General features: G+C 39.3%; 49 protein-coding genes and 1 tRNA gene (1 of these 50 running past the window's edge). 31 read left to right on the top strand and 19 right to left on the bottom strand.

Annotated elements, in window-relative coordinates; translation table 11 throughout:
• From HMPREF1321_RS06960 to HMPREF1321_RS06950, 3 genes are all read left to right on the top strand, one after another.
• Positions 1 to 78, top strand: the end of a protein-coding gene (locus HMPREF1321_RS06960; protein ID WP_009421986.1) for a thrombospondin type 3 repeat-containing protein. Its footprint begins 2,526 nt before the window's first position; 78 of the gene's 2,604 nt are visible here — the last part of the coding sequence; its start codon lies beyond the left edge, outside the window; it ends in the stop codon at positions 76 to 78.
• 22 nt (positions 79 to 100) lie between these two features.
• On the top strand, positions 101 to 1,033 hold the full coding sequence (locus HMPREF1321_RS06955; RefSeq protein ID WP_009421938.1) for a PorP/SprF family type IX secretion system membrane protein: 933 nt from the start codon (positions 101 to 103) through the stop codon (positions 1,031 to 1,033).
• Positions 1,034 to 1,197: 164 nt separating this feature from the next.
• Complete coding sequence (locus HMPREF1321_RS06950; protein ID WP_009421967.1) at positions 1,198 to 2,112, top strand: PorP/SprF family type IX secretion system membrane protein; 915 nt, start codon at positions 1,198 to 1,200, stop codon at positions 2,110 to 2,112.
• Positions 2,113 to 2,130: 18 nt separating this feature from the next.
• Here the strand turns inward: HMPREF1321_RS06950 and HMPREF1321_RS06945 are convergent, their stop codons facing one another.
• The 9 genes from HMPREF1321_RS06945 to HMPREF1321_RS06905 all read right to left on the bottom strand — a co-directional run bounded on the left by HMPREF1321_RS06945 (position 2,131) and on the right by HMPREF1321_RS06905 (position 12,497).
• Positions 2,131 to 3,018 (bottom strand): DUF4249 family protein, encoded by an 888-nt coding sequence (locus HMPREF1321_RS06945; protein WP_034575857.1) that lies wholly within the window; start codon positions 3,016 to 3,018, stop codon positions 2,131 to 2,133.
• 20 nt (positions 3,019 to 3,038) lie between these two features.
• On the bottom strand, positions 3,039 to 5,411 hold the full coding sequence (locus HMPREF1321_RS06940; protein ID WP_009421926.1) for a TonB-dependent receptor: 2,373 nt from the start codon (positions 5,409 to 5,411) through the stop codon (positions 3,039 to 3,041).
• Between the two features lie 349 nt (positions 5,412 to 5,760).
• Positions 5,761 to 6,219 carry a hypothetical protein gene (locus HMPREF1321_RS06935; protein ID WP_009421984.1) on the bottom strand — a complete coding sequence of 153 codons (459 nt, stop codon included), beginning with the start codon at positions 6,217 to 6,219 and terminating at the stop codon, positions 5,761 to 5,763.
• A 77-nt stretch (positions 6,220 to 6,296) separates the two neighbouring features.
• Positions 6,297 to 6,875, bottom strand: a complete 579-nt coding sequence (locus HMPREF1321_RS06930; protein WP_009421925.1) for a Crp/Fnr family transcriptional regulator — start codon at positions 6,873 to 6,875, stop codon at positions 6,297 to 6,299.
• Between the two features lie 90 nt (positions 6,876 to 6,965).
• A complete protein-coding gene (locus HMPREF1321_RS06925; protein WP_009421969.1) occupies positions 6,966 to 7,838 on the bottom strand; it encodes a flagellar motor protein MotB in 873 nt (290 codons plus the stop codon).
• An 82-nt stretch (positions 7,839 to 7,920) separates the two neighbouring features.
• A complete protein-coding gene (locus tag HMPREF1321_RS06920; protein WP_002671040.1) occupies positions 7,921 to 9,603 on the bottom strand; it encodes an OstA-like protein in 1,683 nt (560 codons plus the stop codon).
• A 431-nt stretch (positions 9,604 to 10,034) separates the two neighbouring features.
• Positions 10,035 to 10,520, bottom strand: coding sequence for a hypothetical protein (locus HMPREF1321_RS06915; protein WP_232205434.1), 486 nt, complete (start codon positions 10,518 to 10,520; stop codon positions 10,035 to 10,037).
• 1 nt (position 10,521) lies between these two features.
• Positions 10,522 to 12,042, bottom strand: a complete 1,521-nt coding sequence (locus HMPREF1321_RS06910; protein WP_009421939.1) for a hypothetical protein — start codon at positions 12,040 to 12,042, stop codon at positions 10,522 to 10,524.
• Between the two features lie 275 nt (positions 12,043 to 12,317).
• Entirely contained in the window at positions 12,318 to 12,497 is a 180-nt protein-coding gene (locus tag HMPREF1321_RS06905) for a hypothetical protein (RefSeq protein ID WP_009421972.1), read from the bottom strand.
• Positions 12,498 to 12,630: 133 nt separating this feature from the next.
• Between HMPREF1321_RS06905 and rsmH the strand changes: the two genes are divergently transcribed.
• The 4 genes from rsmH (at position 12,631) to HMPREF1321_RS06885 (ending at position 17,407) form a co-directional block, all read left to right on the top strand.
• Complete coding sequence (gene rsmH / locus HMPREF1321_RS06900; RefSeq protein WP_009421931.1) at positions 12,631 to 13,545, top strand: 16S rRNA (cytosine(1402)-N(4))-methyltransferase RsmH; 915 nt, start codon at positions 12,631 to 12,633, stop codon at positions 13,543 to 13,545.
• Positions 13,546 to 13,556: 11 nt separating this feature from the next.
• Positions 13,557 to 13,886 (top strand): FtsL-like putative cell division protein, encoded by a 330-nt coding sequence (locus HMPREF1321_RS06895; RefSeq protein WP_002671172.1) that lies wholly within the window; start codon positions 13,557 to 13,559, stop codon positions 13,884 to 13,886.
• Between the two features lie 88 nt (positions 13,887 to 13,974).
• A complete protein-coding gene (locus HMPREF1321_RS06890; protein ID WP_410492494.1) occupies positions 13,975 to 15,942 on the top strand; it encodes a penicillin-binding protein in 1,968 nt (655 codons plus the stop codon).
• Positions 15,943 to 15,946: 4 nt separating this feature from the next.
• A complete protein-coding gene (locus HMPREF1321_RS06885; RefSeq protein ID WP_034575839.1) occupies positions 15,947 to 17,407 on the top strand; it encodes a UDP-N-acetylmuramoyl-L-alanyl-D-glutamate--2,6-diaminopimelate ligase in 1,461 nt (486 codons plus the stop codon).
• 192 nt (positions 17,408 to 17,599) lie between these two features.
• Here the strand turns inward: HMPREF1321_RS06885 and HMPREF1321_RS06880 are convergent.
• Positions 17,600 to 17,673 (bottom strand) — tRNA-Arg (locus HMPREF1321_RS06880).
• Between the two features lie 89 nt (positions 17,674 to 17,762).
• Entirely contained in the window at positions 17,763 to 18,815 is a 1,053-nt protein-coding gene (locus HMPREF1321_RS06875) for a branched-chain amino acid aminotransferase (protein ID WP_009421961.1), read from the bottom strand.
• Between the two features lie 152 nt (positions 18,816 to 18,967).
• Here HMPREF1321_RS06875 and mnmD point away from each other — a divergent pair, with 152 nt between their 5' ends.
• Positions 18,968 to 19,630: a tRNA (5-methylaminomethyl-2-thiouridine)(34)-methyltransferase MnmD gene (gene mnmD, locus HMPREF1321_RS06870; protein WP_009421945.1), complete on the top strand. Its 663-nt coding sequence runs from the start codon at positions 18,968 to 18,970 to the stop codon at positions 19,628 to 19,630.
• Here the strand turns inward: mnmD and HMPREF1321_RS06865 are convergent.
• The gene (locus tag HMPREF1321_RS06865) at positions 19,593 to 20,618 is read right to left on the bottom strand and encodes an o-succinylbenzoate synthase (RefSeq protein WP_009421941.1); all 1,026 of its coding nucleotides are present in this window, start codon (positions 20,616 to 20,618) and stop codon (positions 19,593 to 19,595) included. The two genes, mnmD and HMPREF1321_RS06865, sit on opposite strands and share 38 nt — an antisense overlap.
• A gap of 45 nt (positions 20,619 to 20,663) precedes the next feature.
• Positions 20,664 to 21,128 (bottom strand): tRNA (adenosine(37)-N6)-threonylcarbamoyltransferase complex ATPase subunit type 1 TsaE, encoded by a 465-nt coding sequence (gene tsaE, locus HMPREF1321_RS06860; RefSeq protein ID WP_009421960.1) that lies wholly within the window; start codon positions 21,126 to 21,128, stop codon positions 20,664 to 20,666.
• A 312-nt stretch (positions 21,129 to 21,440) separates the two neighbouring features.
• Between tsaE and HMPREF1321_RS06855 the strand changes: the two genes are divergently transcribed.
• The 5 genes from HMPREF1321_RS06855 to HMPREF1321_RS06835 all read left to right on the top strand — a co-directional run bounded on the left by HMPREF1321_RS06855 (position 21,441) and on the right by HMPREF1321_RS06835 (position 26,672).
• Positions 21,441 to 22,766 (top strand): anaerobic C4-dicarboxylate transporter family protein, encoded by a 1,326-nt coding sequence (locus tag HMPREF1321_RS06855; protein WP_034575835.1) that lies wholly within the window; start codon positions 21,441 to 21,443, stop codon positions 22,764 to 22,766.
• Positions 22,767 to 22,822: 56 nt separating this feature from the next.
• Positions 22,823 to 23,881 (top strand): L-asparaginase 2, encoded by a 1,059-nt coding sequence (gene ansB, locus HMPREF1321_RS06850; protein ID WP_009421940.1) that lies wholly within the window; start codon positions 22,823 to 22,825, stop codon positions 23,879 to 23,881.
• Between the two features lie 68 nt (positions 23,882 to 23,949).
• On the top strand, positions 23,950 to 25,113 hold the full coding sequence (locus HMPREF1321_RS06845) for a porin (RefSeq protein ID WP_009421956.1): 1,164 nt from the start codon (positions 23,950 to 23,952) through the stop codon (positions 25,111 to 25,113).
• Between the two features lie 6 nt (positions 25,114 to 25,119).
• Positions 25,120 to 25,959: a helix-turn-helix domain-containing protein gene (locus tag HMPREF1321_RS06840; protein WP_034575832.1), complete on the top strand. Its 840-nt coding sequence runs from the start codon at positions 25,120 to 25,122 to the stop codon at positions 25,957 to 25,959.
• A gap of 83 nt (positions 25,960 to 26,042) precedes the next feature.
• Positions 26,043 to 26,672 carry a DUF417 family protein gene (locus HMPREF1321_RS06835; RefSeq protein ID WP_002671199.1) on the top strand — a complete coding sequence of 210 codons (630 nt, stop codon included), beginning with the start codon at positions 26,043 to 26,045 and terminating at the stop codon, positions 26,670 to 26,672.
• Between the two features lie 87 nt (positions 26,673 to 26,759).
• Here the strand turns inward: HMPREF1321_RS06835 and HMPREF1321_RS06830 are convergent, their stop codons facing one another.
• Both HMPREF1321_RS06830 and HMPREF1321_RS06825 read right to left on the bottom strand, forming a co-directional pair.
• Positions 26,760 to 27,278, bottom strand: a complete 519-nt coding sequence (locus HMPREF1321_RS06830; RefSeq protein WP_009421968.1) for a KdsC family phosphatase — start codon at positions 27,276 to 27,278, stop codon at positions 26,760 to 26,762.
• A complete protein-coding gene (locus HMPREF1321_RS06825) occupies positions 27,259 to 28,029 on the bottom strand; it encodes a Rossmann-like and DUF2520 domain-containing protein (protein WP_009421928.1) in 771 nt (256 codons plus the stop codon). Before HMPREF1321_RS06825 ends, HMPREF1321_RS06830 begins: the two co-directional genes overlap by 20 nt.
• Positions 28,030 to 28,574: 545 nt before the next feature.
• On the opposite strand from HMPREF1321_RS06825, the gene HMPREF1321_RS06820 reads away from it, so the two are divergent.
• The 14 genes from HMPREF1321_RS06820 (at position 28,575) to HMPREF1321_RS06755 (ending at position 41,794) form a co-directional block, all read left to right on the top strand.
• The gene (locus HMPREF1321_RS06820; protein WP_009421943.1) at positions 28,575 to 29,177 is read left to right on the top strand and encodes an LUD domain-containing protein; all 603 of its coding nucleotides are present in this window, start codon (positions 28,575 to 28,577) and stop codon (positions 29,175 to 29,177) included.
• A 6-nt stretch (positions 29,178 to 29,183) separates the two neighbouring features.
• Positions 29,184 to 30,026, top strand: a complete 843-nt coding sequence (locus tag HMPREF1321_RS06815) for a phosphatidate cytidylyltransferase (protein ID WP_009421954.1) — start codon at positions 29,184 to 29,186, stop codon at positions 30,024 to 30,026.
• Positions 30,026 to 30,820: a diaminopimelate epimerase gene (gene dapF, locus HMPREF1321_RS06810; RefSeq protein WP_009421936.1), complete on the top strand. Its 795-nt coding sequence runs from the start codon at positions 30,026 to 30,028 to the stop codon at positions 30,818 to 30,820. Before HMPREF1321_RS06815 ends, dapF begins: the two co-directional genes overlap by 1 nt.
• A complete protein-coding gene (locus tag HMPREF1321_RS06805; protein ID WP_009421975.1) occupies positions 30,817 to 31,317 on the top strand; it encodes a GNAT family N-acetyltransferase in 501 nt (166 codons plus the stop codon). The genes dapF and HMPREF1321_RS06805 overlap by 4 nt, the downstream gene beginning before the upstream one ends.
• Before the next feature lie 8 nt (positions 31,318 to 31,325).
• A complete protein-coding gene (locus tag HMPREF1321_RS06800; RefSeq protein WP_009421950.1) occupies positions 31,326 to 32,144 on the top strand; it encodes a ZIP family metal transporter in 819 nt (272 codons plus the stop codon).
• 103 nt (positions 32,145 to 32,247) lie between these two features.
• Positions 32,248 to 33,522: a serine hydroxymethyltransferase gene (glyA, locus tag HMPREF1321_RS06795; RefSeq protein WP_009421958.1), complete on the top strand. Its 1,275-nt coding sequence runs from the start codon at positions 32,248 to 32,250 to the stop codon at positions 33,520 to 33,522.
• A gap of 373 nt (positions 33,523 to 33,895) precedes the next feature.
• Positions 33,896 to 34,699 (top strand): twin-arginine translocase subunit TatC, encoded by an 804-nt coding sequence (gene tatC, locus HMPREF1321_RS06790; RefSeq protein WP_034575826.1) that lies wholly within the window; start codon positions 33,896 to 33,898, stop codon positions 34,697 to 34,699.
• A gap of 13 nt (positions 34,700 to 34,712) precedes the next feature.
• Entirely contained in the window at positions 34,713 to 35,366 is a 654-nt protein-coding gene (locus tag HMPREF1321_RS06785; protein ID WP_009410049.1) for a hypothetical protein, read from the top strand.
• Between the two features lie 6 nt (positions 35,367 to 35,372).
• Positions 35,373 to 36,116 carry an LPS export ABC transporter ATP-binding protein gene (lptB, locus tag HMPREF1321_RS06780; RefSeq protein WP_009419356.1) on the top strand — a complete coding sequence of 248 codons (744 nt, stop codon included), beginning with the start codon at positions 35,373 to 35,375 and terminating at the stop codon, positions 36,114 to 36,116.
• A 41-nt stretch (positions 36,117 to 36,157) separates the two neighbouring features.
• Complete coding sequence (pepT, locus tag HMPREF1321_RS06775; protein WP_009421948.1) at positions 36,158 to 37,381, top strand: peptidase T; 1,224 nt, start codon at positions 36,158 to 36,160, stop codon at positions 37,379 to 37,381.
• A gap of 91 nt (positions 37,382 to 37,472) precedes the next feature.
• Positions 37,473 to 38,666, top strand: a complete 1,194-nt coding sequence (locus tag HMPREF1321_RS06770; RefSeq protein ID WP_009421955.1) for a pyridoxal phosphate-dependent aminotransferase — start codon at positions 37,473 to 37,475, stop codon at positions 38,664 to 38,666.
• Between the two features lie 156 nt (positions 38,667 to 38,822).
• Positions 38,823 to 39,803 (top strand): 6-phosphofructokinase, encoded by a 981-nt coding sequence (gene pfkA, locus HMPREF1321_RS06765; RefSeq protein ID WP_009421929.1) that lies wholly within the window; start codon positions 38,823 to 38,825, stop codon positions 39,801 to 39,803.
• Between the two features lie 52 nt (positions 39,804 to 39,855).
• A complete protein-coding gene (gap, locus tag HMPREF1321_RS06760; RefSeq protein ID WP_009421957.1) occupies positions 39,856 to 40,854 on the top strand; it encodes a type I glyceraldehyde-3-phosphate dehydrogenase in 999 nt (332 codons plus the stop codon).
• A gap of 85 nt (positions 40,855 to 40,939) precedes the next feature.
• The gene (locus HMPREF1321_RS06755) at positions 40,940 to 41,794 is read left to right on the top strand and encodes a hypothetical protein (RefSeq protein WP_009419361.1); all 855 of its coding nucleotides are present in this window, start codon (positions 40,940 to 40,942) and stop codon (positions 41,792 to 41,794) included.
• A 57-nt stretch (positions 41,795 to 41,851) separates the two neighbouring features.
• On the opposite strand, the gene HMPREF1321_RS06750 is transcribed toward HMPREF1321_RS06755, so the two are convergent.
• Both HMPREF1321_RS06750 and HMPREF1321_RS06745 read right to left on the bottom strand, forming a co-directional pair.
• The gene (locus tag HMPREF1321_RS06750) at positions 41,852 to 42,466 is read right to left on the bottom strand and encodes a deoxynucleoside kinase (RefSeq protein WP_002671237.1); all 615 of its coding nucleotides are present in this window, start codon (positions 42,464 to 42,466) and stop codon (positions 41,852 to 41,854) included.
• Positions 42,467 to 42,468: 2 nt separating this feature from the next.
• Positions 42,469 to 42,957 (bottom strand): Lrp/AsnC family transcriptional regulator, encoded by a 489-nt coding sequence (locus tag HMPREF1321_RS06745; RefSeq protein ID WP_002671239.1) that lies wholly within the window; start codon positions 42,955 to 42,957, stop codon positions 42,469 to 42,471.
• Positions 42,958 to 43,685: 728 nt separating this feature from the next.
• On the opposite strand from HMPREF1321_RS06745, the gene HMPREF1321_RS06740 reads away from it, so the two are divergent.
• The 4 genes from HMPREF1321_RS06740 to HMPREF1321_RS06725 all read left to right on the top strand — a co-directional run bounded on the left by HMPREF1321_RS06740 (position 43,686) and on the right by HMPREF1321_RS06725 (position 49,462).
• Complete coding sequence (locus HMPREF1321_RS06740) at positions 43,686 to 44,768, top strand: AMP-binding protein (protein WP_009417495.1); 1,083 nt, start codon at positions 43,686 to 43,688, stop codon at positions 44,766 to 44,768.
• Between the two features lies 1 nt (position 44,769).
• Positions 44,770 to 46,596 carry an ABC transporter ATP-binding protein gene (locus HMPREF1321_RS06735; RefSeq protein ID WP_009421959.1) on the top strand — a complete coding sequence of 609 codons (1,827 nt, stop codon included), beginning with the start codon at positions 44,770 to 44,772 and terminating at the stop codon, positions 46,594 to 46,596.
• A 292-nt stretch (positions 46,597 to 46,888) separates the two neighbouring features.
• Positions 46,889 to 48,184, top strand: coding sequence for a tyrosine--tRNA ligase (gene tyrS, locus HMPREF1321_RS06730; RefSeq protein WP_009421927.1), 1,296 nt, complete (start codon positions 46,889 to 46,891; stop codon positions 48,182 to 48,184).
• A 108-nt stretch (positions 48,185 to 48,292) separates the two neighbouring features.
• Positions 48,293 to 49,462, top strand: coding sequence for a WG repeat-containing protein (locus tag HMPREF1321_RS06725; RefSeq protein ID WP_034575855.1), 1,170 nt, complete (start codon positions 48,293 to 48,295; stop codon positions 49,460 to 49,462).
• Between the two features lie 99 nt (positions 49,463 to 49,561).
• Here the strand turns inward: HMPREF1321_RS06725 and HMPREF1321_RS06720 are convergent, their stop codons facing one another.
• Positions 49,562 to 50,167: an IMPACT family protein gene (locus tag HMPREF1321_RS06720; protein ID WP_009421985.1), complete on the bottom strand. Its 606-nt coding sequence runs from the start codon at positions 50,165 to 50,167 to the stop codon at positions 49,562 to 49,564.
• A gap of 9 nt (positions 50,168 to 50,176) precedes the next feature.
• Entirely contained in the window at positions 50,177 to 57,259 is a 7,083-nt protein-coding gene (sprA, locus tag HMPREF1321_RS06715; RefSeq protein WP_009421981.1) for a cell surface protein SprA, read from the bottom strand.
• Between the last annotated feature and the right edge of the window lie 412 nt (positions 57,260 to 57,671).

Genomic DNA, 57,671 nt, shown 5'->3' with positions numbered 1-57,671 from the left:
GGTTCGTATGTAGCTATTTTCAGCATTGACGGCAGTGAAAAGAACAAGAAACAACTTTGGATTTACATTAATTATTAAGAAGAGAAAAACACAGAATCCTATGAAAAAGATATTATTAAGTATGTTGGTAATAGGCACAAGTGCTTTGCGCGCACAAGCTACAGACCCTACATACATTTTTTATCAACAACACGAAAACCTAATAAACCCAGCGGCAGTGGGAATGGAGTTTGGACACACTATTTCGGTGGATATACGCAACCAGTGGCGAGGAATGACCGAAGCCCCACAAACGCAAACCCTTTTTACTACGCATCGTTTGAGTGACCGAGTGGGGTTAGGTTTTTCATTGGCAAGCAACAAAGTATTTATACAGAAACAAGCAGGCATTTACGCTGATTTCTCGTATGCAATACCCATTTCGTACAACTCGCGATTGATAGGAGGAATTAAATTTGGCGGTGATTTCTATAATATAGACGGCAGTGATATGACGTATTATAACGGCTTGTATAACCAATATTACCCTAATGGCACACGTATGCACCCTACTTATTATTACGACCCCTATTTGCAAACCATTTCAGGAAAGTTCCAGACTAACTTTGGGGCAGGGCTGTATTATGACCACCCTAACTTTTACGTAGGTTTTTCTATCCCTAATATGCTTGCTACCGATAGGGTACGAATGGATAACGACCAAATGACTTCTTTAGCCGAAACGATGTACTTCTATACCATAGCAGGCTATTACTGGCGTCTTACCCCCGATTTCACTATTAAACCGCGTTTGCAGATGCGCTTAGCCAAAGGCGAATATCCCTCGACCGATATTACAGTAGCAGGAAACTTTTTGGAACGAGCAGAATTAGGGATTACTTATCGCACAGATAAAGCTGTGAATGCTTATGTGTTATTTAACATTCCTAACTATTATGTATCTATAGGCTATGGTTTTGAGAGCTATTTTCAAACCCATATGAATTTACAGTCGCGCAACTCTCACGAGTTTTTGGTACAATTTAAATGGTAAGGCTAAGAGGTGAAAATGAAACAAAGAGTGTTATTATAATTCAGAATTTAAGTGTTTGAGTTGTTTTTGTTTCTAATTGTTAGTTTATATTGCCTTTACTCAAATATTGGAGCTTTGTAGTTACAATTTGCTCTTATCCTTTATTAGAAGAAATTATTATCAGAATGAAAAGAAGATTACTTATCAGTGTTTTTTTGTTTATCGCAGGAGCACTACAAGCTCAATCTATAGATCCTACGTACATATTTTATCAACAACACCAAAACTTGGTGAATCCAGCTGTGGTAAGTAAGGAAAAGGGGCATACTATTTCAGCAGACATTCGCAACCAATGGCGTGGAATGAATGAAGCTCCTCAAACGCAAACCTTTTTTACCACTCACAAGATAACTGACCGCGTGGGCTTAGGGCTTTCAGTAACCAATAATAAAGTATTTATTCAGAAGCAAACGGGTGCTTTTGGGGACTTTTCTTATAGAGTGCCTATAAACGAACATTCTAATATCGTAGGAGGAATTAAGTTTGGAGGAGAGTTTTTTAATATTGATATAAGCCAAATACGCACATATAATCACTTGTACAATGCGGGACAGAATGCTACGCGCTACGACCCCTATTTGCAAGATATCTCGGGGAAGTTCCAATTCAACTTTGGAGCTGGAGTTTATTATGAATTGCGTGACTTTTATGTAGGGCTATCTATCCCCAATATGCTCGCTTCTGATAAAGTGGGTATGGAAAATGATGTAATGACTTCCGTTGCTGAGAATATGTTGTATTATGCAATGGCGGGCTATCATTGGCATATCTCTTCTGAATTTACTCTAAAGCCAAGTGTACAAATACGTCTTGCTAAAAAACAAGAAGCCTCAACAAACTTCACTGTAGCTACTGACTATTTAAACCGTGCTGAGGTAGGGCTTACCTATCGCACTGATAAGGCTTTTAGCTCTTATGTGCTCTTCAATATCCCGAATTATTATTTATCAGTGGGATATGGTTTTGAAACCTACTTTCAAACACATCTCAATTTACAATCGCGTAACTCTCACGAGTTTTTGGTACAAGTGAAGTGGTAGTGTGAGCCGTACGGGCAACTATTTTACTGTATATTGTAGCGTAGTATACTGTGCCACCCGAAACCCTCCAAGAGGGTTCTCACGAGAATTTCCTTTGTTCACAATATTACCTATGGGGCGCGTAGGAATAGTAAACGGACCTTGTCCTTCTGATAGTCTTATAAGCATTTGCACAAATTCTTTGTATTGAGGGTGAATTCGATAAAGTGTTACGTTTACAATATCTCCTTTGTTTAACTTATCATTATTGAGTCCTGTCATTATAAAGAAAAACTTATAGTTAGCTATATAGTTGTCGTCCAAAGTCCCGTAAGTAATTTTTTTACTACTACTTTGTGTCAGCCTTACTAAATAAGCATTGGCTACACCATCACTAATACCGTCAAAGTAGAATTTTAACTCTATTTGGTCACCTAAAAAGCCTCCGTTTTCTTTTTGTACTATTTTGTCAGAAGGTATTATAGGAGCTTCAAGCATTTTGCTCTTAGCAGTATAGGTTTGTCCGTTGAGTTCTATGATAAGTTCATAGTCCTTGCCTAACTCAGGAGTGATACCTGCGGGAAATACATAACGGCTCCCGCCTTTTAATGTAGCTACGTTATCAGTGGTAATGGTAGAAGTACCGTCCCATAACGAGAGTTGGTACTCTTGTGTCTGGGTTTGAGTATGTGCTTTGATTTTCACAATGGCATTATCAATAGCAGGTGAAGGCGTATCACCAAAATAGGCTTCCGTATAACTGATGTCCACTACAGGATAGGCTTTTGTCTCTCCTTTCTTCCAATCGAGAGATGCATCAATCACTAACTTTTGAGGAGCAGAGTCCAATTTTAAATCTATGACCTCTTCACAAGAAGTTAAAGCTAAAGCACTGAGAAGTATAATATAAATATTTCTTATTTTCATAGTAAATAGAGGTTTAAGCATTAGAAACTAAAGTTATAAGTTACACTGGGTATAATACCAAAAATAGAGAGTTTAACGGCTTCATTTTTATGGGTGTCTAAGTTCTCACGGAAGGAAACACTCACAGCATTCTTGCGGTTGTACACGTTGTAAATACCGAAAACCCATTCGCTTTTCCAACGCTTATTTGGGCGTTGTGGCGTATAGGTAGCCGAAAGATCCAAACGGTGATAAGTAGGCAAGCGGTATTCGTTGCGTTTGCTATAGTCAGGAACACTCATTCCTAAGTAGTTATAACGTCCTACGGGGTAATTAGTAGGTAAGCCTGATTGAAAGTTAAATACAGCTCCGAATGTCCATTTAGCAGAGAGCTCATAGGTAGCCGTAATCGAAACATCGTGAGGTTTGTCGTAGGGAGCACTATACCAGTCGCCGTAGTTGATACCTATTTCTTCAGAGGTACGTCCTTTAGTTTGCATTTCCGATTTTGAGAGTGTATAAGCTATCCACCCAGTGAGTTTACCGGTGTTTTTACGCAATAACAGTTCCAAACCATAAGCTCTGTTTTCCCCTGTTAGCAATACTTGTTCAATTGCTTCGTTAGCAATGAGGTTCGCACCGTCTATATAGTCTAAGCGATTTTGCACTTTCTTGTAATAAGTTTCAACCTCTATGCTGTATTTATCGTCCGAGAAGTTAGAAGCATAACCCAACGCCACTTGGTCAGCTAACTGTGGTTTGATAAACTCATCACTGGGTGCCCATACGTTCAAAGGCGAAGGCGAAGCTGTGTTAGAAATCAAATGTACATATTGAGCCGTGCGTGCATAACTCGCTTTTATTGATTTATTATCGTTGAAAGCATAGCTCATAGTAAAGCGCGGTTCGAAGTTAGAGTACAAATTTATAATACGGTTACTACCGTAGTACTTCGTCCCAATAGGGGTCGCTTTCTGATAGATTTGTCGGCTCGTGTTAAATATCACAGGGTTGTCATCTTTATACATATTTATTGTGCGTTTCCCTAAGTGATAGAAAGAGCTCAATCTCACTCCGTACGATACCGTAAGAGCTTCTCCTAATTTCTGTTCGGCATCTATATAAAAAGCTGTTTCGGCAGCGTATTTATGGTCAAGAACCTTTTCTTTGATAGTAGAGGCAGGAGATTTAGGTACTATTTTACCAGGTTTGAAGGTATAATATAGTCCTTGAAAACCGTAGGTAAATTTAAACTTCTCTGATACATAGTTCTTGAAATCATATTTTAGGTTGAAATTCTCTATCCCTGAAGTCCATATCATATCAATCCAGTTAAAGTCAAACTTATAGTCGTAATTGCTATAAATAACCGAAAGGTTTGAGAAGAGCTTCTCAGTAAATAAGTGATTCCAACGCAAATTCACTAAACCATTACCATAAGCATTAGTAAGGTTATCGCTCAGTTTAAAAAGGTCTCTACCAAAGTAACCCGAAAGATACAGCGCATTGTTTGGGTTCAGTTGGTAAGAGAGTTTTGTATTGAGGTCGTAAAAGTACATCGAATTTTCATTGTCGCTCAGTTTGAGAAAGAGATGAGCGTAAGAGGCGCGACCTCCTACTAAAAACGACGCTTTGTCTTTTATTATAGGACCTTCCGCAAGTAATCGTGAAGAGAGCACCCCTATGCCCCCTGTAGCCCCAAACTTGTTCTTGTTCCCCTCTTTCTGATAAATATCCAAAACCGAAGCGATACGTCCGCCATAACGTGCCGGAATTCCTCCTTTGTAGAGCTTCATATCACGTATAGCATCAGCGTTGAAGACACTCAAAAAACCAAAGAGGTGTGATGCATTGAAAATCGTTGCTTCATCAAGAAGTACTAAATTCTGGTCGGCAGCACCTCCACGCACGTTAAATCCTGATGATGCTTCGCCTGCGTTGCTCACCCCTGGCATCTGCATCAGCGTTTTGATAATATCTACTTCACCTACTAGTACAGGCAGTTTCTTCACCGTAGCGATAGGAATAGAAGCTACACTCATTTCAGGCTTGCGTACTGCTGTTTTTTGGGTTGTGGCATTTGCAGTTACGTCTACTCCTGTAAGCTGAATAGCCTCAGGCTTCAGTTTGTAATCTTTGCGGATATTCTTGTTTAGTACTATAGTTTCTTGGTGAGTACCATAGCCTATATACTCAATGGTAATGGTATATTTGCCTTCGGGCAAGGTAATAGAATAGAACCCGTACTCGTTGGTAGAGGTACCTGTGTGCAGTTCTTTGATGATAAAGTTTACCCCTAAGAGCTTTTCGCCGTTAGAAACATCAGCAATCGAACCACTAAGGGTGTACTTGTGCTGTGCAAAAACAGCAGTTGTAGCTACTAAAAACAATAGTAGCAAACATTTTCTTTTCATATGTTACTGTTTTTATTTTTTTCGGTACAAAAGTATAAGACAAGATGTTTATAGCACTTATCTATTTCTTTTAATAAGTTATCAATTTTGTGTCTTTTTGAGTGCAAAGGTATAACAATATTGTGGTTTATACAAAAAACTAATCAATGATTAGTGAAATAATAACCAACGCTTGATTGTTTTTTTACTAAACTTACAACTTCAAAAATCTACTAATTTATCAATTAAAAAAATACCTATCGTGCTACGACTGCTTGTGTGGCTCGCACTTTCTATTCACTATTCCATACAAAAAAGTCAGCAATTAGCTTTACACTAACTGCTGACTCTTATCTCATTTGCTAATTTACTAACTACACCTGTAGCACGCACAATATATCAACAATATAAGCAGATTGACTCCTCCCAAAACGTCTTCTTTATGTTTTATTGTAAGAAAATCAGAAGTTACTTGGTTCATTTCGTACTGCTGAAAAGCTAAAAGTGAAGTTTCGTAAGATAAGGGTATGATAAAAAACTCACCCAATATAAATACTGCGATTGAAAGTATAAGCAATAGTAAGTTTTTCCGAGTTCTTTGGCATAAGTAAATTACAATATTGCCTATAAGGAACAACCACATTCCCTTAATCATTCCCAGTTGAACCATCGCATCTATAAATCGGCGTTGCCATAAGAAGAACGAAGTGTCTTGTGGTGTAGAAAGCATATTCATCGCTATAAAAGCCGAAATATTTCCTATTAATAAACTAAGCCCCACAATAGTAATAAATTGAGCTACTCGCTGAAGAAGATTTTTACTTTTCATCTGTTATTCTGTTTTTAATTTCTGAGATGCAAAATAATGCAGAAGTGGTGAGATAAAAATTAACTTGGGGTAATAAATTACATATAGGCTATTCTTCTTCTAATTCTGCTCAATGATTGTGGAGTAACTCCTACAAACGAAGCTATGTATTTCTGTGCTACTCGTTGCTCAATATTTTTATATTGTTTCATAAATTTCGAATAACGTTCTTGCGGACTATCAGTAAGTCCCGAAATAATGTATTGTACTGCTTTGATAAAAGTCTCTTCAAGTAGTAGCCTACCAAACCGTTCACCCTCTTCTATTTCTTTGTAAAACCGTTGCAAATTACCGTAAGAAATCATTTGCAAAACACTATCTTCAAGTGCAATGATTGTTTTCTGTGAAGGTGTTTTAGTTATAAAACTCTCATAGTCGCAAACAAAAGTATTCTCTTCGTTAAAGTGTATAGTAAGTTCTTTCCCATCATAATTCATAAATTGCCTCAGTAGCCCCTTGTTTACATAATAAAAATGCTTACAGACTTTACCTTCTTGTAGTAGTACCTCTCCTTTGGCAAGATACAAAGGCTCAAAAAGCTCTTCTATAAGAGCACAGTCCTTTCCCGATAGAGCTATATATCCCCTTATCTTGTTTAAAAGTAATTCGTATTTCATCTTCCATACAAAAAAGTCAGCAATTAGCCTTACACTAACTGCTGACTCTTATTTCATTTTTTCTAATTTGCTAATGTTCAAATTTGCTAATTATTTTCCTTTACCACCGATAGCAGGGTCTTTCATTCCCTCTTCAATCATAGTGTAGAATTGGTCAAGCTTAGGCAATACCACAATACGAGTACGACGGTTTAGAGCGCGTCCGTTAGCATCACCATTGCTTGCTAATGGCACGTAGTAGCTACGTCCGGCAGCGGTCATACGCTCAGGAGCAACTCCAAAGTCTTTTTGTAGAACACGTACAATCTCGGTAGCACGCATTACGCTCAAATCCCAGTTGTCACGAATACAACTCGTTTTGATGTTTACGTTATCGGTGTGTCCTTCCACCATAAACTCAAAGTCAGGTTTATTTTTAACCACTTTTGCAACTTTTTCAAGTACGCTCTTTGCGTTTTTAGAAATAGTGTAGCTACCACTGCTGAAAAGCATCTTATCAGAGATATTGATAAATACCACACCTTTTTCTACTTTGATGTCTACATCTTGGTCGTCTAAGTTACCCAACACTCCTTTGAGGCTTTGTACCAAGGCGAGGTTTATTGAGTCACGACGGGTAACAGCATCGCGCAAATTCTTGATAGTTAAATCTTTTTCACGCAAGCTTTCCAATGATTTTTCAAGGTTCTCAGCACCTTTTTGGGTAAGCGTAGTAAGGTTACCCATATTGTTGATGAGCTGCTGATTGTTCTCTTTGAGCAAGTCGTTCTGATTTTTCATACTCTCCAACTTGTGAGTCAAGTTGTTCTTTTCGTCTAAACACATATTGAGTTTTACGGTAGCAGTGTTTAGCAAATCCTCAGTCTGTTTGTTTCTTGCTTCTAATTCAGCATACTTCTTTTTGGATACGCACGATGTGGTAATTAATCCCAACACCGACATTGCGATAATAAATTTTTTCATATAGTTTATGTTTTAAAATTAATCAATAGGCAAATGTACGCCTTTTTTTATTATTGTGCAATAAAAATGCCAACTTTTCGTCTTATTTGCTTTTAGGCTTCTCTTTAGCCTTCTCTTTTCCTGCCTTATTCTCTTTTTTAAGCGACGGATTTGCAAGCAGATTTTCCTCCTCGTCTATCTCCTCAGGAGTCTTCATTCCCTTAATTTTCTTGGGTTTTATTTTCTTCTCCGCATCGCTAAAAATCTCTTCTTTACTGCGGATACGTTCATCACCTCGCCATATAAATTCCTTAAACTTGCGGTCGTTCACGTGTAATTTATCGTCTGGGTATAAATTCCCCGATGGTTGTGTAATAAACACCGTTTGTTGTATTTGCTGGTCTTTGTTTAAATAGAGCTTAATATGACTACAAGTCAGTTTGTTGATACCTACCAGCTCCTTAGCGTCGTTATACACGTAATAAATAGACTCGGTATTCTGCAAAAAGTCTATTTGTCGCAAAACATTTTTCTTGAATTTGCCATACAAGAACTTGCCTTTCACTTGGTTATAGCCATCGCCCAAACTGTCTTTCTCTACCACCAGTGCGTTGTTAAACACTTTCAAAGAGTCCAATTGCTCGGTCTTCGTATTGGCAATCAGGTGAATATTGTCACCCGTCATTTGGCTTTCGCCTGTCCACGCTACAGGTTTGCCCACCATTTGGGTCAGCCCATTAGCCTCGTCAGAGTGAATTGAATCGCACTTGGCTTGCATATCACTTTTGAAAATACGAGCATCGGGGTAAGCGCGAATCACGCGGTGTTGCGGTTTGCCAGTAACCAAAATGCGCTTGCCGTGCATATACATCGAGTCTTTCTCCACTAATGTGATTACCACTGCCTTTTTGGTGATAAACATCGAATCTTTTGCCTTGTGAATTTCGCCGTAATGCCCTCGTACAAAGGTCTTGTTTACCGTGTCCGAAATGAAGATATTGTTAGAGCCCGAAGAAAACTGACGGCGTTTATCAAAATACAAACTGTCGCCCACCAAGGTTTTCAGGTCGTATTCTATCTTGGCGTGCTTCATAAAATAACCCAATTGTCGACGCGTATCGTAAAAACCACGCTCGCAATACACTTTGTAGTCAGCGCCCACAATGGTAGTTTTGCCGTAAAAATAGGCGTTGCCCGAATTGTGATAATAGTCCAACACCTGCGAATTAACCGTAAAATCTCTATTGACAATCTTTACCGAATTGGTAAATTGGTTTTTCTTGGTCGTTACGTAATACTTTCCTGTTTTACTGGTGAGCTCATTTTCAGGGTCAGTAATTTTCCCGAAATTGTTGTAATAAGCCTCCTGAGAGTTGCGGTCGAAGAAGAGTTCTTGGGTTTCCAGCGTCATATTCCCATTGCGCAATAGCACGTTCTCGCGGGCTACAGCTGTTTTAGTATTCCCTTTATACGATACGTACTGACTGTTCATTTGTAGCGTGTCGCCTTGTTGTAGCACTACATTGCCGTGTGCAATCACCTCGTTTTTCTCCTCGTAGAGCACTGCCAAATCACACCACACGTCTAACCCTTGATGTCGAAACTGTACCCGTTGTCCGTCCGATTTAAAGATAGTAGCCCCAGGGTATTTCTCATTGTCAATCGTAAATTCCCCCCCGTAGATAATTTCGATACGGCGGGTCTTGCTATTGTCATTCTGAGCCCAAAGGTTAGTACAAAAGGTTAATAAACAAGTGAATAATATATAGTAATACGTTTTTTTCATTCAAATTCATTCCAATGATGGTGCAAAGATACGAAAATAATCATAAATGCCAATACATCTATGCCCCACACATCAATTTTTATACCATTCTCTTCCAGTTTACAGCCTTTACGGTTTCTATATTCCTCCTTTTTCGTCTCTATATACTTTCGTTTTTCCAGTCTTCTTCCTTCACCTAATTAACACTTTTTAACTTTTTAATTTCAGATATTAACCCCTCATTCTTAACTACTTATATACCCTTTCTATACCAATCGTCCAAGATTCGTATAAGCTTCCTATAAGCTTTCTATAAGCTAACTATACCATAACCCTATCTTCGATACTTTCCGATTTCCTCCGAGATTCTCCGATAACACACCTTTGAAATCCCCACTCTATTGAAAAAAATAAGGCAATGGTTTCTTACCATTGCCTTATTTTTTTAACTGTTAAAGATACAGAAAGCATAGCCTTTGTGGGTGGTCACACATTCCGAGAGCAATACTAATAATCTTATAATCATCATCTACTATTATAGAAGCCTGAAAAAAGACGCCTTTTTGATCTATATCATAAATATAAAATATATCTCCCCTATCAGACTTAGGAGGAGTTATTTTATCTTTCTTTAATTTTTTAGCACCTTCCTTAAAGTTTAGTATCTTATATCTATGTCCTTTCAAGGTTCGCTTTACAAATAACAGAAAATCTATCGCATTATCAATTTCCTCTTTTGTATAGGTTCTCGTAAGTTTTAACAAAGAGGAAAGTTTTGCAATATCTTCATTGTTCCTAATGGCACGTATAGTGTCATCATCAGTATTGAGAAGCGTATGTACATATTCCTCTACTACTTTTCGTTGTCTTGCCTCTTTATTAGGAGGGGTCATTGCTAATAAAGGCAGTATTAAAATTAGAAAGAATAACTGTTTCATATTAGCAACCATTTCCTTTACTTGCGGGAGCTTTTCCTCCACTTGTATTAATTTTACCTTTAAATGCTGGACTATTTCTTAGTGCGTTACCCAATACGCCAGGGGCAGAACCTCCTCCTCCTTTCCAAGTTCCTTTACAATAGGGTAAAGTGATATTTGCTAAGTTGGCTACAGATATGGCAAAATCAGTACAATTACTATAGCTTAAATTGTATTGACGACCATAAGATTTTTTAGATAAATCTATAATTTTTTGTAGCTGTTCTGGAGAAATCTCAGCCGAAAAAGAAACAGAAAAAGTATGCCTATCGTCTTTTCCTAGTACAGACGAAAAATTGTCATTAGTTACTGTTTTATATCCTGGTACATTGGGGTAAAATCCATAGGTATATTGGTTTTCTCCTTGTGTAATACCTATAAAAGTATGCCCTACATTTAATCCTTTTACAACTTCTCCTGTTCCAGGGATAGGCTCATCTACATAAATGGTTAATGTAGCACCTTTATTGAGGTCTACTGTGCTAAAGAAACATTTATTATCAGATATAGGGTGGTCAGGTCTATCAAGAACTGGAGCTTCTTCTTTTTTCTCTTTCTCTTCGTCATCTATTGTCCTCATATTTTTACTCTTCTTTCCTCCCTTTACGATGCCCACTCCTACATCACTACTGCTTGATCCTCCATTTCCTCCTCCTATGCCATTTTCACTGGGTTTGGGGTCTTTTTCTTTGGTGAAATTTTCATAGTTGTTTCCGTTATAGGTAGGATAAGAGCCATAATGAGCAGGTCTTGTGCCATAAACATTTACAGGCTCTAACTGAATAGGAGCGTCTCCTCCGTCTCCACTAGCTACTCCGCCTCCGCCTCCGCTTCCGTTTCCATTATCTAATCCTCCAGAGTCTTCTTTTTTACCGTCAACCTTGATAGAAGCTGGCGTTCCTTTGGTTTTCTTAGGCCTTTTTCTTCCCGTTGGTGTTACATCAGTATCTACTACAAGCCTATAATTTGCCTTAACTTTGGGTACTAACTGGTGGCTAATCACCCCATCGGTCATTCGGTAGGCTGAGATAAACTGTCCTTTGGGGGTAAATAAATAGAAATCGGCATTTACAATGCGGTTGTCGTTAGTAAGGCTGTCTGGCTCTGTAATAAAAAGGTATGGTTCAGTAACACCGTCTTCTTTTAAGAAGAGCATTTCGGCACTCAAATCACTACCTACAATAGTTATAGGTATTTTAGAATAAGCATCGCCTACGAGTGTTTGTGTTTGCTCAAAGTACCGCCAATCGGTTTCTAATTCAATAAACGGGTACTTCCTACGGCTTACGCTGTTGGCAGTGCGTTTCTGGTTTTCCGAAGCCTCAAAAAGACTCTTGGCTTCGTTTAAGCTCACTACCGCTTCTGGGTCTACGGCAGGAACAGGGTCTTGTTGTGGTGCCTCAGGGGCATCCTCACGTTGGCAATAAGTAAGTGCAAGAGCTACCAATGCCAGCATTCCGAATTTGATAATTTTATGACTCATTGTTTGTTTATTTTTGCACCAAAAGTATAATGTATTTCTTTAAAAGTCAATAGGCAAAAGTAAATTTTAACATTTCGTTCCTCCTTCAAACTTTGCTAAAAAATAGGGTAAATCCTTCATTTTAACATTTTTTTCTCAATCATTTTGCTCAAACATTGCTGAAAACTCAAAGTTTAAGTCAAATCATTGTATTTTTTTCAATAACACAAACTATAATATTTAACACATTTTAACTCTCTACAATCTGTAAATTTAACTTATATCTTTTCTAATTCTCACATTTCCTCATTTTCTAATTCTCCCATTTCCTCATTTTCTAATTCTCCCATTTCCTCTGCCCGTGCGACTCGCATCCCTTTAGCTTCAAATAAACCTTGATTGTCAAACTGATAAGTGTTGTCATTTTTTAGAGCTTGTCCCCCTTCGGGGGTTCGGGGGCTTTTGTCACTCGTCATTTTCACATTCTCACATTCTCTCATTAACACTAATCATTAATCATTAACCACTAATCATTAACCATTAATTTAAATTTGGTGGTTGAGTATTAAATTCGTACCTTTGCACTCTATTATATCACGTAGCAAGTAAATGAACAATAACACCCCCTATCATACTCCTGTACTCTTAACGCAAAGCATTGAGGGACTGAATATCAAAGATAATGGCACTTATGTCGACGTTACCTTTGGTGGGGGAGGGCATTCGCGCGAAATCTTAAAGCACCTCGGTAAAAACGGACGCCTCTATGCGTTCGACCAAGATGCCGACGCCCTTAATAATACCATCGATGATGAACGTTTTACTCTTATTCAGCAAAACTTTAAGTATCTGCGTCAGTATTTGCGCTTTTATGGGGTAACACAAGTAGATGGAGTTTTGGGTGATTTTGGGGTTTCCTCTCACCAGTTCGATGTAGCTGAGCGCGGTTTCTCTACTCGTTTTGAAGGTACACTCGATATGCGTATGAACCAGCAAGCTCCTCTTTCAGCCCAAGAAGTCGTCAATGAGTATGGCGAGATAGAACTCACTCATATCTTTTTTCAATATGGCGAACTGAAAAATGCCAAAGCGATAGCCCGTGCCATAATCAGTTACCGAGAGCAGAAACCAATACGCTTAGGCAGTGAACTACAAGAGGCAGTAAAAACTCTCTTGCCTAAATTTAAAGAGAACAAAGTGTTAGCACAAATCTATCAAGCCATTCGTATAGAGGTAAATGCCGAAATAGAAGCTTTGGAATCATTTTTGCTACAACTCCCTGCCGTAGTCAAGCCCCAAGGGCGTATCAGCCTTATCAGCTATCATTCGCTCGAAGACCGCTGTGTAAAACGCTTCATTCGAGACGGACAGTTAGAAGGAGCTCCTGAGAAAGATTGGTATGGCAATGTGTCAGTACCCTTTAAAAAAGTAGGCGGTCTCATCACTCCTGATGATACTGAAATAGCACAAAACAGCCGTGCTCGTAGTGCCAAACTCCGTATCGCCGAACGTTTAAACTCATAACTGAAAAAAAAATGGGAAAAGCCACTGATGAAATAAAGAATATATTGCGAGGAAAATTTTTGGTAGAAGGTAAAGAAGCTACCCGAAATTGGTTCTTCATAAGCTTTCTTTTTGCTTTGGGAGTTATAATGATAGCCAGCTCGCATATGGTAGACCGCAAAGTGCACCAAATAGCTAAGCTCAACGACGAAGTAAATGAGCTCAAGAGTGAATTCGTCGATGTGCGTTCGCGTTTGCAGAAAGTGCGTTTGGAGTCTTCGCTTTTAGAACAATTAGAAAGTAAAGGACTCAAACAACCCGAAAAACCACCACAAAAAATAAAGGCAATTGTAGAAGAGTAATCTTTGAGATAATAGATAATACAAGTAGAAAGAAGCATTGGAAAAAAACGATAAAAAGATAACATCGCGCACTTATTTGGTAGCCATTATGATGCTACTGATGATAGGAGTCATTGCGGTAAAGCTCATAAAAATACAAATTGACGGTGATGAGTATCGCGCCAAAGTAGACGAAACTACCTTGCGAGAAGCTGATATTATCCCCAGTCAAGGTAATTTGTATTCTGATGATGGTAGCTTGCTTGCCACTTCGGTAACTCGGTATGATATCCGTTGGGACGGTATTGCGCCTTCCAGAGCTAATTTCAATAGGTATGTAAAACCCCTCAGCGATTCGCTTTCGCGTATGTTTGGAAAACCCAATAGCTTTTACTTAAATCTCTTTAAAAAAGAACGTAGCTTAAAGAATCGTTATATGCTCGTAGCCACTAATCTGGGTTATAGCGAGTACTCCCGAATCAAGAAATTCCCCCTCTTCAATAAAGGTCCTTATAAAGGCGGTATTATCGTCGAGCGCAATATAAAACGCGAATATCCATTAGGAGGGATTGCACACCGCAGTATCGGCTATGCCCGTACTGATGAAACAGGCTATACTACCCGTGTAGGTTTGGAAGGTGCTTATGCCAGCTATTTGTTAGGAACCAAAGGTCGACGCGTAGAACAAAAAATAGCACAAGGACAGTGGAAACTTGCCAGTGGTTTTAATATCATCGAACCTAAGGACGGCTACGATGTAGTGTCTACTATCAATATCAATATCCAAGATATCGCTCACCACGCTTTGCTTACACAACTTAAAAAATACAAGGCTCATCACGGTTGTGTGATAGTAATGGAGGTGAATACAGGTGAGATAAAAGCTATTTCTAACTTAGAACTGAATACTAGAAACGATACATATTCTGAGCGTTATAACTTTGCTATTGGTGAAGCACACGAACCTGGTTCAGTCTTCAAACTAATGACGGTAGTAGCCGCTATGGAAGCCCGCAATATCGATACGACTTATGTGGTAGATATCAAGGAAGGAAAACAACAGTATTACGATAAGACTTTTCAAGACTCTCAACATAGGTTTACAGGAAATATAAGTCTGAACAAAGCTTTTTCGGTCTCTTCTAATGTCGGAATGACTGAACTCGTGCATAGTCTCTTTTCAAAGTCTCCTTCTGATTTTACTACCAAGCTCATTCAAATGAACCTAAATCAACCCTTAGGCTTACCTATTTTAGGTGAAGGGATTCCCTATATTCCTACACCTCGCGACAAAATATGGAGTGGGGTAACGCTTGAGTCAATGGCAATAGGTTACTCCGTAAAGATTACACCTTTGCAAAGCTTGGCTTTCTATAATGCAATTGCCAACGGGGGAGTAATGGTCAAACCCCGAATGATAAAAGAAGTAAAGGAATGGAATAAAACAGTAGAGAAGTTTAATGTGGAGATTATCAATGGTAAAATATGTTCTAAACAAACAGCCGACCGTGCCAAGGGACTATTGGCTAATGTAGTAGAACGTTCCTACGGTTCAGGGCATCGCCTCCATTCTCCCGATTTCTCAATGGCAGGTAAAACAGGTACAGCCCGTAAGAACTATGCCAGTGCCGATAAGAGTAAGCTTAGCTATATATCCTCATTTGCAGGCTTCTTTCCTGTTGATAACCCTAAATACTCTTGTATAGTGGTAATTCACGAACCCGATAAGAGTGTAGGTTTCTATGGTGCCGATGTATCAGGACCTGTATTTAAGAGTATTGCTCATAAAATCTATACCAATTCGCTGTTGATGGATACGGTAGAAAACGTAGATAAAATATCAGCGAGTACTACTACAAACTACGAAGATTACTACGCCAAAGCTGCTAAGTACAAAACCATAATGCCCGACCTTAGTGGTATGAATGTAATGGACGCTGTTGCTCTCTTGGAGAATATGGGCTTACGAGTGAAATTCTCAGGTGAAGGTAAAGTAAGCGCACAATCAGTTGCCAAAGGTACTAAAGTGCCCCGCAATATAGTAGTGGTGTTACAATGTGGCAAATTAGAGAATTAACATTATGGACTTAAAAACATTACTTAAAAACATCACTATAAAAACTTCCCTTTATGTGGAAGATAAAGATATCACCTCCGTTTGCTTCGACTCTCGAAAGATCGAAAAGGGAAGTATGTTTGTTGCCATCACGGGTACGCAATCTAACGGACACGAATACATAGACCAAGCTATACACAGTGGCGCTACTGCCATTGTATGTGAGCAATTACCTCAACAGCCCTTGCCTGATGTGAGCTATATAGTAGTCCCCAATAGTCATAGTGCTTTAGCCTTGATTGCCGCTAACTTCTACGGTAATCCTTCCGAAAAACTCACCTTAGTAGGTGTTACAGGAACTAACGGAAAGACTACCATTGCAACACTTCTCTACCAATTGTTTAGAAAAGCAGGACAAAAAGCGGGGTTGCTCTCCACAGTGGCGATATACGTAGACGATCAGCGTTTTGAAGCTACTCACACCACCCCCGACCCTCTACAACTGAATCATTATCTGCATTTAATGGTAGAACAAGGGGTGAAATACTGCTTTATGGAAGTAAGCTCTCACGGTATCGACCAGCATCGTACCGAAGGGCTACAGTTTGCAGGAGGTATCTTCACTAACCTCACCCGCGACCACCTCGACTATCACAAAACCTTTGCCGCCTATCGCGATGTAAAAAAGCGCTTCTTTGATGCGTTACCCGCTACTGCTTTTGCCTTAGTAAACAACGATGATAAGAATGGGGCTTTTATGCTACAAAATACCAAAGCCCAGAAGAAAACATATGCGCTCAAAACTCACGCAGATTATAAGGCATATATCATCGAGAGCAGATTTGACGGCTTGCTGTTGCGTATCAATCAGCACGAGGTATGGACAAAACTCATAGGTGAGTTTAATGCCTATAACCTTTTGGCGGTATATGCTACAGCTACTCTATTGGGTATTGACGAACTCGAAGCGCTTACTCTTATCAGCACCATAGAACCTGTGGCAGGACGTTTTCAGTATGCAGTATCGGCTACGGGAGTGATTACCATAGTGGATTATGCTCATACCCCCGATGCTCTTGAAAACGTTCTGAAAACTATCAACGATATACGCACTCACAACGAGACCCTCACTACTGTAGTGGGCTGTGGGGGCAATCGCGACAAAGGCAAACGCCCTATAATGGCAGATATCGCTACAACCCTCAGCGATAATGTAATCCTCACTTCCGACAACCCGCGCAACGAAGAACCTGAGACGATTCTTTCCGAAATGGAACAAGGGGTACAGCCACAACATTTCCACAAAGTACAAACCATCACCGACCGTCGTCAGGCAATACAATCCGTTTGTAAGAACGCTCAAAAAGGTGATATTATCCTCATCGCCGGTAAGGGACACGAAACTTACCAAGAAATAAAAGGTGTTAGACACCATTTTGATGACTTTGAAATCGTACGGGAATACTTGGAGCTCTATAAGAAATAAGATTAGGTTTTAAGAGGGAAGTTTTTAAGTATTTACATCATTATAAAAATAAACATTTCCAAGAACTTAAAGCTCTTAGAAAAGTTTATTATGCCACTACTTTGTTTTAAGATTTAAATTGTGTATATTTATTTTCCTTATACGACGTTCATTAAAATAAAAAAAGCTCCAACAAAGTTGGAGCTTTTTTCGTGACCTCGACAGGATTCAAACCTGTAACCTTCTGAGCCGTAATCAGATGCGCTATTCAGTTGCGCCACGAGGCCATTGTTGTTCTTGTTTTACGGGTGCAAAGGTACGACCTTTTTTGAAACCTGCAAACTTTTTCACAACTTTTTCACAAATTATTTTTTTCTTACTTTACTTGCACTCTCCAGCCGAAGGGGTCTTCCGCCTTGTTATACTGAATGTTAAGTATTGCTTGTTTGATTTTATCGGTATATAATTCAGCAGGGCGATTTACGCTGTAATCTTTGCCTTTATAGCCAAATCCAGATATAGGGCTAATCACAGCTGCCGTTCCACAACCAAATGCTTCTTTCAATTCACCTTTTTCAGCAGCTTCGATAAGTTCGGTTACTTTCACGGGGCGTACTTCGGTTTTGATACCTAATTTTTCGGCTATTGCAATGATACTTTTACGAGTTACCCCATCGAGAATACGTTCACTAGTAGGGCAAGTAACAAGGGTGTTACCAAAACGGAACCATAGGTTCATTGTACCTGCTTCTTCTAAGAATTGGTGTGTAGCATCGTCTGTCCACATTACTTGTTGATAGCCTTCATTGGCAGCTTCCTGAGTAGGGAAAAACTGACCTGCGTAGTTACCTGCTGCTTTAGCAAAACCAAAACCTCCATTAGCAGCACGGCTGTAATAGTCGGCTATTTTTACTTTTACATCGCCTTTGTAGTAAGCTTGTACAGGGGCAGTAATAATCATAAAAAGGTAGTTTTTAGCAGGAGCCGCTTGCACACCAGCAGTAGTAGCAATCATAAATGGACGCAAATAGAGGGCATTGCCAAATCCAGGTTTTATCCACTCACTATCAATATCTACAAGAGTACGGAGTGCCTTATCAAACCATTCTTCAGGAAACTCAGGCATTGCCAAGCGTGAGCAGGATTTATTGATACGTTTGTAGTTTTCTTGCGGACGGAATAGAAAAACGTGTCCGTTGTCGTCCTTATAAGCTTTCATTCCCTCAAAAACAGCTTGTCCGTAGTGGAATACGCTTGCCGAAGGTTCAAGGGTTATAGGAGCATAAGGTTTGATGGTTGGGTTTTGCCACTGTCCATCTTTGTATTCGCAGATAAACATATGGTCAGCAAAAGTTTTACCAAAACTCAGTTTTGAAAAGTCTATCTGGTTAATACGACTTTCTTTTACTTTTTCAATCTTTAAATTCATATTGTTTTAGTTTTTGATTTTGTCTAAATTTTTGTCAAAGGTACAAAATATTTTTTAACTTTGTCGCGTAAAACACAAAAATCTTTACCTATATTTTTCAACACACTAACTATTAAACGATTACTTGTTATCTTTTATCTTTCACCTGAATAATGACTCACGAACTTATAAAAACCTCTGATGGCTCTACCAGCTTTTATATTCCACAGTTGGACGAGACCTATCACTCAGTACACGGCGCGCTTCAAGAAACTCAGCACGTGTTTATCAAAAACGGATTGCAACTGTTTGACCATCAAAGCATCTCTATCTTAGAAATTGGCTTTGGCACGGGGCTTAACGCTTTGGCTACTTACAAGGAACACGAATCTTTGCAACTGAATATTCGTTACGAAACGGTAGAAGCCTATCCGCTTTCGTGGGACGAAGCCTCACAGATGAATTTTTCGCAATTGCTGAACGATGTTACATTCACTTCTGTCTTTGAACAAATGCATCGCTGTATCTGGAACAAACTCATTACCCTATCACCCTCTTTTAGTTTCAAAAAGCGATTACAACGTTTTGAAACTATTAGTGATGTCGATAGTTTTGACCTTATTTATTTCGATGCTTTTGGGGCGCAAGTACAACCTGAATTGTGGCAAGAAGCTATTTTCCAACAAATGTACACTGCCCTTAAACAAGGAGGCTATTTGGTAACCTACGCTGCCAAAGGCTCTGTACGCCGTGCGATGCAAGCTTGTGGCTTTACGGTGGAGCGATTGCCCGGACCGCCTATGAAAAGGGAAATGTTACGCGCTCACAAGGATTAAAGCCTATATGTCCGTTTTCTACATACAAAGGAAAAGGTATATTGTTTGTATACAGCGTTCCCGTGCCTAAGCCTTGGGGCATTGGGTTGCGAAGTGTGTACGTCCATTGTGCAATGGCATTGAGCCCTATATTGCTCTCCAAAGCCGATGTTACCCACCAACCTATACCCAATGTTTCGGCGAGGGTTATCCATTCTTCAGAACCACTATAACCTCCTATGAGAGAAGGTTTTAAAATGATATACTGCGGTTGTATCTCTCTCAGAAGTCGTTGTTTTTCTTCCCTTGTAAATATCCCTATTAGCTCCTCATCAAGGGCGATAGGCAGAGGTGTTTGCTCACATAGTTCAGCCATCGCTTCCCACTGTCCTGCGCGTATAGGTTGCTCAATAGAGTGTAATTGCAAAGTAGCCAAGCGTTCTAAATACCTCAGTGCCTCAGTTGCTTGAAATGCACCATTAGCATCTACCCGTATTTCTATATCGCTTGCCGAAAACCCATTGCGCAAGGCTTTCAAGATACGGTATTCTTCTTCAAAGTCAATCGCTCCTATCTTCATTTTGATACAGCGAAAACCCTGAGCGAGTTTCTTTTTTATCTGCATTTTCATAAAGTCGGGAGAGCCCATCCAAATGAGTCCATTGATAGGTATAGCGTCTTTTCCCTTCGTAAAGTTCGAAGAAAAGAGCTCGTACCACTGTGGAGCTACTACCGACCTAAATGCTTGTTCCACCCCAAATTGTATAGACGGAAAAGTCTTGAGCTCTTCTAATAAAGCCTTTTCTCCCAAATGCAGGTGTTGTTCTACCCATTGCAGTTTTGCTTCATAATTAGGTACATCATCAGCACTAAGTCCACGAAAGAGGTTGCATTCTCCTATGCCTTTTTTGCCCTCTTGTTCTATTACTAAAAAGAAGGTTTCTTTGGAGGTAAGAACCCCTCTTGATGTCCCCGAAGGACGTTTAAAATTGAGAATGTGTTTAATCATAATTTGGTGCGAGTCGCACGAGCATTTTATCAATTTGCTAATTTTCTAATTGCTAACTACTAATTTTCTATAGTTTTTATCTATTTGTATCAATTCGACTGTGGTATAAGTATCAGGCAAGTATTTTTCAACCTTTTCCGCCCATTCAATAAAACACCAATCGCCCGAATAGAGGTATTCTTCGAAGCCAATATCAAAAGCCTCTTCCTCATTTTTGATACGGTAAAAATCAAAATGGTAAATACGACTATCAGCACCTTCATAAGGGTTCACAAGGCTAAAAGTAGGGCTGCTCACATTATCGGTACTGCCTAAGGCACGCACCAAGCCCTTGATGAGTGTTGTTTTGCCAAATCCCATTCCTCCTCTAAAAATCACCACTTTGCAGTGTAAGTGAGGAAGAAGTTTTTTCGCAATTGTATTGATATCTGCTAAAGTGTAGGTAAATTCCATAACGTTATTTTTGAGGGCAAAGGTAGCAAATAATTGCGAATGACCTCCGTTCGACATTGAAAAGAATTTTTAATGTTATATACAGAAATCTTAAAAAATCAAAAAATGGAAATTAACTGAATTGTATAAATTATATTATTTTTAACTATTGTATATCAAGTGTTTATATACCCTTTCTATACCAATCTTCCAAGATTCGTTCAAGCTTCCTATAAGCTTCCTATAAGCTAAGTATAAGTTATCTCCTAAATTTAAAAGTTCTTTTTATTTTAAAAAATATTCTTTTTCTCTTTTTTGTTTTCAAAAACTTTCGTATCTTTGACCCAAAATTAGTAGTTACTAATTGTTATTGTCAATTATTCATTGAATATGATATATATAGAATTATTAATCGTGCTCCTCGCTATCTTTGTAGGAGCCAGAGTAGGAGGTATTGGGCTCGGTATCTTCGGTATGATAGGTTTAGGAATTCTGGTTTTTTGTTTCGGACTCAAACCTGGTAATCCGCCTATCGATGTAATGCTTATCATTGTAGCAGTTATTACAGCGGCTGCTACCTTGCAAGCAGCGGGAGGTTTAGATTATTTGGTGAAGGTAGCCGAGAAAATTCTGCGCAGAAATCCCGCTATGATTACCTTCTTGGCGCCTGTAGTCTGCTACTTTTTTACTTTGTTTTCAGGTACAGGTCACATTGCCTATTCGCTTTTGCCTATCATCTCCGAAATTGCTACCGATAGCAAGGTACGCCCTGAGCGTCCGCTTTCTATATCGGTAATAGCTTCGCAACAGGCTATTACAGCCAGCCCTATTTCGGCAGCTACAGCCGCTTTACTTTCAGCTGAGCTCTTAGGTAGTAAAGGTATTACACTGGGCAATATCCTGATGGTGTGTATCCCCGCTACGCTCATAGGGGTGATTGTAGGCGCCATAGCTGTGAGTTTTATGGGCGTTCCTCTCGAAAAAGACCCTGAATACCAACGCCGTTTACGTGAAGGTCTTTTAGAAAAAGAAAGTCATACCGCTTCGCAAATGACCGGTAAAGACCTGCAAAGAGCCAAAACGTCAGTGATTATATTCCTTATAGGAGTCCTCTCTATCGTACTTTTTGGTTCTATTGATACCTTGCGTCCATCTTTTGAAGTAGGAGGTGAGAAAGTACAGATGGGAATGACCCAACTCATCGAAATTATAATGATGTCTATCGCTGGCTTGATGATTATTTTTGCTCGAGTAGACATCAATAAAGCAGTAAAAGGTTCGGTATTTATTGCAGGTATGCAAGCCGTGATAGCTATTTTTGGGATTGCTTGGATGGGAGATACCTTTTTCAATGGCAATATTGAGTTCTTCAAAATGCACATCGAACAAATAGTTACTCAATATCCTTTCCTTTTTGCAGTAGCTCTTTTTGTAATGTCTGTTCTTTTATTTAGTCAAGCCGCTACGGTACGAACTCTTTATCCGTTGGGGATTGCCTTAGGCATTCACCCAATGGCAATGATAGCAATGTTCCCTGCTGTGAATGGTTATTTCTTTATTCCTAACTATCCAACGGTAGTTGCCGCTATCAATTTCGATAGAACAGGCACCACTCGCATAGGCAAGTACGTGCTGAACCACTCGTTCCAAATTCCTGGTTTTGTAGCTACTATTGTAGCCATTGCAGTAGGTTACTTAATAATTATGTTTATGTGAAATATCTAATTTCTAATTCTTAACTTTCCATTTAAAACTAATAACTAAAATTATATATGATAACATTGATGAAAAAAATTGCCCTCTCATTGCTCTTAATGATGACTGTGGCAGTCTTTGCGCAACAAAAGCCAAAGATTCGTATTTTAGCTACTGGCGGTACTATCGCAGGAGTAAGTAAATCAAATACTGAAACCAACTATAAAGCTGGTGAGCTCGGTATTTATCAACTCTTGGAAGCAGTGCCCGAAGTGAAGAACGTAGCCAATGTAAGTGGTGAACAGATTGTGAAAATTGGTTCACAAGATATGAACGATGAGGTATGGCTCACACTTGCCAAACGCATCAACCAGCTCTTAAATAAAGAAGGATATGATGGAGTGGTAATCACTCACGGTACCGATACAATGGAAGAAACCGCCTACTTCCTTAACCTTACCGTACACAGCAAAAAACCTGTAGTAATGGTAGGAGCAATGCGCCCTGCTACCGGTATGAGTGCCGATGGCCCTCTAAACCTTTATAACGCAGTAGTAACTGCTGCCGATAAAAATGCTATGGGGCGTGGGGTAATGGTGTGTATGAACGACATCGTACTCGATGCCAAAGATGTGATTAAAACCAATACCACTGCTGTCGAAACTTTCCAAGGAGCTAACTATGGCAAATTGGCATACATTCACAATGGCAAAGTATTCTTTAACCGCACTCCTGAAAACAAACATACTTATCAATCTGTTTTCAATGTAGATAACCTTAAAGAATTACCTAAAGTAGGTATTGTATACAGCTATTCTAACGTATCCGAATTGCCAATGAAAGCCTTTATGGACGCTAAATTCGATGGTATTGTACACGCTGGAGTAGGCAATGGAAATCTTTATCACACTATCTTTGATTTGGCAGTAAAAGCAAGAGAGCAAGGCATTCAGTTTGTGCGTTCTTCACGCGTACCTACAGGAGCAACAACTCTCGATGCCGAAGTAGACGATGCTAAATATCAATTTGTAGCTGCGCAAGCACTCAACCCACAAAAAGCCCGTGTTCTATTGATGTTAGCACTCACTAAAACCAAAGATTGGAAACAAATCCAAAAATACTTTAATGAATATTAAGATTTAGTCTTTAATCGTTAGCTAAGTACTAACGATTAAAGACTAACAATTAACGACTAATTTATACTATGAAAAAAATATTATTGGCAATAAGCCTTCTGGTAGGAGGTGTTGCCACTGCACAACAAGATTTGCAAGACCAAATCAACCAATTGAGGGCAGAAATTGACCAGTTAAAAGCTACTGCTCCTGCGCCTCTACCTATGCCACAAGATGAAGAGGAAAACCCTATTCATAAGAAGTTTAATATGTACTTCAACTTTCAATCGAGCTTTGATCTTGAAAAAGTAAAAGACCAAGATATGACTGCTCAATTCAAAGCGCGCCAATTGCGATTGGAGGTTCGAGGTGATATTACCGACCGTATTTTCTACCGTTTCCGTCATCGTTTGAACAAATCAAATGCAGGAACTTCTTTGGATAATCTCGCCAAAGCTACCGATATGCTCTATGCAGGTTTCCGTTTAGACGATAAATGGGCACTCACTGCAGGTAAAATGTGCCAAGCGTGGGGAGGTTTTGAGTTTGACCTAAACCCAATGAACATCTATGAATACTCTGATTTCATTGAAAATATGGATAACTTTATGTTAGGAGCAATGATAACCTATGCCCCTAATAAAAACCACGAGTTCAATTTGCAGATTACTGATGTACGCAATGATAGCTTTGAAACACTTTATGGAACAGCTACGAATACTATCAATGCGAGCAAAGCACCTCTTACTTATATTTTTAATTGGAATGGTAACTTGTTTGACAATCTTGTCCAAACTCGTTGGGGAGGAGGTTTGCAAAGTGAAGCCGACGGCTATAACAATTGGATGTTGATGTTGGGTACAAAGCTCAATTTGCCTAAGTTCCAAGTCTTCTTTGATTATATGATGGCTAATGAACAATTGGATAGATTGAAATATACTCCGATGAGTAGCACAGTACTTGTAAAAGATGCCAAGTACAACAGTTTTGTACTAAAAGCAGAATATCAACCTATTCCTCAACTCAATATCTTTGCACAAGGCTTATACGAAACTGCTAAAAATGACCTTACTGATAATAAAATGACAGGTATAGGTTATTTTGCAGGGGTTGAATACTTACCTTTTGAAAAGCAAGACTTGCGGTTCTTCTTGGCTTATATAGGAAGAAGTCGTGAAAACAAGCTTACGAATGTAACTACTGATACCAATCGCGTAAGTATTGGTTTGATGTACCGTATTAAGGCATTTTAGTGAATAGTGGATATAGCTGTTAAACATATCGCATTACAACAATTCTTCACACCTGTACGTGTGGAGAATTATTGTGTATTTATATTTCGAGGAGAAGGAACAATTGCCGTAGATACGGTGCCCTATTCCTATGAAGGTAATACACTACTTTTTCTATCACCTTATCAATATTTTCAATGGGTAGAAGGTACTGCGAATGATAACCTACTGTTGGAATTCCACGGTGATTTCTACTGTATTGAGTACCACAAAAAAGAAGTAGCCTGTAACGGACTCCTATTTAACGCTATCTTCTTGCATCCTCATATCAAGGTTACTGATAAACGTTTTGCTGAAATAATAACTCTTTTTGAGCGTATAGAAGACGAAAGCAAAACGCCTTCCCTTTATTCAGAATCTGTACTCAAATCATACTTGCAACTTATTTTGGCTTTAGCAAGTAAAGAAAAAAGCCTATTGTTAGAGCATACCTCTCTTAAAACTGAACATCATTTGGCTAACGACTTCCAAAAACTCTTAGAAGACCATTTTATTACAGAACGCAACGTGTCGTTTTATGCATCAGCATTATGTCTTACTCCCGATAGTTTTAGCAAGAAAATAAAAACACTTTTAGGAAAAACACCCAATAAACTCATACAAGAACGTGTAGTGCTCGAAGCTAAAAAACTGCTTCATCTCACCTATAAATCTATTAAAGAAGTAGCCTTTGAACTCAACTTTGAAGATGAGTTTTATTTCAGTAGGTTTTTTAAGAAAAATGTAGGTCTCTCACCCAAACACTTCCGAAAAAAGGTGGGAATCTCTATCGTTGCCCAGCCTAAAACGGAAAAGTCTATGAAATAACCTTTTTTATCCATTCGAGATACAAAATAATGCCGTATCTTTGCCCCCGCAAATAAAAAGTTAATTTTAAATATTAAATCACTATGCAAAAATTATTATCATTTTTAGCCGATAGCGAACGTTGCTTTGTAAACTTTATCAGAGTAGCTATCTTTATTGTAATGGCTTGGATTGGTGGACTTAAAGTGTGCCAGTACGAAGCTGATGGTATTGTTCCCTTTGTAACGAATAGCCCGTTTATGAGTTTCTTCTACAACAATTCAGGCAAAACTGCCATTGATGAGAACGGCGTGACAGGTGAAGCAAACAAAGGTAAAGAAGTAGCCCAATACAAGCTACACAAGAATCCTGAAGGGAAGATGGTAAAAGCTAATATTGAATGGCATAAAGAGAACGGTACTTATGTGTTCTCATATGGCTTAGGAGCTTTTATTTGTTTGATAGGATTCCTTACCTTATTGGGTATTTGGTCGCCTAAAATAGGGGTGATAGGAGGCTTACTTACTTTCGGTATGAGTATAGTTACCCTCTCTTTCCTCATCACGACTCCTGAGGTGTATGTGCCTAACTTAGGTGGAGATATGCCTACGCCTGCTTATGGATTCCCTTATCTATCGGGAGCGGGACGTTTAGTATTGAAAGATATTATTATGTCGGCAGGTGGATTGATAGCAGCCTCAGAAGCTGCTCGCCGATTGCTAAAAAAGAATTAGAATTAGGAAAATATTAATTCTATTATCTAATTATAAGGGCTGTCTACCTTCCGGTAGACAGCCCTTTATATAATAAGTAAAGTGGGATTATTTATCTTCAAAAGTCCAATCACCACGCACTTTAAGCACTTGTTCTATAATATCGCGCACAGCTCCCTGTCCGCCTTCAAGATGCGAAATATAATCGGATACGGCTCTTACTTCGGGCACGGCATCTACGGGACAAATAGCCAATCCTGCTCGCTTCATTGGAGGGATATCGGGCATATCGTCACCCATATAAAGTATTTGTTCTCTTTTAAGATGTTTTTCCTTTTGGTATTTCAAAAAGGTTTCGAGCTTTTGGTGACGGAGCATAAAGATATCTTTTACACCGAGGTTTTCGAAGCGTTTTTGTACGCCTACGTTCCCTCCTCCTGTAATGATACATATGTTGTACCCTTTGGCGATAGCTGTTTTTACCGCAAATCCGTCCTTCATATTCATACTGCGCAATAGGTCGCCGTCGTTATTTACAAACACTTGAGTATTGGTAAATACGCCATCAACATCAAAAATAAAAGTTGTGATGTTCTTTAAACGTTCTTTATAGTTCTTTCTTTCCATAGGTGTTTATTATTGATTTTGTAATTATATTGTATATTTCTCGTTCATACCCTGCAAGCAAAGCTAAATGGTTAGTAATAGTTTGGGCATCGCCGCGTCGTGCAGGTCCTGTTTGTGCTTCGAGGGCGGGCATTGTTTGGAGTTTTTCGAAAGTATTTTTGAGCAAAGGTTCTAATATTTCAAACGGAATGTTGTGTGCCTCGCATATTCTTTGACTGATAGCCACCAAATGATTGGTGAAATTATTAACGAAAACAGCCGATAGGTGCAGTATACTGCGTTGGTAACTACTCAGCGGATACACTTTTGTAGAAAGCTTTTGGGCTAATGGGTATAGAAATCTTTCCATATCCTCAGTATGTTCAGCCTCTAAACAAAAAGGAATGTTTGAAAAATCGACCTGAGTGCTTTTTGAAAAGGATTGTAAAGGGTAAAACACGCCACGTCGGTTTTTGGGTGAGAGTACCTCCATAGGGGTATTGCCAGAGGTGTGCACTACCAATTGCCCCTCGAAAGGAAGGAAGGCTGAAACTTCACTAATAGCTTCGTCTTTCACGGCTATAATACATATATCGGTGGGGCGCAAGTCGGTAAGGCTGTGAATTTTATCTACCTGAAAATCATTAAACTCAGGGCTAAATTCACTACGGTTAAGCAACTGCCGAAGGTGTACCTCAGGAAGCTGATAGAGGGCTTTGGTGAGGTGATAAGCCACATTGCCTCCTCCTATGATACTAATATTAATAGCCATATTGACTGCAAAAAAAATGTTAAAAATTGCTTTTTCGCAAATATTCTTCAAAAAAAGACAAGGTTCTGTTTTTTCACCTCAAAAATACAAAAGGTTGATAATCAATGAATGTTTTTAGTTCTTATCTTTTACTTTACCTCTACTTTACTCGAACCTAAGACGAAGGTAAGACGAACCTAAGACGAACCTAAGACGAAGCTAAGGCGAAGGAAAGAGGGTATTAAGCTGAATATCAAACGGAAAAAAGCTGCTTTTAGTTTATTGAGAAAAAAATGTTAAAATTGCGTTTTTGGCGAAAAAAACGCAAAAAAATAAATATCATATATTCAGTAAGGGCACAAAGGTAGGAAAATAAAAGCAAATGACAAATTTTATAGAAAAAGTATATAGATTCATTTATTTTGTATATATTTGCAAAAAAATAGGGCTCATTGTATTATCTGCTGGGCAGATATGAATGGAATAAAATACTTCTTTTGTTGATTTTCAACGGATAAGAAGATTAAGTATTAGTTAGATTGCCAATTGTAAAAAACGGATTGTCAATGAATTTATTTAGAAGATTATTTAAAAGAAATGATATAAAAAGTGAAGATGAAGCACGCAAGTTAAATGAACAGCTTCCTGCTGATGAGCAATTTGCGATGAACTTTACTAAAAATGGCGGAAAATTTATTTATTGCACTACCGAAATACAGGTGCAAGAGGTTTTTCGGCACATACTGAAAGAGTTGGGCGTATATGTGAAGATGAGTAGTAATGCTTCTCACACTATTAAAACGATGTTTGAAGAACACACGCCACTGTTTACTGCCGATATCGAAACTTCGAACGTGTATTTGACGGATTGTGAGTATCTTATCACTACTTTGGGGGGGATTATGCTCTCTTCGCATCAGTTGAGACATAAGAATATCAATGAATTACCTGAAATATTTATTGTCTTTGCCAAAACGAGTCAGATGGTGAGAGATATTCCTGAAGGAATGAGAGGCATAAAGAACAAGTACCCACAACAATTTCCTACGGGTCTCATTACGCTACAAAGTTTTACCGATGACCCTGAGAAGAATAGTATCAACTATTACGGCACGAGTTCTAAGAGGACGTACCTGATACTCTTAGAAGATTTACCTATTGATAAATAATAATTTATGAACGAACTCTTCAAAAGAACCATTACAGGCTTTATTTATGTTTTTCTATTGCTATCGGCAATTATGCTCAATGCTGATGCTTTTGACTTCTTGTTTTTATCCTTTGGTATTATTTGTTTATTTGAGTTTAAAAGGCTTATCAGATTAAAGGAATTACATATATTTTTGCTTTTTTTGTTGGTTTGGTGGCTGTTTATTCACTTAAAAACTTATCCTTTCTCGGTTTATATACTGCTTTTGGCTACTTTGCTTGCCAATATATACCTCACGATGATGCTTTTCAACGAAAAAACGCCTATCCGCAAGCAAAGTAACAATACTAAACTGCTTATTAGTTTACTGTATATAGGAGGAGGTTGTATATTTATGCCTCTGATTTACAAATATGAGAATAACCCGAACCCTAATTATTTTTATCAGAATATATTCAACAACGAGTCGCAAATTACGATGATAGGACTGTTGTGTATTATATGGGCGAGTGATAGTTTTGCGTACCTTACAGGCAAAGCCTTTGGCAAACACAAGCTCTTTGAGCGCATTTCGCCTAAGAAAACTATTGAGGGTTTTGTGGGCGGACTCATAGGGGCGATGCTTATCGCTACGGCTATTTCGTATTACAGTGGCAGACCACTATGGCAATGGCTTATATTGGCAGTGATTTTGGTGGTTACCGGTGCGGTAGGCGACCTGGTAGAGTCTAGCTTTAAACGAACTGCTAAGGTAAAGGACAGCGGGACGATACTGCCAGGACACGGAGGTTTACTCGACCGCCTGGATAGCCTTATTTTTGCCTCGCCTTTTGCGTACTTAACGCTACTAATTTTTGACCTTTTTTGATGATGAAATTCTACAAATATCAAGGAACAGGGAACGATTTTGTGATGATAGACAATCGCAAAGGGGTATTTCCTAAAAATAACGAAACGCTTGTGGCACAATTGTGTCATAGGCGTTTTGGCATTGGAGCCGATGGATTAATATTGCTTGAGAACGACCCGCAGTATGATTTCTGTATGGTGTATTACAATTCTGACGGGCGTGAAAGTACGATGTGTGGCAATGGGGGGCGCTGTGTGGTGGCTTTTGCAAAACAATTGGGTATTATAGAACACGAAACGCTATTTTTAGCTGTAGATGGGGAGCATCGTGCTACGATTGAAGGAGATAGCTACGTGCGCTTGCAAATGAAAAATGTAACTGAGGTAGAAGAACACAAAGGCTACGTATTCTTAAATACAGGGTCGCCTCACCACGTGCAATGGGTGGAAGAGGTAGATATCGTAGACGTGAAAAGCGAAGGAGCTACTATACGCTATGGAGAACTTTATGCTACTCAGGGCGGTAGTAACGTGAATTTTGTGAGCAAAGGAGAGAAAGGCTTTAAAGTGCGCACTTATGAGCGCGGAGTGGAAGATGAAACATACTCTTGCGGTACAGGGGTTACAGCCGTAGCGATTGCTCTTTATCACATAGGAGAAACCGATGCACAACAGATTACCCTGCACACTCGAGGAGGTGACTTGCAAGTGGCTTTCGATAGAGTAGGAGAGGGGTATGAGAATATCTATTTGAGTGGTAGTGCTCAATTCGTGTTTGAAGGAACAATAGAAGAGTTAAAAGGTAAAGAATGATAAAGTTAAGAGCGTTAGAACCTGAGGATATAGATTTCTTGTATCAGTTAGAAAACGAAGAAGCCTTGTGGGAGGTGAGTGACACCCAATTGCCTTTTGCCAAGCATTTGCTACAAGATTATATACGGAATGCCCAACAGGATATTTACGAAGCTAAGCAGTACCGCTATGTGATAGCGTTTGAAGAGGGAACGCCTATGGGCTGTGTAGATTTATACGATTTTAGTCCGAAGCACCGTAGAGCAGCTGTGGGGATAGCTCTTTTGCCCGTCTATCGAGGGAAAGGTTATGCCAAAGAAGCCTTGCAACAGTTGATATCCCATACGCAACAATACTTAGACTTACACCAACTGATTGCTTATATCCCTGCTGATAATGAGGTGAGTATACGCCTTTTTGAGGGAGTAGGATTTAGTTGCAGTGGTGTACAAAAAGACTGGCTTTACAGTCAAGGAGTTTATAAAGATATGTTATTATACCAAAATATTTTCAGATAAGTCATAAAATGATACGAGATATTATCACTTATTTAGAGACCATAAACCCTATACTTGCTGCCTTATACGCTACCATTTTCACGTGGAGTGTAACAGCTTTGGGGGCTGCAGTGGTATTCTTTTTTAAGAAAGAAAACAAGACCGTGTTAGATGGTATGTTAGGCTTTACAGGAGGGGTGATGTTGGCAGCCAGTGTGTGGAGTTTGATAATACCCTCTATTAATATGACAGAAGGTGAAGGCTTTATAAAGGTTCTACCTGCTACGGTAGGGATATTTATGGGAGCACTTTTTCTTTATGTATTAGATAAGTTATTACCGCACTTTCACGCCAACTTCAAACAAACAGAAGGTATTAAAACCGATTGGCAAAAAACTACTTTGCTTATTTTAGCTATCACCTTGCACAACATTCCCGAAGGATTGGCGGTAGGGGTACTCTTTGGAGGGGTAGCCGCTGGTATTCCCGAAGCCTCTATTGCCGGAGCGGTAACTCTTGCCATCGGTATTGGGTTACAGAACTTTCCTGAAGGAATAGCCGTAGCGATGCCACTCAGACGTATGGGGGTGAGCAGATGTAAGAGCTTTTTTTATGGGCAGCTTTCGGCTATTGTAGAACCCATAGCGGGGGTATTAGGAGCTTTCGCAGTACTCTTTTTTACCCCGATACTACCTTATGCCCTTGCTTTTGCGGCAGGAGCTATGATTTATGTGGTCATAGAAGAGGTAATACCTGAAGCCCAGCAAAATGAGAACACCGATGTTTCTACCATAGGCTTTTTGGTAGGTTTTGTAGTGATGATGGCAATGGACGTGGTATTGGGCTAAGAAGATATTTCTTCACGAATATTTGCTTGATACTTAAAATATATGTATATTTGCCCAGAAATAGAAGCAATGAGATTATCATTGAACATTAAATATTTTTAATATGCAAAGAGATACTGATATTTTTGAACTAATTGAAGACGAAAGAGAGCGCCAAGAGTTGGGGATTGAACTCATCGCTTCAGAGAATTTTGTGAGCGACCAAGTGATGGAGGCAGCAGGTTCTGTACTTACTAACAAATATGCCGAAGGTTACCCAGGCAAGCGCTACTATGGTGGTTGTGAGATAATAGATGAGATAGAGCAAATAGCTATAAACCGCGCTAAAGTGCTCTTTGGTGCTAAATATGCTAACGTACAACCTCATAGCGGTTCACAAGCCAATGCGGCAGTTTATGCTACTTGCCTCAAACCAGGTGATAAAATTCTGGGTTTCGACCTCTCACACGGCGGACACCTTACACACGGCTCTCCTGTGAATTTCTCAGGTAGATTGTATGAGTCTGTATTTTATGGGGTAGAAAAGGAAACAGGAAGACTCAATTACGACAATATATTAGAAATAGCGGAGCGTGAACGCCCAAAAATGATAGTAGCAGGAGCTTCAGCTTATTCTCGTGATATCGATTTTAAACGCTTCAGAGAAATTGCCGATAAGGTAGGTGCTATCCTCTTTGCTGATATTGCACATCCTGCGGGGCTCATTGCCAAAGGACTGTTGAACGATCCTATCCCGTATTGCCATATTGTAACTACTACTACTCATAAAACTTTGCGAGGTCCTCGTGGCGGGCTTATCTTGATGGGTAAAGATTTTGAGAACCCTTTTGGAATAAAAACTCCTAAGGGAGAAGTGCGAATGATGTCGTCACTCATAGACAGTGCGGTATTCCCAGGTAACCAAGGAGGTCCTTTGGAACATATCATTGCAGCAAAAGCAGTTGCTTTTGGCGAGGCTCTTTCTGATGATTTTCTCTATTACGCTATACAAGTGCAAAAGAATGCACGTAAATTAGCATCTGTTCTTTTAGCAAAAGGCTATAATATCATCTCTAATGGAACTGATAATCACCTAATGCTTATCGATTTGCGCAATAAAGATGTAAGTGGTAAAGAAGCAGAAGAAGCCCTTGGTAAAGCAGATATTACTGTGAACAAGAATATGGTGCCTTTTGATACTCGCTCGCCTTTTGTAACCAGTGGTATTAGGGTGGGAGTATCAGCAATCACTACTCGTGGACTGAAAGAAGCTGATATGGAACGTATTGCCGACTTTATAGACCGTGCGATTACTAATCGAGATAATGACGAAGTGCTTGAAGAAATAGCAGAAGAAGTGAACAAGTTTATGGAAGATAGACCTTTGTTTGCGTATTAGTAAATTAAAGGCTACTTATATAAAAAGTATAAACATAGGCTCTTACTAAGTTTTTAGGACTTAGTAAGAGCTTTTTTGTTGCAATACTTCGTAGACTGTAGGCGATGCCCATATCCGCACCTTCAACTGGAACTAATGGTGCTAACAATGTGATTGACGTATTGCAAAACGATACTTCCCCGGAAAGACTAAAAAGTCCAACTACTTTATTCACCTGCCCATCGTGCTACGACCTCTGGCAAAGATGATTATCAGTATTTCTGATATTACTGGCGGTAAGTTAAAAAAGTTAGTTGCTAATTGTGAATTATGAATTATTTATTATCTTTGCACCATCAAATTTGTTATAAAAGATAAAAACAACAAAGCAACGATGGAATCATCACAAGATGAAATGTCCTTTTTAGACCATTTGGAAGCCTTGCGCTGGCACTTGATACGTGCTATTATAGCTGTTTTAGCAGTGGGTGTGGTGGCGTTTGTGTGTAAGGATTTTATTTTCCAAATCATCTTTGCTCCTAAGAATGGCGATTTCTTTACTTACAGAATGTTCTGTAAGATAGGTCATCTTTTTGGATTTGAAAGTGCTTTTTGTGCCGAACAATTGCCTTTTACGATTCAAAGCCGTACAATGGCAGGGCAGTTTTCAGCTCATATCTGGACGTCTATTTGGGCAGGAGTAATTCTCGCATTTCCTTATGTGCTTTATGAAGTCTGGAAATTCATCAGTCCAGCACTCTATGAAAACGAACGCAAGCTAGCTCGTGGCTTTATTCTCATTGCTTCTTTGCTCTTTTTTATAGGAGTTTTGTTTGGCTATTATCTTATCACCCCACTATCAGTGAATTTCTTAGGGTCTTATTCAGTAAGTCCCGAAGTGAGAAACCAAATAGATTTAAACTCTTATATTTCGGTAGTACGCTCGTCAGTCATTTCGTGTGGCATTATTTTTGAGCTACCTATTGTTGTTTATTTTCTTACCAAATTAGGAGTGATAACACCTGCTTTTATGCGAAAATATCGCCGGCACGCAGTCATTGTAGTACTTATCATTGCAGCAATTATAACCCCTCCTGATGTAGTAAGCCAAATTATCGTGTCGATACCGATAATGCTCTTATACGAAATAAGTATTTTTATTTCAGCTTACGTTTTAAAAAAGAACAAAACAAGGTAATTTAATATTTTTAATGGATTGTAATACCTACTTACAGCACCTACCCAACGTGAAAACGTTGAAACAGCTTTGCAAAGGTGAAGCCGTATTAGATTGGATTATTTGTGGTCACGAGTTTGAAGTTTATCACACCTACTACAAAGTAAATGAAGAAGAATACGAAGGCTATGAAGCCCAATGGGGGCACGGCTTTGAAGATGAAGACGGTTCGTCGCTGTCGTTTTATTTTATTGATAAAGCTTGCTTAATCGTTCCCTCTTCGAGCGCTGAAGATAGCAAAGGGGGCGATAATCACGACTTCGAGAAGCGTATCCCGAAAGTGTTCTTACCATACTATCGTAAAAACTTTTCAGAAAGTGATATTCCTTTCGTGATATACTCTTTAGATGGCGAAACGTGGCAATGTGTAGAGAACTTCCCTGTGGAAGAACACATCGATAAGTTTGAGTATATTTCTACTGACCCTATGAAATACAAAGAATGGGCAGTGGAGTATTTGGGCGACGAAGGCTTCTTGCAAGAAGTAATGAGCGAACAAACCATTACTGACCTTTACGAAGGGAAAGTGCTTACCGAAGAGATGGTGTACAGTATCGTAACCGAAGTGCACGATTGGGTAGATTTAGAAACAGAACTCAACGAAATGCCTTATCGCTTTTCGTTTTAAGATTATATGAAATTAATTGTAAATAACATCATCAAAATATACAAAGGGAGAAAAGTAGTAAAAGGCGTTTCGCTGGAAGTAAATCAAGGCGAAATCGTAGGACTTTTGGGACCTAACGGAGCTGGAAAAACTACTTCCTTTTATATGATTGTAGGACTCATCAAGCCCAACGGTGGTACTATTTTTTTGGATAATACCGAAATTACCACTTATCCGATGTATAAACGCGCTCAAAGCGGTATTGGGTATTTGGCACAAGAGGCTTCGGTATTTAGAAAGTTGAGTATTGAGGACAACATCAAAAGTGTCCTACAACTCACCAAACTCTCTAAGGCAGAACAACAACGCAAAACTGATGAGCTGATAGAAGAGTTTGGCTTAGGACATATTCGTAAAAATCGTGGAGACTTGCTTTCAGGGGGAGAACGCCGTCGTACAGAAATTGCACGTGCTTTGGCTACCAGTCCGAAGTTTATCTTGCTCGACGAGCCTTTTGCAGGGGTAGACCCTATAGCGGTGGAAGATATCCAACGCATTGTAGCACAGCTCAAAGACAAGAATATAGGTATTCTCATCACCGACCACAATGTGCAAGAAACACTAGCCATTACTGACCGCACTTATTTGATGTTCGAGGGAGGAATCCTCAAATCAGGAGTGCCTGAAGAATTGGCAGCTGATGAGATGGTAAGAAAAGTATACCTTGGAAGAAACTTTGAATTGAGACGCAAGAAAATATTAGAAGATTAGCCAATTAACAATAAGAAGAAATAACTAAAAACTATAATATAATGAAAAATTTAGTAGACCGTTTTATTAAGTATATAAAAATAGACTCTCAGTCCAACCCTGAGAGCGAAACAACTCCTAGCACCGAAAAACAATGGAATATGGCAAACCTATTGGTAGAAGAATTGAAAGCCATTGGTTTGCAAGACGTAACTGTAGATGAAAACGCCTACGTGATGGCTACGTTACCATCGAATGTAGATTACCCAGTGCCTACCATTGGTTTTATTTCTCACTTCGATACATCACCTGACTTCTCTGGTGAAAACGTAAATCCACAGTTTATAGAAAATTATGATGGGGGAGATATCGTCCTCAATAAAGAACAAAACATAGTGTTATCACCTTCTTATTTTGAGGATTTGTTGCTCTACAAAGGCAATACCATTATCACAACCGATGGTACGACCCTCTTAGGAGCTGACGATAAGGCGGGGATTGCCGAAATCGTAACCGCTATGGAATACCTTGTGCAACACCCCGAAATCAAACACGGAAAAATACGCGTAGGCTTTACCCCTGATGAAGAAATAGGACGTGGAGCACATAAATTCGATGTGAAAAAATTCGCAGCCGACTGGGCTTATACAATGGACGGCGGACAAATAGGCGAACTTGAATATGAGAGTTTCAATGCAGCTGGGGCTAAAATTCACTTCAAAGGAAAGAACGTGCATCCTGGTACTGCCAAAAACAAAATGATAAACTCAATGCTCGTAGCTACTCAGTTTATCAATGCACTACCAGCCGATGAGATTCCAGCTCGCACCGAAGGTCGCGAAGGATTCTACCACATTACCGATATTTCTGGAGATGTAGAAAATACAGTAGTACAGCTTATCATCCGCGACCACGACCGCGACCTTTTCAACAAACGCAAAGCCGTAGTACAACAAATTGTAGACGACCTTAACAAGCAAATCCCTAATGTGGCAGTAGCCGAAATAAAAGACCAATATTACAATATGGGTGAAAAAATCAAACCTGTGATGCATATTGTAGAAGTAGCCGAACGCGCGATGAAAGAATTAGGTATTACCCCTATTACCAAACCTATCCGCGGTGGTACCGATGGTTCTCAACTTAGCTTTATGGGCTTGCCTTGTCCTAATATCTTTGCAGGCGGACATAATTTCCACGGTAAATACGAATTTGTGCCCGTAGAAAACCTCGAAAAAGCTACCGAAGTGATTATTCGCATTGCTGAATTAGTAGTAAAAAAATAATATAATTAGCCGATTTATCAATTAGCCAATGTGTTAATTGACAAATTGGCTAATTTGCTAATTTTTCATTAACCATTAATAATTAAAAAAAATGCCTACAATATCACATAGAGCGCAAATATTGCCTCAGTCACCCATTAGAAAACTGACCCCTTACGCTGAAAAAGCAGCTAAGGAAGGGAAAACTATTTACCACCTCAATATTGGTCAACCCGATATTAAAACTCCTGAAATAGCCGTACAAGCCGTAAAAGATTTTACCCCTAAGGTATTGGAATATACCAAAAGTGAGGGAATCGATTCTCTTAGAGAAAAGGTGGTGGAATACTACAAAAAACACGATATTAAGGTAGAAAGTAGTGATATTATCATCACTTGTGGAGGTTCTGAAGCTCTTACCTATGTAATTGCTACTGTTGCTAATGCCGATGATGAAATTATCATTCCAGAACCTTACTATGCGAACTATATTAGCTTTTCAGAAGCCTTTGATGCAGTGTGTGTGCCCATTACGTCTTCTTTTGATGATAACTTTGCCTTACCTCCTATAGAAGAGTTTGAGAAAAAGATAACTCCTAGAACCAAAGCTTTTCTCATTTGTAACCCCGGAAATCCTACAGGCTATTTGTATTCTAAAGAAGAAATCTTGCAATTGGCAACAATAGCTAAAAAACACGATATTTTCCTTATTTTCGATGAGGTATACCGAGAGTTCGTGTATGATGGTGCTACCCATTATTCCATTATGCAAGTAGAAGGCATTGAACAAAATGCTATAATGATAGATTCGGTATCTAAACGTTTCAGTATGTGTGGAGCGCGCATCGGGTGGGTAGTCTCTAAGAATAAAGACGTGATGATGTCTGTTTTGAAGTTCGCTCAAGCACGCTTGTCTCCCCCTACTTATTCACAAATAGGAGCTGAGCGCGCTTTTGATGTACCCGAAACTTATTTTGAAGAGGTATTAAAGGAATATACTCAGCGTAGGAACGTGCTCATTGAAGAACTCCGAAAAGTAGAAGGTGTACGTGTATCGATGCCTAAGGGGGCTTTCTATTGTATAGCCGAATTGCCTGTAGAAAATGCAGAAGACTTCTGTATATGGCTTTTAGATCATTTCTCAGTAAATAACGAAACGGTAATGTTGGCTCCTGCCGAAGGTTTTTATGCTACCGAAGGTTTAGGGCGCAACCAAGTGCGTATAGCTTATGTACTCGAGAAGGAGAAGATAGTAAAAGCTATTCACATATTAGGTGAAGCTCTAAAGGAATACAACAAACATTAAGATTTAATGAAGATTTTATAAAACTAACTTTTAACATCTATTTTCTAATTCCTAATAAACTAAATAGTTATATTTTTTAGTGTTAAAAAAACACATAAAATTATTGCTATATCAAAAATATTTTGTACTTTTGAGGCGGAAAATTAAAAACAGACAATGTCAGTAAAAAAAATAGCAGTATTAACATCAGGAGGAGACGCTCCTGGTATGAACGCCGCCATTCGTTCAGTGGTACGTACTTGTGCATACCACAACATCGAAGTGGTAGGTGTATATCGTGGCTATCAGGGAATGATAGAAGGCGATTTTGAAGAAATGAACGCACGTAGCGTTCGAGATATTATCAATAGAGGAGGTACTATCTTGAAATCAGCCCGCTCTAAAGATTTTAAAACTCCTGAAGGGCGCAAGGCAGCTTATGAAAAATTAAAAGCTGCAGGGGTAGATTCTTTGGTAGTAATAGGAGGTGATGGCTCTTTCACTGGGGCACTCTTGTTCAACAAAGAATTTGGTTTCCCCGTAATGGGAATCCCTGGTACTATTGATAACGATATCTATGGTACTGATTTTACTTTAGGCTATGATACAGCTCTCAACACTGTAATTGAGGCTATCGACAAAATTAGAGATACAGCAAGCTCTCACAACCGCTTGTTCTTCATCGAAGTAATGGGGCGTGATGCAGGGCATATCGCTCTCAACTCTGGAGTAGGAGCAGGAGCTGAAGAGATCTTGATCCCAGAAGAGAATATAGGACTTAAAAAACTACTTGAATCTTTGGAAAAAAGTCGTATGACTGGTAAAACTTCTAGCTTGGTAGTGGTTGCTGAAGGCGATAAAATAGGTAAAAACGTATTCGAACTTAAAGAATACGTAGAACAACATCACCCCGATTACGATGTGCGTGTATCTGTATTAGGCCACATGCAACGGGGGGGGGCTCCTTCTTGCTTCGACCGCGTTTTAGCAAGCCGTATGGGAGTAAAAGCTGTAGAATCTCTCCTTGAAGGTAAATCTAACTATATGGTGGGTATCCGTAACAATAAAATGGAACTCACCCCGCTTGAAAAAGCTATCAAAGGTAGTTCTAAAATAGATACAGAACTCCTCCGCGTAGCCGAAATAATGGCAACTTAGTAACGTAACAAATTTAAAATTAAATAACGAATAAATTAAATTTAACAGAATTATGTCAGTAAAAATTGGAATTAACGGTTTCGGACGTATTGGTCGTCTCGTATTCCGTGCTGCTTATGAAAGAGCCGACGTAGAAATCGTTGGTATTAACGACCTTTTGGATGTAGATTACATCGCTTACCTTTTGAAATACGATTCAGTTCACGGAACTTTTAAAGGTGATGTGAAAGTAGAAAATGGTCACTTAGTAGTAGATGGCAAAAAAGTGCGTATCACTGCTGAAAAAGACCCTAACAACCTTAAATGGAATGAAGTACACGCCGATGTAGTTGCTGAATGTACTGGTATCTTCACCACTTTGGAAAAAGCACAAGCTCACATCAATGCAGGTGCTAAAAAAGTAGTGATTTCTGCTCCATCAGCCGATGCTCCTATGTTTGTAATGGGTGTGAACCACAAATCAGTAAAACCTACTGATACTATTGTGTCTAACGCTTCTTGTACAACTAACTGCTTGGCGCCTATCGCTAAAGTATTGAACGATAACTTCGGTATCGAAGAAGCCCTAATGACTACAGTTCACGCTACAACTGCTACTCAGTTAACAGTAGATGGTCCTTCTAAAAAAGATTGGAGAGGTGGACGTTCAGCTCTTTGCAATATCATCCCTTCTACTACCGGTGCTGCTAAAGCTGTTGGTAAAGTAATCCCTGAATTGAATGGTAAACTTACTGGTATGGCTTTCCGCGTACCTACTGCCGATGTTTCAGTTGTTGATTTGACTTTCCGTACTAAAAAATCAACTACACTTGAAGAAATCAACGCTGCTATGAAAAAAGCATCAGAAGGTGAATTGAAAGGTATCCTTGGATACACTGAAGATTTGGTTGTTTCTCAAGACTTCGTAGGTTGCAAAAATACATCTATTTTCGATGCTAAAGCTGGTATCGGCTTGAGTGCTAACTTCTTCAAAGTAGTTTCTTGGTACGATAATGAAACTGGTTATTCAAACAAATTAGTAGATTTAGCACAACACGTTGCTAAATTGTAATTCTTAAAGAAAGAAGGTGAGTTGCCTATGGGCATACTCACCTTTTTTAATAGTATTAAAAACAACTTAATAAAACCGAAACGATATGATTTTAATTGTAGACAGTGGTGCTACTAAGGCGGATTGGACTGCCTTAAATAGCAAAGGTGAAAAAATATTTTTTACGCAAACTTTAGGGTTGAACCCCGAAGTACTTACAGAAGAAATTCTCGTAGAGCGTATTACCACCAATTATCAATTGTTTGAAAATAGAAATTCAGTATCCGAAATTTATTTCTATGGTGCTGGTTGTGGTACTGAACGCATTCGTTACTTTGTAGAACGCAGTTTGGCAACTATCTTCAAAAACGCTAAAATAGATGTGAAAGAAGATACTTATGCAGCTGTGTTTGCTACTACAGCTCCCACCGATAAAGCTATTGTATGTATCTTAGGTACAGGTGCTAACTGCTCTTATTGGAATGGTAAAGAATTATACCAAGCAGTAGATTCATTAGGCTATATTTTGATGGACGAATCGAGTGGGAACTTTTATGGTAAACGATTGATTATCGACTATTACTTCAAGAAAATGCCATCAGACCTTGTACAAAAATTTGAAAACCAATATGAATTGGGCTCAGATGTGATTAAAAATCATTTGTACAAGATGCCAAACCCTAACAGTTACTTGGCTACTTTTGCGAAATTCGTAGTAGAAAATAAGAATCACGAATATTGCCGTGAGATGGTGAGAAAAGGTATGCAACTATTTGTAGACCACTGGATTTCTCAGTATGAAGACCGTTACGAAGTGCCTATCAACTTTGTAGGTAGTATTGCTTTCTTCCTCCAAGATATTTTGGAAGAAATATTGACAGAAAACAACCTTAAATTGGGTACAGTGCTAAGAAAACCAATTGATGGTTTGGTTGCTTTCCACGTAAACAAATTCTTTTAATAACGAATAAAAGATAAAATAAAAAAGACACTCACTATTGTGGGTGTCTTTTTTATTTTAGAACAATCCGTAGAGGAGAGCATCTATTTTATTGATGATTTCACCTAAATCTTCAGGGTTGTTTACGAAATCAATATTGTCTACTTCTATAATGAGTAGTTTCCCCTTGTCGTAACTTTTTATCCACTGTTCGTATCGCTGGTTAAGGCGGTTGAGATAGTCTATTGAGATTGTATTTTCGTAATCTCGACCGCGTTTCTGTATTTGGTTTACCAAGTTGGGTACTGAGCTTCTCAGGTAAATCAGTAGGTCTGGTGGGAGAACGAGGCGTTCCATTAGGGCGAATAGTGATTTGTAATTATCGAAATCACGAGAGCTCATCAGTCCCATTTCGTGTAAGTTAGGAGCAAAGATGTGAGCATCTTCATAAATAGTACGGTCTTGAATAATGTTATTTCCTTTCTCTCTAAAATCCAAAATCTGTCGGAAGCGACTGTTTAGAAAGTATATTTGTAAATTAAAACTCCAGCGCTCCATTTGGTGATAAAAATCATCTAAATAAGGGTTATCTACCACATCTTCGAAATGGGCTTCCCATTGGTAGTGTTTGGCTAATAGAGAGGTAAGGGTAGTTTTTCCAGCTCCTATATTTCCTGCAATTGCTATGTGCATTTTTAATTAGTTTTTTCAGCTTCCTCACGTAGACATTTAATCATAGAGGTGTTCTTGATTTCTTGTATTACGAAAGAACTTTGAATGTTAGAGATAATTTCTAATTTAGATATTTTGTGTACTACAAATCTCTGATAATCTTCCATATCGTTGAGCATAACTTTTAGCAGAAAGTCGTAGCCTCCTGCCATATACGAGGCTTCTAACACTTCATCTAAAGTGCTTATATATTTTTCGAACTCATTAAATAATTCGGCACTATGCTTAAGAAGTTTTACTTGACAATAAGCTACCAATTTTTTTCCGAGAGCTTTAGGATTGGCTACCGCTACATATCTTTGAATTATTCCTAGTGATTCTAATCGTTTGATACGTTCGTGAACTGGAGTGATTGATAGGCTTACTTTTTCGGATAATTTTTTAATAGATTGTTTGCTATCTTGTTGTAATTCATCTAAAAGTGCTAAATCAATACGGTCTAATGCATACATACTTTTATAAATTTATTGGGGGTAAAATTAGAAAATATTTTTGATATAGCAGGGGAAAAGACAAAATATTTTTTCTGTTTTTTTATAAAAGGCTCATAATCATTATTATTTTTAGATGAATAATTGCGTTGTAAAAGGCTAAAACTATAGAAATATTTTCTGAGTAAAGTATATTTTACAGAATGGGTTAATTACAATGATAGTATGTATTGTCTTTTATTTGAGGTTCATTTTTAGTTAATATAAAATAGATTGCGACTCAATCGGAAAAACTATTGATTATCAATTGAATCAACTTTGCCAAAGTGTGTGTCGCAAAAAGGACACATTAGAGTTTTTGGAAAGACACAGAATCATCGAAGGGAAACGAAGAATATCAAAATATGATTAGAGGGGTTTTTGATGAAAAAAGGGTGTAAGGAGGGTGGGATTAGCTTATAGAGAGCTTATAGGAAGCTTATACGAATCTTGGACGATTGGTATAGAAAGGGTGTATAAAAAGTTGATTCATAATATCATACAACAATACAAAAAATGCTAAAAAAGGGGTTTCGAGGCGAAAGTAATAGAAACATAAAAGGAGAATAGAGAGATGGTTGGGTAATTGCCGACAACCCCAATGAGGGTGAATTGTAGCGATGAAAATATAAGATTTTACATTTAATTTTGCTCATTTCGTTTAATTATTGTAGCTTTGCCACTGCTATTAAAACAATATTACATTTAAGATGAACGAAATAGACTACAAATTTGTACATAAAGATTTTAGAATCAATGGATTTCCTATAGATAGAGAACGACTTATTATCTTGGCGGTAGCCTACGTGAAAGATGGTCTGCCTTACCGTAAATCGGTGGGGAGGTTTCTTTTGGATTGGCTCGACGACAGGGATTATATAGAAGCGACGACCTCTGGTTCTACTGGCATTCCTAAACAAATTCACCTTAAGAAACAAGGTATGGTTAATTCGGCTTTGGCTACGGGTGAATACCTTAATCTTTCACCTAAGAATCGTGCTTTGTTGTGTTTGCCAGCTGACTTTATTGCAGGTAAGATGATGCTTATTCGCGCCATTATTTTAGGTTTACACCTTGATATTATTCGCCCTTCGTCTATGCCTTTATCGCTTACCAGCAAGGATTATGATTTTTGTGCAATGATACCTTTGCAAGCGGCGAAATCTCTTACTGATTTGCCTCGTGTGAAGAAGGTAATATTAGGAGGAGCTTCTATTGATGGAGAATTAGAGGCTAAATTGCAGAATATTCCCACAGAAGTGTATTCGTCTTATGGAATGACTGAAACCATTTCGCATATTGCGATGCGTAGGGTAAATCACACGATGGAGCACGAAACTACCTATAAGGCAATGCCTAATGTTACGTTTACCCAAGACGACCGCAATTGTTTGGTAATAAATGCACCTTTGATTGCTGACCACCCTGTGATTACTAATGATATTGTAAATCTCATATCGCATAGCGAATTTGAGTGGTTAGGGCGTTTTGACAATATTATCAATTCGGGAGGCTTTAAAGTCTTTCCAGAAAGTGTAGAGCACAAGATTAAGAAGTACATCAAAGGTGATTACTTTATTACTAAAGAACCTGATGATGAGTTAGGGCAACGTGCAGTGCTTTACGTACAGGGTGAGGAGAAGGATTACCCTACTTTGGCACACGATATTTATATGGATAAAGATATGCTGAAATACGAAGTGCCTCGCCAAATCTATTTCGTTCCTAAGTTTGTGTATACCGATAATCAAAAGCTAAGAAGGGACGAAACGGTTAAGAAATACAAGAAATAAGATGAAACTCAAGAGATTTATCCCTTATATATTGCCTTATAAGAAACAGGCAATACTGAACATATTTTTCAATATTCTTTATTCACTCTTTAGTGCACTTTCGTTTGTGGCACTTATCCCGATGCTTGATGTACTTTTTGGCAAAGCGCAAACAGTAGCTGAAGCTCCTGTATATTCGGGTAATTTGTTGGATTTAGGGAGTTATGGTAAAGCCTACTTAAACTACAAAGTAGGAATTCTTGCGGGAGAAAATACTATTTGGGCTCTTGGAATAGTGATTGCTTTGGTAATTTCACTCTTCTTGCTGAAGAATATGTTTAGCTATTTAGCTTCTTTTTTCATCACTTACCTTCGCAATGGTGTATTACGCGATTTGCGTGATGCACTTTACAAAAAAGTTGTAAGCCAACCGATAGCATTTTTCTCAGAACAACGCAAAGGCGATATTATGTCGCGTATGGTAGGTGATGTAAACGAAGTACAATACTCATTGCTCTCGGGATTGGAGGCTTTTGTGAGAGAACCTCTTACTATTCTCTTTTCTATTTTGGTGATGCTAGGTATTAGCGTGAAACTCACAGTATTTACCTTTGTATTTATTCCTATTGCAGCGGCAGTAATTTCGAGGATAGGTAAATCACTAAAAAAGAATTCAATAGCTTTACAACAAGAACAAGGGCGATTCCTTTCGCTTATAGAAGAGACTATAGGGGGATTGCGCGTTATAAAGGCATTTAATGCTGAGGGTATTTTCTCTAAGAAATTTAAGGAATCTAGTAATACTTTTAACCGATTGAGCAATAAGGTAATGAACCGTCAGAACTTAGGGTCGCCAATGAGTGAGTTTCTCGGTATCCTAATGATTGCTATTTTGCTGTGGTTTGGAGGCTCGTTAGTGTTGGTAGATAAAACATTAGAGGGCACTCAATTCATTGCCTTTATGGGATTGGCGTACAATATTCTTACCCCCGCAAAGGCTATCAGTAAGGCATCGTACGATATGCGAAAAGGGAATGCAGCAGCCGAACGTATTTTGGAAATCCTTGATTACGAGAATCCTATTAAAGAGTGTGAAAATCCTGTTGTAATTTCTGATTTTACCACTGTTGTAGCTCTGAAAGATATTACTTTTGCGTATGCTGAACTGCCCGTACTTAGTCATTTTTCTCTGGAAATACCTAAAGGAAAGACAATTGCCTTAGTAGGACAATCGGGGAGTGGCAAGAGTACTATTGCGAACCTTATCACTCGTTTTTATGATGTAAATCAGGGAGAGGTACTCATTGATGGGGTGAACGTAAAAGATATGCAAACTGCCTCCTTGCGAAAGCTCATAGGGGTGGTGTCACAAGATTCTATTCTTTTTAATGATACGGTAAAGAACAATCTGCTGATAGGAAAGCCTGATGCTACTGATGAAGAACTAGTGACAGCGGCTAAGATAGCTAATGCTTATGAATTTATAAAAGACCTTCCCAAGGGTTTCGATACCAACATAGGAGATGCAGGTAGTAAACTGAGTGGCGGACAAAAACAACGCCTTAGTATTGCTCGTGCAGTGCTGAAAAATCCACCTATAATGGTACTCGATGAGGCAACTTCGGCACTTGATACAGAAAGCGAGCGTTTGGTACAGAATGCCTTAGAAAATATGATGAAGAACCGCACTTCGGTAGTGATTGCACATCGCCTTTCAACAATCCAAAATGCTGACCAAATAGTAGTAATGCAAAAAGGGCAAATAGTAGAGCAGGGTACCCATACTGAACTGATACAAAAGAACGGTATGTATAAAAAGTTAGTGGAAATGCAATCGTTTGAGCAATAAGCTTAGGGTATAGGTGCGAGTCGCACATTCAGTCGTAGCACGACGAACATTTTTTGGTGAAAAGAAAAATAGAGTTAGCTTATAGAAAAGACGAACAATGAACGAAGGAAAGACAAACAAATGACGAAGGAAAGACGAACAATGAACGAACCTAAACCGAAGAAAAGGCGCATAATAAAACAACTACAAACAGAATTTATACTTACTTATTTAGAACTTTAGCAAGAAGGAATGAGTGTTTTTACTTTTTTCGTACCTTTGCACCCAAATAGATTATAAACGAACAAAACTAATGAAGAATTTTATAGAAGAATTGCGTTGGCGCGGTATGATTCAGGATATAATGCCTGAAACTGAACAACATCTTATGGAAGGATTACGCGCCGCTTATATGGGGTTTGACCCTACAGCCGATTCGTTACATATCGGTAACTTAGTGGGCGTGATGATGTTGCGCCATTTCCAAAATTGCGGTCATAAACCCTATGCACTTGTAGGGGGGGCAACAGGAATGATAGGCGACCCTTCAGGTAAATCGGTGGAACGCAATTTGCTCACTGAAGAAGTATTAGCACACAATATAGCGGGTATCAAAAAGCAGTTAGCTAAGTTCCTCGACTTTGAAAGCCAAGCTTCTAATCGCGCTGAACTCGTGAATAACTACGATTGGATGAAAGAGTTCTCGTTCCTTTCATTCATTCGCGACATTGGTAAGCACATCACCGTAAACTATATGATGGCTAAGGATTCGGTAAAAAAACGCTTCGACCCTAATGAAAATACCGATGGAATGTCGTTTACTGAATTCTCATACCAACTCTTGCAAGGTTATGACTTTTTGCATCTCTACCGTGAGAAAAACCTTACTTTGCAAATGGGAGGGTCTGACCAATGGGGAAATATCACCACTGGTACCGAGCTCATTCGCCGTATAGCAGGAGGAAAGGCGTATGCCCTTACTTGTCCGCTGATTACTAAAGCCGATGGTACTAAATTCGGTAAGAGTGAAGGCGGTAACGTATGGCTCGACCCCGAGAAAACTTCACCTTACAAGTTCTTCCAATATTGGATTAATACTTCCGATGCCGATGCCGAACGCTATATTAAAATCTTTACAATGCTCAGCAAAGAGGGAATCAATAGTCTCATCGCACAGCACACCGAGGCGCCTCACTTGCGCGTATTGCAAAACAAATTGGCTGAAGAACTCACCCTATTAGTACACGGACGTGAAGAGCTTGAGAAAGCCCAAAAAGCATCACAAATCCTCTTTGGTAACTCTACTTCTGCCGATTTGCGCACTTTAGACGAGAAAACTTTCTTAGAAGTGTTTGACGGCGTACCTCAAGCCGAAGTAAGTGCCGCCGATATCGCTGGCGGACTTGATATGATTGCTATTCTTTCAGCAAAAACAGGTTTTATAAGTTCTAATTCCGAAGCACGTCGTGCCTTGAAAGAAAATTCTATCTCAGTAAACAAAGAAAAAGTAGGTGAAGACTACCAAATAGGTGAAAAAGACCTTGTAGATGGTAAATTTATCCTATTACAACGCGGAAAGAAAAACTACTTTATAGTAAAGAAAGTATAATTCTTTATAATATCCAACTTTGCCAAAGTTTTCCTGCCCGTGCGGCTTGCACCTTTGGCAAAGTTTATTATTTTTAATTTTTCACTTCTTACCTCTTATCTCTTATCTATGAAAACATTCCTTTCCCTTATATTATGTTTCTTACTTATCGCTTGTAAAACAGTAGATATGACGGTGCTAAATGATGTGTCTTTTTATGCTTTTTCTAAAGAAAAGGAGGAAGAAAATGAACGTAAATTTCCTTTTGTGCCGTTGGAGTACCAACAGCAAAAGGCACTAATAAATAGCTTTCGGTTGCGTTTTAAAAAAGATTCTTTGTTTGTAACTTACGACTCAATTGCTAATGACTCAACTATTCCTGTAGTAAGAGGCTTTAAAGGTAAGCAAAAACGGCACTTTTGGCGCTATTATGCTGCTCGTGAAATAGAACCTTATTTTCCTATTTATATGAGGATTTATATTCACCGATTGCGTTTGCGCCCTACTGAAGAAGGAAATTTGAGAGTAGATACTTATGTAGATAATGAGGGGGCTGTATTAGTTATATTAGGAACAGGTTATTCCTATAAACTGAAGCATATTTATAAGCGTATCAATGATGAAGAGCTGATGATTCCTTTTTTTGAAAATGGTAAATATGGTATCAACAAGGGAGGAAAATTGTTTATACCTGCTCAATATGATTATATCAGTGCCTATACCGATGGCTTTTTTATTGTAGAACGAGAAGGAAAATGGGGTACAATTGATAAAAATAGTCAGATGATTATTCCTTTAGAATACGATGCTTTGCAATATGACAAATCAGTAGACAGCCACCCTTTGTTTATAGCACAAAAAGAAAGACGCTACGGGTTTTTAGAACCTTCAGGAGCACCTATATTGCCCCTTATTTACAATTATATTGAAAAACAGTGTAATGAAAAAAGTTACAATTTAGGGATAGGTAATAAAGTAGGCTATTTTACTTACAACACTAATTCTCCATCTCAAATGCCTTATTTATTCATTCCTGCTGTATATAGCAAAATAGAAATGCGTACCCTCTATTGGGATTATATATTAGTGTACGACGGACTTACGCCTTTGTTCATAGACCACAAAGGTAATGAATACAACTTACAGACAGTTCATCTGAGTAAGTGGGAAGCTTTTATGGGAGGAGAGTCGGAGCAGGAATGTATAGTAAAGATTGATAATAGTTTTTATAAACCCAACTTAGAGACCAAGCGCCCTGCAATGCGCTCTGAAAACCCTATACTTGTATTAGAAAAATGAAAACTCTGATTTCTTTCTTGTTATTCTTAAAGAGGAAATACAAATAGGCAATCAATATTACCATATGGAAGAAAGTAAGCACCCAAGAAAAGAAACACTCTAATTTTCTTCTATTATATGTACCCCAAAGAGATTACTAAAGATCTCTTTTACTTTTATAAAATCACTTTGTCGTATGGCTAAATGTAGCACACAGTTTTCGGTGAGCAGTTGATTAGTGATGGTGAGGTTCTGCTCTTTTACTACCCGCATTACTTTGTTCATCAGTGGATATTCAAAACTGATGATAAGTTCTTCGGTAATGAGCTTTTCTACAATTTCTACTTCTTGCAAGGTGAGTTGGGCAGTAGTTTTGTAAGCCTGCACCAATCCGCCTACCCCTAATTTAATCCCTCCGAAATAGCGTACTACTATCACCAGTACGTTAGTAAGCTCAAACGACTGTATTTGCCCATAAATAGGAATCCCTGCTGTATTGTTAGGTTCACCGTCGTCGTTAGTGCGATAACGCTGGGTAGTGCCATAACCCAATTGCCACGCATAACACCAATGTCGTGCCGAGAAATGTGCTTTCTTCACAGCTTCGAGATGCACCTTTATCTCCTCTTCAGAAGTAATCGGGAAAGCATAGCCTAAAAACTTACTGCTTTTCTCCTTAAAAATCACCTCTTCTACCGAGGTTGCTATTGTTTTGTAGGTATCCAAATCAGCTAATTATTGAAAGGTATATTTCACTGAAAGTCCTGTGCGAATAGTCGTCATTGGGAAAGCAGTTGAGATAGCCGATTTAGAGAAATTGTATTGGAAATAATACGATGCCAAAAGGTTACGAGTAAGAGCATATTCGGCAGTGAGGTTACCCAACCACGAGGTTTGTCCTGCTGTTACTTGGTTGTTGAATATTTCCATATTGCGTATTACCGTAAACTCATTGAGGTAAGAAAGAGTGCCTTTCAGTACCAAATCGCTCTTCAAGGTAGTGAGATTACCATTTACTCGGGTAACGAAACGCAAATCTTTAAATCGGTATCCTACCCCGAATTTGTATTCGCGTTTGAGAATTTCAGTTAGGTAATCATTATCTAAACTGATAGAAATAGTGCGGTCTCGGTTGAATTCTGCCAAGAAGCTCATAGAGTTTTTGAATTCCATATCTGCCCTAATAAGCGGATTGAACTGCTCAGCGAGCGTAACAGTAGAATAGAGTTTCTCATTGAGAAAATCACCTGCTACGTTCGTTTTATTAGGGTTAGCCGGTTCATATTCTAAGTTAGTGCGAAACTCACTAAGCGAGTAGCTAGCACGATAGCCGTGTGCCAATGAGAAACGACGGAAAGTATTCTTGATAAACTCTACGCGCATTAGTCCGGTATAGCGTATATTCCATTCAGGGATAGGAATATTCTTGAAAGCGTTAAGCGATACGCCGCTGGCGCTACTTCCTGAATAGGCTGCAAAGAAAGCGGGTATCATCACTGCTTGGCTCTTTTTGCTATAACCTATAGGGTAACCTTCTGCATCTACGCTGGTTGGATTCAAACCGCGTGCCTCAGCCAAACGACGTGCTACGGTAAGTCGGTTTTCTTTGAAACGTTCAAAGGCTTCTGACTTGTATTCATCAATCTTATTAAAGGTAGTAGCTATCAAGTTGGTAGAGATATTGAAGCTACCTACTTGGTTACCTACTAATGGATTATAAACAAAGTTCCGCACTTCAAAGGTTTCAGTATAGTTCTCGGTATACTGACGATTAGCCTTTAAGTTGATTTGCAAATCAGGGATAGGTTGCAAATTAGCCGTAAGCAATAGTTGTCTTTCTTGTGATTTGATGTATTGGTCGTTGAAATCAGGAAACTCAGTAAGGTAACCTCGTTTTGCCATCTCGTAACGCAAGTCAGTTTGGTCGCCAAACATAAAGCCTGCCGATGGTTTAAAGGTGCCTAAGAAGCCCACTTGTTGTGTATATCCTGGTATGGTGCGGGCATTGGTAACTGAGTAGTTCACTCCTACTGTTTTGAGCATTGTCAAGAAAGTTTTAGCTACACTGGCTTTTTCTCCTCTTGGAGTAGCTTTTACGCCTAAGTAACGATACAGCTGGTCGAAAGTAAGGTTTGCTGTAAAGTTATGCGTATTGCCGTTTTGCAAGGTGTTTACTTCTTGGCGTGCCAACTGTAAGAGAGTTTGTGAACCGCGCTGATAGTCGAAATCACCAGAATAAGTATAGTTAGCTTTCATAAATTCAAAGAAAGGAAACTTACTAAAAGGCAAATCGTAGTTCACTTGGAACTTCGAGAAGAAGTGGTCTGGAGTTCCTAAATCCCAGAAATCTGACCAAAGTGATACTTCTTTATTAATGCCTGATATATCGCCATTGCCATCGTACACATAGTAGTTGCGAATGATACTGTTATTAGTAGCATTGAAGTTCAATCGCAATGATTTAGTCAAATTGTAGTTGATAGCGTATTGGTGATTCATCTGGTAATTGCGTTGTTGTAGCTCAGGGAGTGCTTTTTGCTGATTTGCATTCACACCATCAAAATGTACATCGCGGAACAATTGCTTGGTAAAAGAACGATTGATATCAGTAGTGAACATAATGCTGGTAGGCAGAATGTTCAAGTTTACATCTGCTAACCATTGCCAATAGCGCTTGTTAGCAAACTTACTACTTTTCTTGAAAGGCTCTACGGCAGTAGGTTTGAAAGTATAGTTGTACATAAAGCCTGCGCGCACTTGTTGTTCATCTTCGTAACGCAACTCGTAATCGCGGTGGTTCTTCTCGTTGTAAGCGTAGTTAAAAGTAAAGTTCTCTATGTTGTAAATACGGTTTTTCTGTCCTTCGCCTAAGTTTTTCTTCACCCCGATGAGGTTAATACCGCGTCTTAGTGTATAATCTTCCGCTTGTTCTTTAATAATTTCTCGCTCGCGTGCGTTTTGTGCTACGTCCAATCGGTCTTCTAATTTGATGTCTTGATATACGGGGTCGTACTCTGGAGTCGAGAGTTTCTGCGAGTGATTCAAACCTACTGGTATTTGCATATTCCACTTAGGAGGGAGCAGTTTCCCCGCATTGATGTTCATCATTACATCGTATTCGCGGGTACTTTCTAAGGCGCGCTGATTAGGAGCTTGGTCTACCGCTCCAAAACCTACGGTATGCATACGTCCTGTAGCCGAGATGTTCATTAGTTCAGAGGCATTCGCATCAAGAGAGCCTACAGCTGCCCAACCGCCGTGGTTTTCCAATTCGGCTACACGCAATTCGTTAAACCAATATTCCCCACTCAGTCCATTACTGCCCGATACGTTTTTCACCCCTATCATTACGGCTCTTACACTACCGAGCGATGGATTCCCTTTGATTACATAACGGTTTTGTCCCGCTACGTGTGGCGCACTCTCAGGTACTACATTGAAGTTTGCATCGTAGTATACCGCATCGCTCATTGTTTGGTTGCGTATGCTTATAGCTTTTAACTTGGTGAGCACGTCCATTGGGATAACCAATTGGTTGTTTTGTGGCCATATCAGTTGCTCTGTCGAAGCACCCGCAGGCGTTACCTGTAAGGGTACTTCCACTTGGTAATAGTTGTCGTTAAAGTCAGTACCTACCCGCAAGAAAGCCACTGCCTGATTATCGCTCAACGGTTTGTTCTTATAGGCTTCAGCGTGTACAAACATCTTGATATACTTGTATTGTCGCAGGTCAAAGCGCATTGCCTTGTATACCGCCCTACTATCGTTGTTTTCAAGGTTATCCACTATGTAAGATAAAGCCTGCTCGTTTTGTTCTACCAAGGTGTTGTTGGTATTAATACGCTCACGGCGTACCCCTGGTGGCATACGGTAAGGGATAGGCTGACGGGTTTCGTTCTCAATTAAGTTTACTGAATTGATTTCTACTTTGGTGCCGTCATCACTTGGGTCGTCCTTATCGGTGCTGAGGGTATAGTTGTAATAACGCCAATCACCGCGAATAAGGTCAAGTGTACCAAAGCGTAATAGCATTTCTTGAGGGAAGCCTGTAAGGTACATACGCATATGGGTCATCGAGTTGATGATATCCATCTTGTCGTTGTTGTTCAATGGGTATTGGAACCCTTCTCGCCACATCTCACCGCTGGCAATCGGTATTTTAAACTGTATCCAGCGGGCACTTACTTGTTGCCCGTTAGGTGCTTCTACCGATACCACGCGAATATCATTCACATAAGGGTCAGCAGTGGTGATATTAGGTTTAATACGCACTCTGTATTCAAGGTAGTTGTTGGCGGTGTTCATCGTATAATCACCGTTGATATCTTCATAATCAGGAATTGTGGTCGAACCTCTGTTCGTATTAGTCACTGCCACAGGCGAGTTTCCTTGCGTACCATTGTAGTTGTAATAACGGTTTAAGATACCACCACTACGCGCCAAAAAGTATTCATAGTTATCCATCGCAGGGTCGTTAGGTGAGGTAACTACGTTATTATTGTATATTCTCGATTCTTCGGCGTCGTTGAGTCCATCTAATCCTATATCTTGCAAGGCACGGTTAGATGAGTTGTCATCAAAAGCATATATCAGCGATTGTGCCGCAGGTACTTTACCCCAAGACGAGGTATTAATACTTGAAGTAGAAGAAAGTCCTGGTAAGCCGTTTTCGTATTGTTTTCTACCGTCTTTAAGCACGTCTTCTGATATATTTCCTAAGTTGAAAACCAATTCTCCATTACCACTGTATTCACCTGAATAATAAGGATCCATTACCCAGAACTGCAAGAACTCTATGTTACTTTCTTGAAAATCCGAATAGCTCATACCGCGCATAATCCCAGCCCATTTGTCGTTTTGGGTACGAGAAGCAAAACTTGGGTCGTTGTTATAAGGACCTTTTACATTAGGGTAATAAGCTAAGTCTAAGGTAGTTTGTACTAACGATTGTCCTTGGGCTAATTGCTGTTGTGGGAAGATTTCTTCTATAAAAATACGACGCGTACTATTCTTAGAGATTTCGCTACTACTTATCTCCGAAGGCTTTTGGTTTGAATAGAACACAGGGTCTATGGTATACCACGACAGTTTGGCACGCCCATAACCATTGCGTAAGTTATTGGGGTCATCAGGCCCATTACCGTATAGGGTGCGTGAAGCTGTACCACTGCCTTGTCCAAATTCCAAAGGCGTGCTCGCCAATTTCCACGCAAGAGGCGAACGCATATCAATAGTGGCTTGCGCTGCCTCAAAGTCGTCTAAGTACACGGTAGTTTCTCCGTCAAAATCATCTGCCTTAGGGGTACCGGCTCTTAGGTAAGCAAATTCACCTCGTATAGATAGATTCGACGGCGCATCGCTCTTAATCGTAGGAATGCGGTTTACCCACCGAGTGAGGAAAGGTAGCTCAGTAGAGTAAGTTCCTCCAAAACCGAAGATAGTATTGTTTACGGCTTCTTGTCCGTAGCTGGTCTTTTGGGTATAAGGTCGTTCGCGTAGGTTCACGATGGAACCCCCGATGATAAATTTATCGTTGAATTTGTGTTCCACATTCACGCCCATAAAGCGGGTGGTTTGTCCACCAAAAATCAGGTTGTTCTCTACTGAAACCTGTATAGGCAAGTTGCTCGCTTCAAGACTCGGATTGATAATCTCCACAATTCCTGATTGATAGTCTACTAAATAGTCTAACCCTTCTACCAGTATACGCCCACCTGCAATCACGGTTACTGAACCACGAGGCACATTGAAAGCCCCTAACGAAATCCCTCTTCTTCCCGATGACTTATAGCGTCCTTTCATTTGGAACTTATTCTTATCACCGTCCATCTGGGCTTGGGTTTTCGTATTTTTGTATAGTGAAGTATAAACGTATTTTCGTTGGTTGTCATTATAAGTTGCAGGGTCGTCGTAATTTGCACCACCACCTAAGGTGTTGTAGAGGTATTCACCAAAAGGCTCTACTTTGGTAAAGAATATTTTTCCGTATTGTTCGTCTACGGTAATGCCCGGAACAAAATCAAAGAACCCGTCACCTCCTGGCTGAGGGTCATTGTATTTGTTGAGGCGGTCGAAGTTGAAGAGATTTAACAAAATGCGGTCTTCCAATCCGGTAGGCCAACCGTTATTGTTTACTTTTTCGATATAGTTAATAGGGGAGGGGTTGGAGTAGAAGATATTCATACGGAAATCTTCTGGTGAAAGCTGTGCCGAACCTACTGAATACACGTTCTTCATCATCAAATCCCAAATAGGGTCTTTCACATTTAGGCGGTTACTTTTAAGCATCTTCAACACCAAAAGGTTGTTAGTAATCGCATTGTTACCACCTCCGTAGAACTGATTGGTAGTTGCCGAGATACCGTCGTTGGCAAACTCACCCACTTGATACACTTGGCTACCGTAGGTATATTGATAAGCCACCGCCAATACCTCATCGCTACTAAGGGCTGTGTTCAGCGAGATATAACCGAGTTTGGTATCTACTTTATAGTCCACTCCTTCTTCAAGTTTACGAGCGTTCTCTATAACGGCGTAGTCGTAACCCTGACTCACATAGGAGCTGTTCGTGCCAAAACCTTGTTGTACCGTAGCCACATCGCGAATAGCGCTGGTAAGTACCGAATTTGGCGTGCCCAAACGCGTAGGGTCGTATTTGTTAGCCCCATTGGCAGGCATATTATTGGTGGTAGCATTAAAGAAGCTGGCTCCTGCTTTATTTCCCAAACGTGTATTCTCCATTTTGGGTTCACCTAAGTCCTGTACAGCCAAAATATTGCGGATATTCCCCATACGGCTATTGCGGTTGGTTACCCACACCTCCAAACGGGTAATTTGCACTTTACTATTGATAAATGGGTAGTTTTCTAAAGCGCGGTCGTAGTTATCACGGAAGAACTGTGCCAGGAAGTAGTTGCGGTTTTCGTCGTAGTCAAGAGCCGAAATTTCAAACTCTGTAATAGTACCACTGCCTTGGGCACTTACGGTCTTTCGCTCCGATTTCTGTTCAGAGAAAACACCCGTGATAGTAGTACGCCCAAATTTAAGTTCTGTCTTCACCCCGAAAAGGCTCTGCGAACCTGTGATGAGTGAGTTAGACATCGGCATTGAGATATTACCCAATTCTATTTTTTGTACGATATCGTCTTCATCAGGGGTATATTCTAATTTAAATACATTTTGGAAATCAAAAGAGGCTTGTGTGTCGTACTGAGCGTTAAGTGTTAGGCGTGTACCTATCTTACCGGTAAGCCCTAAGCTGATGCGCTGTTCAAAATCTAAGCCCCACGAACTGCGGTAACGCGGACTCACTACGGGGTTGTCGTTGCGCGTATAGCGTACGCCTAAATCTACCCCTACACTTCCCTGCGGAACCAGTTCTATATTGCGCCCCCCGAACACGCTTTCAAAAAAGTCAGAATTTACGTATAATTCGGGCAAGAGGTCGCGTTGCGTTTTTTTCTTATCGGCAGTATTGCTTTGGGTATCGCCTATGGCGTCCAATTTAGTTCGGTAGTATTCCTTCATACGCTCACGCAACACCAAGTTTTCATATTGTTGTACCGTGAGAAACATAGGGGTAGAAAGGTCGTAATTCCCTAATTTCTCAGTGTATACATAGCGGTCGAGCGTCGGGTTATAGGTGTACTGATGCACAATGCTTTTAGGTTGCTCTAACCCTATACGCCCAATGCCATTCCGCACAGTCGTCTCAGTTTGAGTACTCGTAGCGGTTTGGGTCGTAGGGGTTACTTGTGCTTGAACACTGAATCCTGCTAAAAGTAGTAGAAATAAGGTTAAACGTTGCTTTACTGACATCTTATAAGAAATAATTAAACACCTATAAACCAAATTATTGCTATAACGTTATAACCTCTTTTTTGGCAGATAGGTACATTATGAGATAATGTAATTTGGTGCAAAAATATAAAATAAAGTATAATTAGCAAAGGATATCACTTTTTTTCTACACCAAATGTGTAAATTATTTTTTTAAATATACTTCACCTTCACCCTATCTTATCATTATCCTACCTTCGCCTTTCAAACGGATAACCACCCCAGTTGAAATCACCTTCCTCCTCCTAATACACTTTTTACTTTCGTTTTTCCTCTCTTTGTACTTTACCTAATTAACATTTTTTAACTTTTTAATATCTGCTCTTAACCTCTCATTATTAACTACTTATATACTCTTTCTATACCAATCGTCCAAGATTCGTATAAGCTT

Source organism: Capnocytophaga sp. oral taxon 412 str. F0487 (genome assembly GCF_000271925.1).
GTDB classification, from domain to species: Bacteria; Bacteroidota; Bacteroidia; order Flavobacteriales; family Flavobacteriaceae; genus Capnocytophaga; species Capnocytophaga ochracea.
Note: the sequence above shows the minus strand (reverse complement) of the source record. Positions and strands in the feature narration are given on the sequence as shown.

Excerpts from the sequence above, each read along its gene's own strand:
- lptB (WP_009419356.1), top strand. The coding sequence starts at position 35,373 with ATGAAATTAATTGTAAATAACATCATCAAAATATACAAAGGGAGAAAA.
- HMPREF1321_RS06915 (WP_232205434.1), bottom strand. The coding sequence starts at position 10,520 with ATGAAACAGTTATTCTTTCTAATTTTAATACTGCCTTTATTAGCAATG.
- HMPREF1321_RS06735 (WP_009421959.1), top strand. The coding sequence starts at position 44,770 with ATGAAACTCAAGAGATTTATCCCTTATATATTGCCTTATAAGAAACAG.
- HMPREF1321_RS06835 (WP_002671199.1), top strand. The coding sequence starts at position 26,043 with ATGCAAAAATTATTATCATTTTTAGCCGATAGCGAACGTTGCTTTGTA.
- HMPREF1321_RS06910 (WP_009421939.1), bottom strand. The coding sequence starts at position 12,042 with ATGAGTCATAAAATTATCAAATTCGGAATGCTGGCATTGGTAGCTCTT.
- HMPREF1321_RS06825 (WP_009421928.1), bottom strand. The coding sequence starts at position 28,029 with ATGGCTATTAATATTAGTATCATAGGAGGAGGCAATGTGGCTTATCAC.
- pepT (WP_009421948.1), top strand. The coding sequence starts at position 36,158 with ATGAAAAATTTAGTAGACCGTTTTATTAAGTATATAAAAATAGACTCT.
- glyA (WP_009421958.1), top strand. The coding sequence starts at position 32,248 with ATGCAAAGAGATACTGATATTTTTGAACTAATTGAAGACGAAAGAGAG.
- HMPREF1321_RS06770 (WP_009421955.1), top strand. The coding sequence starts at position 37,473 with ATGCCTACAATATCACATAGAGCGCAAATATTGCCTCAGTCACCCATT.
- HMPREF1321_RS06930 (WP_009421925.1), bottom strand. The coding sequence starts at position 6,875 with ATGAAATACGAATTACTTTTAAACAAGATAAGGGGATATATAGCTCTA.
- HMPREF1321_RS06865 (WP_009421941.1), bottom strand. The coding sequence starts at position 20,618 with ATGATTAAACACATTCTCAATTTTAAACGTCCTTCGGGGACATCAAGA.
- HMPREF1321_RS06830 (WP_009421968.1), bottom strand. The coding sequence starts at position 27,278 with ATGGAAAGAAAGAACTATAAAGAACGTTTAAAGAACATCACAACTTTT.
- sprA (WP_009421981.1), bottom strand. The coding sequence starts at position 57,259 with ATGTCAGTAAAGCAACGTTTAACCTTATTTCTACTACTTTTAGCAGGA.
- HMPREF1321_RS06905 (WP_009421972.1), bottom strand. The coding sequence starts at position 12,497 with ATGACGAGTGACAAAAGCCCCCGAACCCCCGAAGGGGGACAAGCTCTA.
- tsaE (WP_009421960.1), bottom strand. The coding sequence starts at position 21,128 with ATGTCGAACGGAGGTCATTCGCAATTATTTGCTACCTTTGCCCTCAAA.
- HMPREF1321_RS06800 (WP_009421950.1), top strand. The coding sequence starts at position 31,326 with ATGATACGAGATATTATCACTTATTTAGAGACCATAAACCCTATACTT.
- dapF (WP_009421936.1), top strand. The coding sequence starts at position 30,026 with ATGATGAAATTCTACAAATATCAAGGAACAGGGAACGATTTTGTGATG.
- gap (WP_009421957.1), top strand. The coding sequence starts at position 39,856 with ATGTCAGTAAAAATTGGAATTAACGGTTTCGGACGTATTGGTCGTCTC.
- HMPREF1321_RS06745 (WP_002671239.1), bottom strand. The coding sequence starts at position 42,957 with ATGTATGCATTAGACCGTATTGATTTAGCACTTTTAGATGAATTACAA.
- HMPREF1321_RS06785 (WP_009410049.1), top strand. The coding sequence starts at position 34,713 with ATGGATTGTAATACCTACTTACAGCACCTACCCAACGTGAAAACGTTG.
- tyrS (WP_009421927.1), top strand. The coding sequence starts at position 46,889 with ATGAAGAATTTTATAGAAGAATTGCGTTGGCGCGGTATGATTCAGGAT.
- HMPREF1321_RS06820 (WP_009421943.1), top strand. The coding sequence starts at position 28,575 with ATGAATTTATTTAGAAGATTATTTAAAAGAAATGATATAAAAAGTGAA.
- tatC (WP_034575826.1), top strand. The coding sequence starts at position 33,896 with ATGGAATCATCACAAGATGAAATGTCCTTTTTAGACCATTTGGAAGCC.
- rsmH (WP_009421931.1), top strand. The coding sequence starts at position 12,631 with ATGAACAATAACACCCCCTATCATACTCCTGTACTCTTAACGCAAAGC.
- HMPREF1321_RS06925 (WP_009421969.1), bottom strand. The coding sequence starts at position 7,838 with ATGAAAAAATTTATTATCGCAATGTCGGTGTTGGGATTAATTACCACA.
- HMPREF1321_RS06920 (WP_002671040.1), bottom strand. The coding sequence starts at position 9,603 with ATGAAAAAAACGTATTACTATATATTATTCACTTGTTTATTAACCTTT.
- HMPREF1321_RS06945 (WP_034575857.1), bottom strand. The coding sequence starts at position 3,018 with ATGAAAATAAGAAATATTTATATTATACTTCTCAGTGCTTTAGCTTTA.
- HMPREF1321_RS06940 (WP_009421926.1), bottom strand. The coding sequence starts at position 5,411 with ATGAAAAGAAAATGTTTGCTACTATTGTTTTTAGTAGCTACAACTGCT.
- HMPREF1321_RS06885 (WP_034575839.1), top strand. The coding sequence starts at position 15,947 with ATGGACTTAAAAACATTACTTAAAAACATCACTATAAAAACTTCCCTT.
- HMPREF1321_RS06740 (WP_009417495.1), top strand. The coding sequence starts at position 43,686 with ATGAACGAAATAGACTACAAATTTGTACATAAAGATTTTAGAATCAAT.
- HMPREF1321_RS06845 (WP_009421956.1), top strand. The coding sequence starts at position 23,950 with ATGAAAAAAATATTATTGGCAATAAGCCTTCTGGTAGGAGGTGTTGCC.
- pfkA (WP_009421929.1), top strand. The coding sequence starts at position 38,823 with ATGTCAGTAAAAAAAATAGCAGTATTAACATCAGGAGGAGACGCTCCT.
- HMPREF1321_RS06875 (WP_009421961.1), bottom strand. The coding sequence starts at position 18,815 with ATGAATTTAAAGATTGAAAAAGTAAAAGAAAGTCGTATTAACCAGATA.
- HMPREF1321_RS06895 (WP_002671172.1), top strand. The coding sequence starts at position 13,557 with ATGGGAAAAGCCACTGATGAAATAAAGAATATATTGCGAGGAAAATTT.
- HMPREF1321_RS06725 (WP_034575855.1), top strand. The coding sequence starts at position 48,293 with ATGAAAACATTCCTTTCCCTTATATTATGTTTCTTACTTATCGCTTGT.
- ansB (WP_009421940.1), top strand. The coding sequence starts at position 22,823 with ATGATAACATTGATGAAAAAAATTGCCCTCTCATTGCTCTTAATGATG.
- HMPREF1321_RS06955 (WP_009421938.1), top strand. The coding sequence starts at position 101 with ATGAAAAAGATATTATTAAGTATGTTGGTAATAGGCACAAGTGCTTTG.
- HMPREF1321_RS06935 (WP_009421984.1), bottom strand. The coding sequence starts at position 6,219 with ATGAAAAGTAAAAATCTTCTTCAGCGAGTAGCTCAATTTATTACTATT.
- HMPREF1321_RS06755 (WP_009419361.1), top strand. The coding sequence starts at position 40,940 with ATGATTTTAATTGTAGACAGTGGTGCTACTAAGGCGGATTGGACTGCC.
- HMPREF1321_RS06890 (WP_410492494.1), top strand. The coding sequence starts at position 13,975 with ATGATGCTACTGATGATAGGAGTCATTGCGGTAAAGCTCATAAAAATA.
- HMPREF1321_RS06950 (WP_009421967.1), top strand. The coding sequence starts at position 1,198 with ATGAAAAGAAGATTACTTATCAGTGTTTTTTTGTTTATCGCAGGAGCA.
- HMPREF1321_RS06750 (WP_002671237.1), bottom strand. The coding sequence starts at position 42,466 with ATGCACATAGCAATTGCAGGAAATATAGGAGCTGGAAAAACTACCCTT.
- mnmD (WP_009421945.1), top strand. The coding sequence starts at position 18,968 with ATGACTCACGAACTTATAAAAACCTCTGATGGCTCTACCAGCTTTTAT.
- HMPREF1321_RS06815 (WP_009421954.1), top strand. The coding sequence starts at position 29,184 with ATGAACGAACTCTTCAAAAGAACCATTACAGGCTTTATTTATGTTTTT.
- HMPREF1321_RS06805 (WP_009421975.1), top strand. The coding sequence starts at position 30,817 with ATGATAAAGTTAAGAGCGTTAGAACCTGAGGATATAGATTTCTTGTAT.
- HMPREF1321_RS06855 (WP_034575835.1), top strand. The coding sequence starts at position 21,441 with ATGATATATATAGAATTATTAATCGTGCTCCTCGCTATCTTTGTAGGA.